General features: G+C 74.5%; 47 protein-coding genes and 1 pseudogene (1 of these 48 cut by a window edge). 16 read left to right on the plus strand and 32 right to left on the minus strand.

The window, feature by feature from the left end:
* On the minus strand, positions 1–1,047 hold the 5' portion of the coding sequence (locus ABZY13_RS16940; RefSeq protein WP_356631438.1) for a DUF5933 domain-containing protein. Its footprint begins 285 nt before the window's first position; the window shows 1,047 of its 1,332 coding nt (coding positions 1–1,047); it begins with the start codon at positions 1,045–1,047; the stop codon falls past the left edge of the window.
* Between the two features lie 668 nt (positions 1,048–1,715).
* On the opposite strand from ABZY13_RS16940, the gene ABZY13_RS16945 reads away from it, so the two are divergent.
* Positions 1,716–4,766, plus strand: coding sequence for an FG-GAP-like repeat-containing protein (locus ABZY13_RS16945; RefSeq protein WP_356631322.1), 3,051 nt, complete (start codon positions 1,716–1,718; stop codon positions 4,764–4,766).
* 165 nt (positions 4,767–4,931) lie between these two features.
* Positions 4,932–5,387 (plus strand): annotated as a pseudogene (locus tag ABZY13_RS16950) (MBL fold metallo-hydrolase); the annotation flags it as partial.
* 40 nt (positions 5,388–5,427) lie between these two features.
* Here the strand turns inward: ABZY13_RS16950 and ABZY13_RS16955 are convergent.
* The 4 genes from ABZY13_RS16955 to ABZY13_RS16970 form a co-directional block, all read right to left on the minus strand.
* Positions 5,428–8,106, minus strand: a complete 2,679-nt coding sequence (locus ABZY13_RS16955) for an ABC transporter substrate-binding protein (RefSeq protein WP_356631324.1) — start codon at positions 8,104–8,106, stop codon at positions 5,428–5,430.
* A gap of 403 nt (positions 8,107–8,509) precedes the next feature.
* Positions 8,510–8,656, minus strand: coding sequence for a hypothetical protein (locus tag ABZY13_RS16960; protein ID WP_356631326.1), 147 nt, complete (start codon positions 8,654–8,656; stop codon positions 8,510–8,512).
* 24 nt (positions 8,657–8,680) lie between these two features.
* Positions 8,681–9,982, minus strand: a complete 1,302-nt coding sequence (locus tag ABZY13_RS16965) for a diaminopimelate decarboxylase (RefSeq protein ID WP_356631328.1) — start codon at positions 9,980–9,982, stop codon at positions 8,681–8,683.
* Positions 9,983–10,215: 233 nt separating this feature from the next.
* Positions 10,216–11,895, minus strand: coding sequence for a helix-turn-helix domain-containing protein (locus ABZY13_RS16970; RefSeq protein WP_356631330.1), 1,680 nt, complete (start codon positions 11,893–11,895; stop codon positions 10,216–10,218).
* A gap of 259 nt (positions 11,896–12,154) precedes the next feature.
* Between ABZY13_RS16970 and ABZY13_RS16975 the strand changes: the two genes are divergently transcribed.
* Both ABZY13_RS16975 and ABZY13_RS16980 read left to right on the plus strand, forming a co-directional pair.
* Positions 12,155–12,442 carry a DUF4190 domain-containing protein gene (locus ABZY13_RS16975; RefSeq protein WP_356631332.1) on the plus strand — a complete coding sequence of 96 codons (288 nt, stop codon included), beginning with the start codon at positions 12,155–12,157 and terminating at the stop codon, positions 12,440–12,442.
* Between the two features lie 23 nt (positions 12,443–12,465).
* Positions 12,466–13,398 (plus strand): DUF72 domain-containing protein, encoded by a 933-nt coding sequence (locus ABZY13_RS16980; protein WP_356631334.1) that lies wholly within the window; start codon positions 12,466–12,468, stop codon positions 13,396–13,398.
* Here the strand turns inward: ABZY13_RS16980 and ABZY13_RS16985 are convergent.
* The 13 genes from ABZY13_RS16985 to ABZY13_RS17045 form a co-directional block, all read right to left on the minus strand.
* Positions 13,330–14,076, minus strand: coding sequence for a zinc ribbon domain-containing protein (locus tag ABZY13_RS16985; protein WP_356631336.1), 747 nt, complete (start codon positions 14,074–14,076; stop codon positions 13,330–13,332). The genes ABZY13_RS16980 and ABZY13_RS16985 overlap by 69 nt on opposite strands.
* Positions 14,077–14,576: 500 nt before the next feature.
* Positions 14,577–15,143 (minus strand): phage tail protein, encoded by a 567-nt coding sequence (locus ABZY13_RS16990; RefSeq protein ID WP_356631338.1) that lies wholly within the window; start codon positions 15,141–15,143, stop codon positions 14,577–14,579.
* Complete coding sequence (locus ABZY13_RS16995; RefSeq protein ID WP_356631340.1) at positions 15,140–17,113, minus strand: putative baseplate assembly protein; 1,974 nt, start codon at positions 17,111–17,113, stop codon at positions 15,140–15,142. Before ABZY13_RS16995 ends, ABZY13_RS16990 begins: the two co-directional genes overlap by 4 nt.
* The gene (locus tag ABZY13_RS17000) at positions 17,113–17,535 is read right to left on the minus strand and encodes a GPW/gp25 family protein (protein WP_356631342.1); all 423 of its coding nucleotides are present in this window, start codon (positions 17,533–17,535) and stop codon (positions 17,113–17,115) included. Before ABZY13_RS17000 ends, ABZY13_RS16995 begins: the two co-directional genes overlap by 1 nt.
* Positions 17,535–17,852, minus strand: a complete 318-nt coding sequence (locus tag ABZY13_RS17005; RefSeq protein ID WP_356631344.1) for a PAAR domain-containing protein — start codon at positions 17,850–17,852, stop codon at positions 17,535–17,537. Before ABZY13_RS17005 ends, ABZY13_RS17000 begins: the two co-directional genes overlap by 1 nt.
* 117 nt (positions 17,853–17,969) lie before the next feature.
* Positions 17,970–19,796 carry a VgrG-related protein gene (locus ABZY13_RS17010; protein WP_356631346.1) on the minus strand — a complete coding sequence of 609 codons (1,827 nt, stop codon included), beginning with the start codon at positions 19,794–19,796 and terminating at the stop codon, positions 17,970–17,972.
* Positions 19,793–20,515, minus strand: a complete 723-nt coding sequence (locus ABZY13_RS17015; RefSeq protein WP_356631348.1) for a LysM peptidoglycan-binding domain-containing protein — start codon at positions 20,513–20,515, stop codon at positions 19,793–19,795. Before ABZY13_RS17015 ends, ABZY13_RS17010 begins: the two co-directional genes overlap by 4 nt.
* Before the next feature lie 64 nt (positions 20,516–20,579).
* Positions 20,580–21,005, minus strand: a complete 426-nt coding sequence (locus tag ABZY13_RS17020; protein ID WP_356631350.1) for a phage tail protein — start codon at positions 21,003–21,005, stop codon at positions 20,580–20,582.
* A gap of 88 nt (positions 21,006–21,093) precedes the next feature.
* The gene (locus tag ABZY13_RS17025; RefSeq protein ID WP_356631352.1) at positions 21,094–21,381 is read right to left on the minus strand and encodes a hypothetical protein; all 288 of its coding nucleotides are present in this window, start codon (positions 21,379–21,381) and stop codon (positions 21,094–21,096) included.
* A gap of 2,749 nt (positions 21,382–24,130) precedes the next feature.
* A complete protein-coding gene (locus ABZY13_RS17030; protein ID WP_356631354.1) occupies positions 24,131–24,289 on the minus strand; it encodes a DUF6760 family protein in 159 nt (52 codons plus the stop codon).
* A complete protein-coding gene (locus ABZY13_RS17035; protein WP_356631356.1) occupies positions 24,286–24,783 on the minus strand; it encodes a hypothetical protein in 498 nt (165 codons plus the stop codon). The genes ABZY13_RS17030 and ABZY13_RS17035 overlap by 4 nt, the downstream gene beginning before the upstream one ends.
* Positions 24,780–25,220, minus strand: coding sequence for a phage tail protein (locus ABZY13_RS17040; protein WP_356631358.1), 441 nt, complete (start codon positions 25,218–25,220; stop codon positions 24,780–24,782). Before ABZY13_RS17040 ends, ABZY13_RS17035 begins: the two co-directional genes overlap by 4 nt.
* Positions 25,221–25,255: 35 nt before the next feature.
* The gene (locus ABZY13_RS17045; protein WP_356631360.1) at positions 25,256–26,806 is read right to left on the minus strand and encodes a phage tail sheath family protein; all 1,551 of its coding nucleotides are present in this window, start codon (positions 26,804–26,806) and stop codon (positions 25,256–25,258) included.
* A gap of 448 nt (positions 26,807–27,254) precedes the next feature.
* Between ABZY13_RS17045 and ABZY13_RS17050 the strand changes: the two genes are divergently transcribed.
* Positions 27,255–28,871, plus strand: a complete 1,617-nt coding sequence (locus ABZY13_RS17050) for a DUF4157 domain-containing protein (protein ID WP_356631440.1) — start codon at positions 27,255–27,257, stop codon at positions 28,869–28,871.
* 39 nt (positions 28,872–28,910) lie between these two features.
* Here the strand turns inward: ABZY13_RS17050 and ABZY13_RS17055 are convergent, their stop codons facing one another.
* From ABZY13_RS17055 to ABZY13_RS17070, 4 genes are all read right to left on the minus strand, one after another.
* On the minus strand, positions 28,911–30,980 hold the full coding sequence (locus ABZY13_RS17055; protein ID WP_356631442.1) for an ATP-binding protein: 2,070 nt from the start codon (positions 30,978–30,980) through the stop codon (positions 28,911–28,913).
* A 449-nt stretch (positions 30,981–31,429) separates the two neighbouring features.
* A complete protein-coding gene (locus ABZY13_RS17060) occupies positions 31,430–32,137 on the minus strand; it encodes a DUF4255 domain-containing protein (protein WP_356631362.1) in 708 nt (235 codons plus the stop codon).
* Positions 32,134–35,343, minus strand: coding sequence for a hypothetical protein (locus ABZY13_RS17065; protein WP_356631364.1), 3,210 nt, complete (start codon positions 35,341–35,343; stop codon positions 32,134–32,136). The genes ABZY13_RS17060 and ABZY13_RS17065 overlap by 4 nt, the downstream gene beginning before the upstream one ends.
* 337 nt (positions 35,344–35,680) lie before the next feature.
* A complete protein-coding gene (locus ABZY13_RS17070) occupies positions 35,681–36,361 on the minus strand; it encodes a LuxR C-terminal-related transcriptional regulator (RefSeq protein WP_356631366.1) in 681 nt (226 codons plus the stop codon).
* 383 nt (positions 36,362–36,744) lie between these two features.
* Here ABZY13_RS17070 and ABZY13_RS17075 point away from each other — a divergent pair, with 383 nt between their 5' ends.
* Positions 36,745–38,157 (plus strand): hydrolytic protein, encoded by a 1,413-nt coding sequence (locus tag ABZY13_RS17075; RefSeq protein WP_356631368.1) that lies wholly within the window; start codon positions 36,745–36,747, stop codon positions 38,155–38,157.
* 222 nt (positions 38,158–38,379) lie between these two features.
* Positions 38,380–40,698, plus strand: coding sequence for an esterase-like activity of phytase family protein (locus tag ABZY13_RS17080; protein ID WP_356631370.1), 2,319 nt, complete (start codon positions 38,380–38,382; stop codon positions 40,696–40,698).
* A 117-nt stretch (positions 40,699–40,815) separates the two neighbouring features.
* Here the strand turns inward: ABZY13_RS17080 and ABZY13_RS17085 are convergent, their stop codons facing one another.
* The 3 genes from ABZY13_RS17085 to ABZY13_RS17095 all read right to left on the minus strand — a co-directional run bounded on the left by ABZY13_RS17085 (position 40,816) and on the right by ABZY13_RS17095 (position 44,307).
* Positions 40,816–41,478 (minus strand): hypothetical protein, encoded by a 663-nt coding sequence (locus ABZY13_RS17085; protein ID WP_356631444.1) that lies wholly within the window; start codon positions 41,476–41,478, stop codon positions 40,816–40,818.
* Positions 41,479–41,854: 376 nt separating this feature from the next.
* Positions 41,855–42,667, minus strand: a complete 813-nt coding sequence (locus ABZY13_RS17090; RefSeq protein ID WP_356631372.1) for a hypothetical protein — start codon at positions 42,665–42,667, stop codon at positions 41,855–41,857.
* Entirely contained in the window at positions 42,664–44,307 is a 1,644-nt protein-coding gene (locus tag ABZY13_RS17095; protein ID WP_356631374.1) for a serine/threonine-protein kinase, read from the minus strand. The genes ABZY13_RS17090 and ABZY13_RS17095 overlap by 4 nt, the downstream gene beginning before the upstream one ends.
* Positions 44,308–44,560: 253 nt before the next feature.
* On the opposite strand from ABZY13_RS17095, the gene ABZY13_RS17100 reads away from it, so the two are divergent.
* From ABZY13_RS17100 to ABZY13_RS17110, 3 genes are all read left to right on the plus strand, one after another.
* Positions 44,561–45,337, plus strand: a complete 777-nt coding sequence (locus tag ABZY13_RS17100; protein WP_356631376.1) for an SDR family NAD(P)-dependent oxidoreductase — start codon at positions 44,561–44,563, stop codon at positions 45,335–45,337.
* A 387-nt stretch (positions 45,338–45,724) separates the two neighbouring features.
* Entirely contained in the window at positions 45,725–48,109 is a 2,385-nt protein-coding gene (locus ABZY13_RS17105) for a lamin tail domain-containing protein (RefSeq protein ID WP_356631446.1), read from the plus strand.
* Between the two features lie 474 nt (positions 48,110–48,583).
* Positions 48,584–49,477 (plus strand): DUF2637 domain-containing protein, encoded by an 894-nt coding sequence (locus ABZY13_RS17110; protein WP_356631378.1) that lies wholly within the window; start codon positions 48,584–48,586, stop codon positions 49,475–49,477.
* Between the two features lie 88 nt (positions 49,478–49,565).
* Here the strand turns inward: ABZY13_RS17110 and ABZY13_RS17115 are convergent, their stop codons facing one another.
* The gene (locus ABZY13_RS17115; protein ID WP_356631448.1) at positions 49,566–50,156 is read right to left on the minus strand and encodes a lytic polysaccharide monooxygenase; all 591 of its coding nucleotides are present in this window, start codon (positions 50,154–50,156) and stop codon (positions 49,566–49,568) included.
* 532 nt (positions 50,157–50,688) lie between these two features.
* On the opposite strand from ABZY13_RS17115, the gene ABZY13_RS17120 reads away from it, so the two are divergent.
* The 5 genes from ABZY13_RS17120 to ABZY13_RS17140 all read left to right on the plus strand — a co-directional run bounded on the left by ABZY13_RS17120 (position 50,689) and on the right by ABZY13_RS17140 (position 53,961).
* The gene (locus ABZY13_RS17120) at positions 50,689–50,892 is read left to right on the plus strand and encodes a cold-shock protein (RefSeq protein WP_356631380.1); all 204 of its coding nucleotides are present in this window, start codon (positions 50,689–50,691) and stop codon (positions 50,890–50,892) included.
* A 245-nt stretch (positions 50,893–51,137) separates the two neighbouring features.
* Positions 51,138–52,712 carry a DEAD/DEAH box helicase gene (locus tag ABZY13_RS17125; RefSeq protein WP_356631382.1) on the plus strand — a complete coding sequence of 525 codons (1,575 nt, stop codon included), beginning with the start codon at positions 51,138–51,140 and terminating at the stop codon, positions 52,710–52,712.
* A 53-nt stretch (positions 52,713–52,765) separates the two neighbouring features.
* Positions 52,766–52,969, plus strand: coding sequence for a hypothetical protein (locus tag ABZY13_RS17130; protein WP_356631450.1), 204 nt, complete (start codon positions 52,766–52,768; stop codon positions 52,967–52,969).
* A gap of 17 nt (positions 52,970–52,986) precedes the next feature.
* Complete coding sequence (locus ABZY13_RS17135; protein ID WP_356631384.1) at positions 52,987–53,310, plus strand: SCO5918 family protein; 324 nt, start codon at positions 52,987–52,989, stop codon at positions 53,308–53,310.
* Between the two features lie 279 nt (positions 53,311–53,589).
* Complete coding sequence (locus ABZY13_RS17140; protein WP_356631386.1) at positions 53,590–53,961, plus strand: helix-turn-helix domain-containing protein; 372 nt, start codon at positions 53,590–53,592, stop codon at positions 53,959–53,961.
* 22 nt (positions 53,962–53,983) lie between these two features.
* Here ABZY13_RS17140 and ABZY13_RS17145 read toward each other — a convergent pair whose 3' ends face one another.
* From ABZY13_RS17145 to ABZY13_RS17155, 3 genes are all read right to left on the minus strand, one after another.
* Entirely contained in the window at positions 53,984–54,205 is a 222-nt protein-coding gene (locus ABZY13_RS17145) for a DUF4287 domain-containing protein (RefSeq protein ID WP_356631388.1), read from the minus strand.
* Positions 54,206–54,309: 104 nt separating this feature from the next.
* Positions 54,310–54,576, minus strand: coding sequence for an SCO5918 family protein (locus ABZY13_RS17150; RefSeq protein ID WP_356631390.1), 267 nt, complete (start codon positions 54,574–54,576; stop codon positions 54,310–54,312).
* A gap of 176 nt (positions 54,577–54,752) precedes the next feature.
* Complete coding sequence (locus ABZY13_RS17155; RefSeq protein ID WP_257542945.1) at positions 54,753–54,956, minus strand: cold-shock protein; 204 nt, start codon at positions 54,954–54,956, stop codon at positions 54,753–54,755.
* A 297-nt stretch (positions 54,957–55,253) separates the two neighbouring features.
* On the opposite strand from ABZY13_RS17155, the gene ABZY13_RS17160 reads away from it, so the two are divergent.
* The gene (locus ABZY13_RS17160; protein ID WP_356631392.1) at positions 55,254–55,547 is read left to right on the plus strand and encodes a hypothetical protein; all 294 of its coding nucleotides are present in this window, start codon (positions 55,254–55,256) and stop codon (positions 55,545–55,547) included.
* Positions 55,548–55,652: 105 nt separating this feature from the next.
* Here the strand turns inward: ABZY13_RS17160 and ABZY13_RS17165 are convergent, their stop codons facing one another.
* From ABZY13_RS17165 to ABZY13_RS17175, 3 genes are read right to left on the minus strand one after another with little or no spacing between them, the layout of a single operon-like run.
* Positions 55,653–56,144, minus strand: coding sequence for an RNA polymerase sigma factor (locus tag ABZY13_RS17165; RefSeq protein ID WP_356631394.1), 492 nt, complete (start codon positions 56,142–56,144; stop codon positions 55,653–55,655).
* Entirely contained in the window at positions 56,141–56,743 is a 603-nt protein-coding gene (locus ABZY13_RS17170; RefSeq protein ID WP_356631396.1) for a class F sortase, read from the minus strand. The genes ABZY13_RS17165 and ABZY13_RS17170 overlap by 4 nt, the downstream gene beginning before the upstream one ends.
* On the minus strand, positions 56,740–57,111 hold the full coding sequence (locus ABZY13_RS17175; protein WP_356631398.1) for a sortase-dependent protein: 372 nt from the start codon (positions 57,109–57,111) through the stop codon (positions 56,740–56,742). The genes ABZY13_RS17170 and ABZY13_RS17175 overlap by 4 nt, the downstream gene beginning before the upstream one ends.
* Between the last annotated feature and the right edge of the window lie 88 nt (positions 57,112–57,199).

Raw genomic sequence — 57,199 nt, forward strand, 5'->3', positions numbered from 1 at the left:
GAAGACCACACCGGCGACCAGGTCCACGCCGTAGTGGTAGCCGAAGCCCAGCGTCGCGGCCAGGGTGGCGACCAGCCAGAACGTTCCCGCGTGGCGCAGTGCGCGCGGGCCCTTGCGGGTGTGGAGGAAGATGGCGACCGCCCATGCCGTGTGCAGGCTGGGCATGCAGTTGCGCGGGGTGATCCCGTCGAACGGCATCGGCTCCGGGGCGCCGATCGGCGGCAGCGTCCGCGGCCACAGGTCGGCCACGGCCCAGGGCGCGCTGGGCGGCATGTCCGGCGCCCACAGGCTGACCTCCGCCCAGTGGGCGGCGCCGGTGCCGTAGGCGAAGATCGGGCCGACCACCGGGAAGATCATGTAGAAGGCGGGGCCGATGAGGCCGATCACCAGGAACGTGCGGACCAGGTGATGGCGGGGGAAGCGGCGTTCGGCGGCCACCTTGCGCAGTTGGTAGAGGGCGGCGAGGACCGCGGCCACCGCGAGGTTGCCGTAGACGAAGTCGAGGAAGTTGAAGCCGACGGAGCCGCTCGCCGTCACGATCCGGCCGGCCAGCCACGACGGGTTGCCCAGGGCGTGGTCGGCGGTGGCCACGTACTGGTCGAGGACGCCGGGGCGGGTCTTGGAGGTGAGGAGCAGCCAGGTGTCGCCGGTCTTGCGGCCGGCCATCAGCAGGAGGCCGAGCCCCGCGCCCTTCAGCAGCAGGACGCGTTCGGGGCCCGCGCGGCGGGTGACCGCGACGACCGCGCAGCCGAGGATCGCCCACAGTGCCCCGTTGCCGAAGGGGTGGCCGCCGTGCGTCTCGATGCCGGCCGCCCACCGCACGGCGAGGAAGACGGTGTCGATGCCGAGGGCCGCCCCCAGGGCGATGAACCGCTGCCGCCAGGGGAGCACCACCAGCGTCAGCGCCAGGGCGGCGTAGAGCAGACCGGCCGACTTGGGGGCGTGGATCACCTCCCGCGCCTGGGTGGTGATCGGGCCCGGTGCGCCGTAGTGCCGTGCGGCGACCTCGAGCGCGACGAGGAACCCGAGGGTCACGACGGCGGCCAGGGACCAGAGGACGAACCGTGCGCGGCCGCCCGCGGGCCGGGCGGCCGCGGCGCCCTCGGGTATTCGCCGCGGGCGGGCAAGGTTCTGCGGTGGTATGTGTCTCAACTTCTGTCAGCTTCGTTCGGCGGTGAGGTGCTCAGGCGGGAAAGCGCGGGGTGGGGTGGGACGGGGCGGGCGTCGTCGCGCGGAACGGCCGCCTCGGACGGGTCAGTCGGGGTGTTCGGGCCGGCCCGGCCCAGGCGGACGGCGGCCGTCAGGTGGCGGACCCCATGCCGAAGACACCTCGTACCCCCCTGTTTCGCCCCCGCACGCCATCCGTGCCCCTGCAGTTTCCCCCGGAGCGGACGGCCGTGGTCGTCGGCGGTGCCCCCAGGTTCTCGCGCTGAGCGAAGCACAGCGCATCTGCGCAGGTCAATAACCATGCGGGTGCGTGCGGGTACGTCGGCGGCGGTGCCGTACCGGGGCGGGCGGGATCACGTCGACCCGACCAGCGTGTCAGGGACATGTACCCCACCTCGTGATCATGGACCCGTCCGACTGCTACGATCCGGCCACTTGGCCGGGGGGTGTCCGAACGCCATGTCCGTCCGCCGGTCACGACCTGCGGCTCGGCGGCGCGCACGCGCAAGCCTCTCCCTGCCTTCCGCCCCCGTCCCGGAGAGGTCCGCATGGGCAGACGTGTGCTCGTACGAGGCGCCACCGCCGCCGTCGTTTCCTTCTCGCTCGCCCTCGGGCTCGGCCCGCTGACGGCCGGCAGCGTGCACGCCGCCCCGGCCGCCGGGGAGGTGGTCGTGCCGGCGACCACGTCGGCGCTGCCCTCCACGAGCCTGCTGAGCGCGGGGCCCTCGGGCTTCCTCCGCTACGAGCAGGGGCGCGGTCACCTGTGGACGGGCTACGACGGTGTCGACACGGTCGTCGACCCGGACGGCTGGAACACGTACCGGTCCTTCGGCTCCGGCGCGGGCTCGGACGTCGTCGCCCGCCTCGACGGCTCCCGGAGGACCGTCACGCTGCGGAACATGAAGTCCGGCGAGGTCAACGAGGTCGCGCTGCCCGAGGGGCACTCCTACCTGAGCACTCTCGGCTCGACCGTCGTCACGAGCACGGGCACGTACCGGACCGGCACCACCTGGCATCTGCTGGACGTCCGGGACGACGGCTCCGTCGCCGTCCGCACGGTGGAGGGGGCGCCCGCCGGCGCCTACCTGTGGAACTCGACGCTGACCGACGCGGACGGACAGGTGGTGCGGTACGAGAAGGACGAGAAGACCTTCACCGCCTGGCTCGACGTCGAGCAGGGGCGCCTGATCACCCTGCCGTACAACGTGGAGCCCTGGTACAGCCAGGTCGCGCTCAGTGCCACGCACCTGGTGTGGTGGTACGACGGCGCCCTGAACATCGCCTCCCGCGACGACCTGACCGCCGCCCCCCGGAAGGTGCCCGCGGACCCCGGGTCGGTGCTCGGTCTGGTCGGCGACACCGTCCTCATGGCCCGGCACGAGCCCTCCCTGGGCTGGCACCAGGAGCACCTCCCGGTGTGGCGGGTCGACGCCGTGCCGCTGGACGGCTCCCCGTCCCGCACGGTCATGGCCAGGTCGTCCCACCACGCCATGGCCACTCCGGACGGCGGGCTCCTGGTGCCGGGCGGCCCCGACACGGACGGGTGGGGCGTGTCCCTCGTCGAGGCGGCCGAGGGCGGCGGGGTCACCGTGCGCCGGATCGCCGACGCGTACCCGCGGCAGGCCGTGCACACGGTGTCCCAGATGACGTACGACCAGGGGCGGCTGACCACCGTCGAGGAGGACCCCCTGGGCGAGATGACGTACCTCCACACCCGTGAGACCGGTCTGACCGGCGCCCCCTTCGTCGGGCCGCGCGCCAACCTCGGCCGGATCGCGGCGGTGGACTACACCGAGGGCCGCCCCCGCATCTTCCCCACCGGCGACGGACGCACCGTCATCTCCGGCTACGGCACCTCCGCCGCCGAGCAGCCCCGGCTCCTCGGCCCCGGCCAGTCCCTGCCCGGCACGCTGATCGACGGCTCCCGCACGTACCAGACCGTGGCCGCCGCCAGTGGCCGCTTCGCCGCCCTGACGGAGCCGTGGGACAGCGACGGCAAGGCGCTCACCCGCGTCGTCGACCTGGACAGCGGGCGAACGCTGTACACGACGACGGAGAACGTCGCGGCCATCTCGGGCACCACCCTCTGGGTGCGGTCCGGCGGCGGCTCCGTGACCGCCGTCGACCTGCTCACCGGGCAGGAGGTCGACTGGGTGTCGTTCGGGCGCGGCTGCCTGCTGGAGGGCTTCCAGGCCGTCGGCCGCTGGCTGCTGTGGCACTGCGTGCTCAACTCCGAGGGCCAGGGCGTCTACGACACGGTCACCGACCGGAACATCACGCTGGCCGACGGCGACAGCTGGGAGCAGGCGCGGCTCGGCGACGGCTTCGTGGCGACCGTCGAGGACAGCCGGCTCAAGGTGATCGACGTCCGCGGCGGGACGCCCGTGCCGCACTTCGCGGGGACGTTCGAGTGGGGCACCTGGGACGTCGACCCGTACACCGGCGTCATCGCCCAGCTGCGCTCCGACAACGGCGTCGTCCTGACCCCCAGCGGCGTCCCCGTCTCCCCGCTCGTCCAGCGCGACGCCACGGTCGCCGCGTCGGCCGACGTCAAGGGCGGGGCGGGGCGGTGGGCCCCTAAGTGGTGGCTGAACAAGGCGGCCGCCTCCTGGCAGCTCGTCGTCAGGCACAAGGCGACGGGCACGGTCGTGCGCACCCTGTCCGGCGGCCCGGTGCCCGGCGTGGTGGCCGCGTCGTGGAACGGGAAGGACACCGCCGGCCGGCTGGTCCGCAACGGGGCGTACACCTGGTCGCTCACCGTCGACCCGGCGGACGGGCAGGGCGCGGCCCTGACGAAGACGGGCACGGTGAAGGTCTCGGGCGCCGCGGCGGCCTGGCGTGACTTCGTCGCCTCGGACGGTTTCGGCGAGGTGCTGACGCTGAACGGCTCGGGCGGACTGACGTACCAGTACGGGTCCGGCAAGGGGACGTTCACGGGGAAGCGGACGGGCTCCGGGTGGCCCACGACGGTGAAGGCCGTGCCGTTCGGCGACCTGAACGGCGACCGGTGCAACGACGTGCTCGTGCGGTACAGCAGCGGGACCCTGCGCGCCTACCGGCCGGCGTGCGGCGCGGCGGTGACGCCGTCGACGCCGTACACGTCGCTGGGCACGGGCTGGGACCAGTACAACGTGCTCACCTCGCCGGGCGACGTCAGCGGCGACGGCCGCGCCGACCTGATCACCCGCAAGTCGTCCACCGGCGACGTCTACCTCCACAAGGCCACCAGCACCGGCAAGTTCGCGACCCGGGTGAAGATCGCCTCCGGCTGGACCGGCTACAAGAAGATCGTCGGCGCCGGCGACCTCAACGGCGACGGCCACGGCGACCTGCTCGCCCAGGACGGGTCCAACGAACTGTGGCGCTACGACGGCACCGGAACCGGCAGGTTCAAGAGCCGGGTGAAGGTCTTCAGCGACTGGGGGTCGTCGTACAACGTGCTGGTGGGCGTGGGCGACGTCACCGGGGACGGCAAGGGCGATCTGGTGGCCCGTGACACGTCCGGGGCGGTGTGGCGGGTCAACGGCAACGGCAAGGGGTCCTTCGGGAGCCGTACGCGGATCGCCACGGGGTGGCAGGGGTACAAGGGCGTTTTCTGAGCCCTCCGCCTCCCCTGCCGTCAGCAAGTGGACCTCCCCCTTTCCCGTCAGCCGTGGACCATCGACCACGGGCGCGGCGCCTCGTCCGGCGGCCTCGGGGCGCCCTCGCGTCCCGAGGCCGCCGTGCGGTCGCGGGTCGAAACCCCGGCCGCCGGCTCCGCGGAGAAGTGCTCCTGCTTCGTCCCGGGCACCCTGAACTCCCCGCCCGCGGAGCGTCCGAGGACCATCGAGGACCTGCCCGAGGGCGACACCCTCGTCTTCCAGGTGACCGTCGGCGCGGACGGCCCGTCGGCGTTCCTGACGGGGGCCGGCGACTTCTCCGAGCGGGCGGTGCGGGGCCTCGGTCCCGACCTCGCGACGATCGCCGTGCCGAACAGCACGTACACCCACCGCTGTGTGCCCCGGCTGCTCAGCGCGCTGGACCGTCCTCCCGTGGCCGTGCCCGTGCACCGGGACGACTTCGAGGTGGCCCTGAAGGGTTCGCCGCAGCCCGATCCGTCCATGGACGTGGCGGACTTCGTCGCCCGGATCGGGCAGGCGTCCCCGGACACGCGGGTCGTCGTCCCGGACTACCGCACGGTGTACGACGCCGCGATGCGGCCGGTGACGGAGGTGGGGTGACGGGGCGCACGGCGTGAAGCGGACGTTGCGCCACGGCCGTTCAGCCCGCGCACGGCTTGCCCTGCTTCTCGCTCGACTCCCCCTGGCGGTAGGCGCCGCAGACCAGGACGGCCTTCGGGTGGTTCCCGGACTGGCGCAGCAGGACGAGGGTCTTGTCGTCGGGCGGTGCGTTGGCGCCCTCGTAGGAGACGTACCCGGTGGCGCCGTTGAAGGCGACGCCGTTGCCGAGGACCAGCAGGACGGACTTGCGGTCGACCTCCGGGTCGGCCAGGCCGGCCTCGCGCACCGCCTCCGACAGGACGTGGAAGGCGTCGTACGAGACCGCGGAGTGGCCGTCCTGCTTCCAGGGGTCCGTCCCCGTGGTGGTGGTCTCCACATAGGCGACGTAGTCCTCGACGAACCTGTCGGTCCGGTCGCTGGCGTCGGGATGGTCGTCGGGCAGCCGGTGCGCGGAGTAGTACAGGCGCAGCCACTCCTTGTCGGCGAACGCGCCGGTCTGCGCCACGTTGGTCAGCTCGTTGCCGCCGAGCACCGTCACGTCGCGCTCGGTGCAGGTGCCCGCGGTGTCCATGGAGTTGATGAGCGCGGTGAAGTCCTTGGCGCGCGCCGACCAGAAGACCACCGACCGGGGCTTCTTCTCCAGCGCCTCGCACAGTGACGCCGCCAGCAGATCGGCGTCGGGCTGGGTCACCGCCCCGCTCACCGGGTCGGGGCTGAACTCGCCCTCCTGGTTGAAGTCGAACACCTGGTGTGTGCCGTCGAACTCGTCGACGAACCGCTGGGCGAGGCTGTGGCTGTAGAGGTCGGCGGAGCTTTCGATCACGATGGCGTGCTCGGCGGGGGTGCAGCGGTCCTCGTGTCCGCGCTCGGCCACGATGTGCCGCGTGTGCGCGAAGTCCGCCTGGATCCTGGCCTCACGGGAGTTGAACGGGGTGGAGGGCCAGTAGGTGCGTGCGGCGTCGCCGCCGAGCATCTCGTCGGCGGTCGCGGTGGTGCCGATCGTGGGGATGCCCGCCCGGCCCAGGACCTGGAGCGCCGCCTGGGTCTCCTTGCGGCTCTGCGCGTAGCCCAGCACGCCCACGATCCGCCGGGACGCCGGGAGGTTCCGTTCGTCCGCCATCTCCGCGACGAGCCGCTTCGCCTCGCGCTCGGCGTCGCGGAAGGCGACTCCGGCCTGGCGCACGTCCACGTGCAGGGGGATCAGGGAGTTGTTGGCCTCGGCGTCCTCGTTCAGCCTCTCCTGCCACATGGCGATGCCGCGCAGCTCCGGGATCGTCCCGTCGAAGCGGGTCTGCTCGTCGGTCCTCGGCCGGTCGGACACGAAGACGACGACCCTGCGCACCGTGCGGCCCTGGGCGGCGTAGTCCGCGACGCGCTCGTTCTGGACGCGGATGGTCTCCAGGGCCGCCTCGTACCAGTCGGTGGCCTTCACCGGTGTCGGTTCGGTGGGGGCCGACTCCGCCACGGAGCCGGTGCCGCCCAGGCAGTCGCGCGGCGGGGGGAAGAGGACGGGCGGGAGCAGCAGGCCTCCGGCGAGCAGGGCGAGCATGGCCACCCCGCTCGCGAGGGCGGCCGGGACGCGCCGGCCGAACCGGAACGTCCGCGGCGCGACGGGCAGGACGGGCACGCCGCGCGCGGCGAGGGCGGCCTCGGAGACGTCGACCAGGACGGCGGGCTCGCCCGGGCCGGCGTCGTCGGCGAGCCGCACGCTCGCCTCCGGGAAGGTGCTCTCCTGGGGGTCGCCCAGGTCCCGCAGCAGCGCCGCGGAGGGGACGCCCACGGCGACGACGAGCGGGCCCGGCGGACGGGCGGTGGCCCGGGCCAGGACCAGGGCGCGCAGGAACCGCTCCGCGGCGCGGGCGCCCGGCTCGCCCGGCGGGGGCAGCTCGACGAACAGGACCGGGCGGCCGGTTCTGCGGCGGCGGCCGGGCAGGAAGCGGCCTATCGCCGGCCGGCGCAGATCCTCCAGCAGCGCGCGCAGCACCAGCCGGTCGAACTCCTGGAGCGCGTCTTCGTGACCGGCGTCGTCCATGAGCTGGACGGCGCGCTCGGCGGCCACGTGGTCCAGCACGCGGAACAGGTTGTTGCTGCCCTGGGCCACCGGTTCGGCGCCGAGCCAGCCGCGCATGACCTTGCGGGAGACGCGGCGGGCCCATAACCAGCGCGGGAACAGCTGGACGAACGACAGCCAGCTGAGGCCGGCCAGGAAGCCGGCGAGCCCGTCGAGGGCGGGGCCCTCCATGCGGGTGAAGGCGAGCGGGCCGCCGCGTGCCGCCCGCTGTTCGCCGGCGTACGCCCGCAGTTGCGCTTCCTGGTCGGCGTTGGTCGCCCACTCGTCGGGGTGCGCCCTGATGTAGTCCACCAGGTCGCACATGACGTGGAAGTGCGGGAAGCGGTCGGGGGTCATGTGCTGCGGGGCGCTGCGGTACAGCTGCGTCCCCGCGCCGGCCGACAGCAGCCGGGCGTCGGCGTCCGCACCGGTGCCGGCCGGGAGGTGGGCGAACGGCACCCGCTGCCGCAGCGCTCCGGTCAGGGCGGCGACGACGCGGTCCACGCCGCCGCGGTACGACTCCTGCGGCACGCGTAACAGGAACAGTGGTGGACTGGTCGCCAGTTTCGCCCGGTTCTCGTACGCGGGGGCCACGGTGACCCTGAACTCCCGTACGAACTCGATCGCTTGATCGTTGGGGAATCTGGGGCCGTCGATCGGTGCGTTCATCTGCGCAACTCCCCCGCGGAAAAGGAGTTGAAGGATAGCGGCGTTGTGGCGGGCGTCACAACGGGGTCGTCCCGAACCGGGCAGGAGGCCGGGACCGGGATTGACGGCCCGGCCCGACCGACGGCCGGAGGCGGGACCGACCGACGGCCGAAACCTGGACCGACCGACGACGGGGACCGGACCGACCGACGGCCGAAACCTGGACCCACCGACGGCCGGGACCGGACCGACCGACGGCCGGGAACCTGGACCCACCGACGGCCGGGACCGGACCGACCGACGGCCGAGACCGGACCAACAGCCCGTCCCGGCCCGGGGCTTGGCTTGTGTGTCGCCCCGGGCTTCGGCGTCGTCCGGGGCCTCCGTTTCGCTGCGGGCCCCCGTCCCGCCCCAAGCTTCCGGCTCAGCGGGTCTGCAGCCACACCGCCAGCAGGCCCACCGCGGCCGTGCCCGCTCCGTAGCACGCGCCCCGGAGGAACTGATCGGCGGCGACACGGCGGCGGCGTGAGAGCCACCGGGCCGCGTCGCGCGTGACGCGTCGCACGTCCATGGCGTCGCACCTGCTTCCGTCGGCTCACCGGCCGGCGTACGCCGGGACCGGGTGGGGTGCCTGGGCGGGGCGGAGGAGGGTGAACGCGACCCGGCCCGCGGCGTCGACGCGGACGCCGTGCACGGCGGGCTCGGGCAGGCTGTTGTAGTGGAAGGGCGTCGAGAAGTAGTAGGCGCCCGTGTCCGGTACGACGATCAGGTCGCCGGCGTCGAGGAGGGGCAGGGCGCGGTCGCGGGCCAGCAGGTCCCCGGCGAAGCAGCAGGGACCGGCGACGTCCTGCGCGACGGGCGGGCCCTGCTTGGCGCGGCCCTCGGCGTCGTGGGCCTCGATGCGCAGCGGCCAGGCGTCGGGGGCGAACACCGTCCTGGTGGCGACCTGCGCACCGGCGTGGGTGATGGCGATGGGGCGCCCGCCGACGGTCTTGGTGTACTCGACGTACGCCGCCATGAATCCGTTCTTGGCCAGCACGGACCGGCCGAACTCGGTGACGACCTCGTACCTGCCGGAGAACAGGGCCGGCGCGTGCTCGCGCAGCTGCTCGACGTAGGCGTCGAAGCCGGGCGTCGTCTCGTCGTCGGCGAAGTTGACGGGCAGTCCGCCGCCGATGTCGATGCCGGTGACCTGGCGGCGGCCGAGGTGCGCGTTGATCTCCTCGGCGAGGTCGACGGCCTTCGCGATGCCGCGGGCGATCAGGTCGAGGGGGCAGCCCTGCGAGCCGACGTGCGTGTGGACCCAGGTGAGCCAGGGGCGGTCGCGGTACGCCTGGAGCAGCCGCCGCCGGTTGCCCTCGTCCTCCAGGGGGATGCCGAACTTGGAGGTGGCGGTCGCGGTGCTCATGGCGGAGATCGCACCGGCGCCGACCTGGGGGTTGACGCGCACGCCGATCCGCGAGTCGGAGGGGCGGGTGGCGAGGATGTCGTCGATGCGGTCGAGCTCCTGGAAGCTGTCGGCGTTCACCGCGACGCCGAGGCTCAGGGCGTGGACCAGTTCCGCGCGGGTCTTGGCCGGGGAGTCGAACACGATGTGCGCGGGCTCGAAGCCGGCCTCCAGCGCCTGGGCCAGCTCGCCGGCGCTGGCGACCTCGCAGCCCATGCCGTGCAGACGCACCTGCTCCAGCACGGGGACCAGGCAGTTCGCCTTGGCCGCGAACGCGTGCAGGACCCGCAGCGAGTCGGGGAAAGCGCCGCGCAGGGACGCGACGGTCGCCTCGACTCCGTCGAGGTCGACGAAGCCGGCCAGCAGGGCCGTCTCGGGGTCCAGGAGTCCCTGCCGTACGGCCGCCCGCAGAATCAGCTCGCGCCGGCCGGCCTTGTCGGAACCAGTCATCGTGCACTCTCCCTGAGTCGGGTTCTCACCGCCCACTGCTACCGCGGGCGGTGTCATCAGACTCGCGCCGAAGCGCCACGGGCGTCTTCGTCGGGAGGCCCGGTGTCGCGCCGCGCGCTTCTCGCCCCGGGGCGCGACCGCGGGCGTCGCACAGCCTCCGTCGTGCGCGGGCACGACGGAGGCGGCCGTTCATGGTGGCGGCGTCCGAGAGGGCCCTCTCCCGACTCGGAGGACTAGGCGTCGCCGCGGTCCAGAAGGCGCAGCTGGAGGTGGGCGAGGAGGCGGGCGTCGGGGTCGCGCAGGTCGAGGGCGGACACCTCGGTGAGGCGGGTGATCCGGTGCCGGAGGCTGTTGGCGTGGACGCCCAGGGCGCGGGCGGTGTTCGGGACGTTGCCGAAGTGGTCGAGGTACGCGCGCAGGGTCTCCACCATGGTGCCGCCGCCCGGTCCGGCGTCGTACGCCACCAGGCGGGCCACCGGCGTGTCCGGAGCGGGGTCCGGGCCGGGCAGCGCGTCGAGCATCTGGTGCAGGGCGATCGTCTCGGCCACCTCGCTCGCGAAGGCGACGGTGCGGTCCCCGCCCTTCGTGAGCAGCGCGCTCAGCGCCAGGTCGGCCGACCGGCGGGACTCGGGCAGGCCGGCCAGGCCGTCGGCCACCGTGCCCAGACCGATCCGCGTCTCGGGCCCGAACATGCGGGCCACCTGCTCGGCCAGCGCCTTGCCCAGCCGTGCCACCTGCTCGACGGCCCGTCCCGCGTCCCGGTGCAGCGCGCCGACGACGACCAGCGCCCCCTGGTCGACCGGCACCACGACCGGGGTGAGGCCGGACGAGCCGCAGCGCACCGCCAGCAGCGCGCACAGTCTGCCGCTGTCCTCGCCCTTGCAGGGGGCGCCGGCGCGCACCGCCAGCACGGCGCAGTGCCCCCGTACCGGGATTCCGGTGTGCTCGGCCACCGCTCCGGCGGAGCCGCGTCCGTCGAGCAGGGCCCGGGCCGCGTCCTCGACGAGCCGGGCGTGCGTGCGCCGGGAGCGGTGGTGGTGGAGCAGGTGCACGGCGGCCACCCGCGCCGCCGACCGCAGCGTGTCGGCGGCGTGCGACGGGAAGCCCTCTCCGCCCGCGGCGGCCACCCAGATCGAGCCCAGGTTCTCCCGGCCCGCCGTGACGGCCACGACGAGCCGCTCGGGGTTGTCGCCGTGCGCCGGCCGGTGGATGACGTCCCCCGAACTCCACAGCGCCTGGAAGAAACCGTCCTCCCGCATGGCGGCCACCCGCCACTGAGGCACCCGCCGGCCGAGGATCGTCAGCCGGCGCAGCTCGTCCACGTCCTCGCGCGTGGAGGAGTAGCCCAGCACCCGGGACTCCACGTCCTCGATCGTCACCGATCCGCCGACCAGCACGGCGATCGCGTCGGCCAGCCCGTTCAGGTCCCCCGGCGCGACGGCCGCCACCGCCGGGTCCGCGGGGACTCCGCACAGGACGAGACCGGCCCGCAGCGCGCCGATCAGCTCGGTCCACTCGCACCACGCCGTCCGGAACAGCACCGCCGCGCCGGCCTCCTCGGCCGCCGCCCGTAACGCGTCCGGGGACCGCCCCGGCCGGCTCCCCGACGCGTCCGGGGACGGCCCGGTCCGGCCCGGGCCGAAGACCACCGCGACGGCTCCCGACCCGGCGGCGTCGCGCACGGCGTCGACGGCGGCGGCCGACCGCGGATCGACGCCCACCGCCAACAGCACCTGCCCCCGCGCCGGCCGCGGCTCCAGCGGGTCGAGCACCGTGACGCCCTCGACCACGTCCCCGAGCCCTCGCGGCGCCGCGTACGTCTCCAGCGTCCCGGCCCCCATGACCGCCAGCAGTTTCTCCAGCGTCGGCCCCGCCGCGGCGTCCCCCTGCCCGCCCGCACCGTTCGGCACCATCCGGCCCCCCTCGCCCTTCGGCCCCCTTGCCCTGGCGCGTAGCGTAGCGGGGCGGGCGGGGGAAATGACCGCTGTATCCGGATACTGCTCATCATGCGTTTCCGCCATCGGCGGGCGGGCGTCAGGGCCCGTGCGCGTATCGGCACGGGGCGGCGGGGTACAAGAACCTTTGCCGACAGGGGACATGACCCCGCATCGAGTGGGAATCCGGGCAATCAAGTCAAAAGTGCGGATCACCATCGACAACCGGGAGTGTTCCATGACCAGTTACGGCGGTTCCCCTTCCGCGTCCTCCGGCTCGCGCACCAACGGCATGGCCGTCGCGAGCCTGTGCTGCGGCGTCGTCGGGCTGTTCTTCCTCAACATGGTGCTGGGCCCGCTGGCCATCGTCTTCGGTATGGTCGCCCGCCGTCAGGCGGGGGCCGGGAACGGCGCCGGCATGGCCAAGGCGGGCATCGTCCTCGGTGTCATCGACATCGTGCTCTGGCTGATCGTCCTGCTCGTCGCCGCGAACAACGGCGGGTTCGGCTGGTACCTGAACGGCTGACGCCTCCGGGTGACCGAGCCACCATGGGCGACATCCTCGTGGGGACGTGTTCGTGGACCGACCCGGCGCTCGTGCGCAGCGGGTGGTACCCCGCCGGGCGGCGGGACGCCGAGGGGCGGTTGCGGTACTACGGGGAGCGGTTCCCCGTGGTGGAGGTGGACGCCTCGTACTACGCCCTGCCGGGTGAGCGCAACAGCCGGTTGTGGGTGGAGCGCACGCCGGACGGGTTCGTGTTCGACGTGAAGGCGTTCTCGCTGCTCACCGGGCATCCGACGCGCAGCGCGGTGATGCCGGACGGGCTGCCCGCCGACGCGCGGGACCCGGGGGTGCTGGACGAGGTGTGGGCGCGGTTCGCCGCAGGGATCGAGCCCCTGCGGCGGGCCGGGCGGCTCGGGTGCGTGCTGTTCCAGTTCCCGCCGTGGTTGCGGCCCGGGGCGCGGGCGGAGGAGGTTCTGGCGGACACCGCACGGCGGTGCGAAGGATGGCCCCTCGCCGTCGAGTTCCGGCACTCCTCGTGGTGGCGCGAGGAACGGGCGCCGGCCACGCGGGCGTTGCTCGCGCGGTACGGGATGGCCGCCGTCGCCGTCGACATGCCGCAGGGGTTCGCGGCCTCCGTGCCGCCGGTCACCCCCGTCACCACGCCCCGGCTGTCCGTCGTGCGGTTCCACGGGCGCAGTGCCGCGTGGCAGCACGGGAACAAGGAGGAGCGGTACCGGCACGCGTACGGGGGGCACGAACTCGCCGAGTGGGTACCGCGGTTGCGCCACCTGGCCGGGCGGACCGGCCAGGTGCACGTCCTGTTCAACAACTGCTGCGGCCCGGCGTCCGTGCGGGCCGCCGAGGAGATGACACGGCTGCTCGGGTCCACCCCGCCCGCGACCGGCCGTTCAGGTGCGCTGGAAGAACTCCACCTCAGCGAGGGCCAGATGACGACCCGCGGTCAGACCGACGGGTGAACGCAGGACCAGCCGGATCGACTTCACGTCGCTGAAGCCGGTCCGGAACGGCTGCGGGCCCGGTTTGTCGCTGAGCGCGAGCTTCCTGGTGCGCTGCTCGCCGTCCGACGTCGTCACCACGAGGTCCATTTCGAGTGCGCGCGCCTGGCGGGCGTACTGCCGCGCGTTCTTGGACGGGCCGTTGGTGATGATCACGTCGACCAGCCGGAACGGCTTGCGGAAGGTGTACGTCACCGAGGCGCCCGGCGCGGGCGCGCCCCAGTAGCTGTTGGTCACCCCGTCCGTGGTCCTTCCCACCGGGTGCCCGGAGACCTCGGCGCTCGCCCGGCTGGTCGCCGGCGTCACGGGCCTGGGCTTGCCCAGCTTGTCCCGGGTGTCCTCGAACAGGGCCCGGCCGGCCGGCAGCAGCGCCACGCCGGCCGCGCACAGGGCGGCCACCGCCACGAGGATCACCACGAGACGGACCCCGCGGCCCGAACCCGCCCGCACCCGGCGGCGGAACGGCCACACGGTCCGCCACCACGGCAGCGGGGCGGGCTTCGGCGCGGGGTTCAGGGGCGCCGCGCAGCGCCGGCAGAAACGGCGGCCCGGCAGGTTGGGCACACCGCAGTCCGGGCAGGGCGCGCCGTCCGACTCCTCCGGGGCCAGCAGGGGCCGTACGACGGGACGCGGGGCCACCGGCCTGGCGGGGCGGACCGGCAGCACGGGGGGCGGGGACGAAGGCGGGGACGGGGACGAAGCCGGGGATGGGGATGGGGGTGGGGGCGCGGGTGCGGGGGTGGTTGCCGAGGTGTCGGGGTGGGGGTCGTCGCCGGGGGCGCCGCCGGTGGGACGGTGCCGGCGGTCGGGTGCGGCGGGTGCGGCGGGTGCGGCGGGTGCGGCGGGCGTACGGTCGGTGTCCGCGGCGGGCGCGGCGGCCGTCCTGCCGGTGTCGTCCGCGGCCGGCGCCGGGTTCGCCGCCTCGCCGTCACCGGGTCCGTGCCCCGTCGCCGTCGTCCGGGCCGCGGTCGTCGAAGCGGGTCCCGGTGACGGGTCGGGACCGGGCGACGTCCCGGGCCCCGGCGCCTCCGGGGACCCCGCCCCCGCGTCCGACCACCCCAGGTACGCGCCGCAGTTGCCGCAGAAATCGTCCGTGGCGCCGTTGGACGCCCCGCACGCGGGACACGCGCGCATCCGCGTCACCTTCCTTCGGGGGCGGGCGGGCCCGTGAGGATCTCCACCCGGCAGACGGTGTGCGCCGGGCACAGGGCCCGGACGATGTCGTGGACCCGGCCCGCGTCCGGCGCGTCCGCCCCGGGGTCCGGCCACACCCGGACGAGAGGTCCGGGAGGACTCTCCGGCGGCAGGCCGGCGCCGGGAGCGGCGGACCAGGCCGCGCCGCCGTCGCCGGTCACCTCGGCGTGCACGCCCAGTGCGAGCCGCAGGCCCTCGACCAGGCCGCGGCGCGTACCGCGCCACCGGTGCAGCTCCACCGCGCGCACGACCGCCTCGCGGCGCCGCTCCAGGGGCCGGCCGGGGTCGTCGGCGACGGCCACCCAGGACGCCAGCCAGGCCACGAAGTCCGGCGGGGCCACGCGGGGGTCGAGGTAGGCGGTCAGGTTGTCGAGGGTCGCGAAGACGGGGGCGAGGACGGTGTCGAGGCCGGCGGTGAACCGCTGCGCGAAGTCGTCGTCGGCGTAGAGGGCGGGCAGCTGCGCGCCGATGGGGTGGCGGCTCGGCAGGCCCGGTACCGCGGCGCGGCTCATCGGCCCTCCTCGGGTCCGAGGGCCGTGACGACCACCTGGTGCTGGTACGAGAAGACGAGCGCGCCCGCGGCCACGTCGACGCGGTCCGTCGGGGCGCCCCGACGGCCGGTGACCGGGTCGGCGGGGAACAGCCGGATGTCCTCGATCAGCGCGTCGCCGGTGGCACGTTGCAGCACGCCGAACACCTCCCCGTACTGCACGGCCCGCCCGAACGGCCAGCCGGTCCCGTCCGGGCCGCCGCGCAGCGGGTTGAGGTGCCGGAACAGCGCGTCGAGTGCCGCCTGGCGCACCCGGTCGGCGTCGGCCGGCGGGGCGGCGAGCCGGGCCACCACGGTGACGCCCTGGTAGACCGGCGGCTCCACCACCAGGCGGGTGCCGATCAGGCGGCGCTCGTCGAGACTCGCCGCGATCGCCGTCAGCACCTGGTCCGAGGGGATCAGCTGCTCGAAGCGGAGCCGGTCGTCGCCCTCGTCGGCCACCGCGTCCGGCACCACCAGGATGCGCACGGCGCCCGCGCCGCCGTCCGCGGCGGGCACACAGCGCACCCGGCGCACCGAGGGCGCCGCGCGGCGGGCGATGATCTCGTGGTCCTCGGCGGTGACCGCCCGCTCCTGCGTGCGCAGCGCCTCGGGCGCCCGCAGCTTGGCGTTGGCGACCGTCTCACCGGCGACGCCGCCGCGCGCCGCCTCCCGGTTGACCACCTGGGCGACGTACGGAACCGAGCTGCGCAGCACGGAGATCGCGCCGCGGGGCACGTTGCCCGCCGGGCCTCCGCCGGTGCGGTAACGGGCCACCCGCACGTGGGCGCCCTTCGGCGGCACGGCGCCGCAGTGCCGCAGCGTGCCGTCCGGCTCGCGCAGCACCGGCGGGAAGAGGAACTCGCCGGTGGTGGCGTCCACCCGGACGTGCCGGTCGTCGGGAGAGGAGCGGCCGAAGTGCTCCACGACCTCCCAGCGGACCCAGCCGTCGTCGGAGGACACCTCCACCACCGGGGGCTCGCCGTCGAGCAGGACGGGCGGGCGGCCGAGCCGGAACGTCTGCCCCGCCACACCCTCCGACACGCCGAGCGGCACATCGGTCACGGTCTCGGCGTGCTCCACGGACATCGTGCCGCCCACGGTGAACACCGCCGCCTCGCGGACGGTCGGGGACTCCGAGTAGAACGGCTGGCCCGGTTCCGGTTCGGTGACGCGGCAGCGCAGCCAGCCCGCCCGGGCGCCGCCGATCACCGACGCGGTGTGCCCGGCCGGCACGTACAGGACGACCTCGCCGGGCCGGTTGAGGCCGCCGGTGGTGTCCGTGCCGGTCTCGCACGGCCGCCAGCCGCCGCCGTCCCACGCCTCCCACGCCAGCGGCGGCTGGCGCGGGTCGACGCCGACGCCCTCCACGCGGCTGTCCAGGCGCACGGCGACCACGCAGCGCGGCACCGCCGTCGGCAGGCCGAACAGCAGCGCGTCGCCCGGCTGCGGGGCCGGCTGGAAGCAGCGCACGTCGCGGCCCTCGCCGAGCTCCCCGGTGCGGTCGGTCTGCTCGCCGGTCCGGGGCGCGGTCACCAGTCGGATCAACTCGCTGGGGACGATGCGCAGTTCGCCCGTGGTCGCGAACACGACGGCCTCGTCGCTCTCGTCGGTCTCACCGCGCGCGGTGGTCACCTCGGTGCCCGCGGGCAGCACCACCGTGTCGGGCTGCGGCGCCGACAGCCAGAAGTCGACGTCGGTACCGGCCGCGGCGGGCGGGAACAGGCCGATGCCCAGCAGGTCGAGGAACGCGGTGTAGTTCTTGTCCGGCACCCGGTTCAGCCGGTACAGCAACTGGTCCACCAGGTAGGCGAACGTCTCGATCAGGGTGACGCCGGGGTCGGAGACGTTGTGGTCGGTCCACTCCGGGGCGCGCTGCTGGACGTACCGCTTGGCCTCGTCGACGAGTTCCTGGAACCGCCGGTCGTCCAGGTTGGGCGAGGGCAGGGCCATCAGTCGGCGCCCCGTTCGCCGGGCGGCTCCTCGGAGGGGATCGTGTAGAAGGGGAAGACCAGGTTGCGCCGGTCGTTGGTGGAGCGCACGGTGTAGTGCACGTCGATGTAGAGGGTGCCGGCCTCGACCGCGTCGAAGGCGACCACCACGTCGTCCACCGTGATGCGCGGCTCCCACCGCTCCAGGGCCTCGCGCACCTGCCGTCCGACCCGTCCCGCGGTGGCGCCGTCGCCGGGGGCGAAGACGTGGTCGTGGATGCCGCAGCCGAACTCGGGGCGCATCGGGCGCTCGCCGGGCGCGGTGCCGAGCACCAGCCGGATCGCCTCCTCGATCTCCTGCTCCCGTTCGGCCATCGCGATCCCGCCGGTCGGCCCGACCCGCAGCGGGAACGCCCAGCCGCGCCCGATGAACCGCTCGCTCATCACACACCGCCGATCAGGACGTTCGGGGCGCCGGTCAGGATCATCGCGCCGCACGTCGTCCGGTCGCGCGCCCGCGCCGCCGGCACGCCGCCGATCAGGACGGCGCCGGATGCGGCGGCGGCGGGGTTGGGCAGGACGACGTTGCCCGGCCCCAGGAGTGCGTGCGGCGGCGTCGCGCAGGCGTGCACACTGCCGACGACGGCGGCGGGCCGGCCGCCGATCAGCACACGCGCCACCGCGGCGGCCGCGGCGGGCGGCGGGGTGGCGATCACACCGCCGTGGTCGGTCGGGTCACCGGTACGGGCTGCGGCCGGCATGGGGTGCTCCTCTTTCCTGGTTCCTCGGGCGTCACGGCTGTGACTCTTCCTGTTCCTCGGGCGTCGGTGACTCTTCTCGGTCCCTCGGGCGTCGGTCGACCCGGACGCCCCCGGGTGTCAGTTGATCCGGACGAGGCGGGCCTTGAGGACGCCCAGCAGGCCGCCGTCGACCGTGACGCCGGTGCGGCCGGTGACCTCCACCGAACGGCCGCCGATCCGGACCCCGGCCGTGCCGTCGATGTCCACCTGCCGGCCCTTGACGCTCACGTCGCCCGCCCCCGCGTCCAGCGTGATCCCGTTCCTGTCGAGCTGGACGGAGGTGAGCGGTCTGCCGCGCCCGGCGTACACCGTCAGCTCGATCCGGCCGAGCCGGTCGTCGAGCCGTACCTCGAGCCGCTCGTCCCCGGTGACGAGCCGCAGTCCGGAGGGGCCCGGCGCCCGCGCGTCCAGCAGCTCCACCCGGTGTCCCGAACGGGACGCCACCGAGCGGCGGTTCACCCTGCCGCTGGTCCTGTCGATCAGCGGCACGTCGTGGGGGGAGGGCCGGTCCACGCCGTTGTAGAGACCGCCGATGACGTACGGGCTGTCCAGCAGCCCCTGTTCGAACCCGACCAGGACCTCGTCGTTGACCTCGGGGCTGATCACGCCCCCGCCGCCCTTGCCGCCCCACTGGACGGTGCGCACCCAGTCGGTGACGTACGTGTCGTCCAGCCAGGGGAACCTCAGCCGCACCGCGCCGCGTTCGGCGCCGGCCGGCTCGCGCACGTCCGTCACCACGCCGATCGCCAGTCCCGGCATGCGCGGGCCGCGGGCGGGCGCGTTGGCGCCGGTCACCAGCCCGGTGAGGGAGCGGTCGGGGCTGGCGCTCACCCACACGGTCGTGCGGTAGCCGCCGTGCGGCTCCAGGACGTGCTGCACCGCCGTCGCCGTGTACTTGCCCGAGAACGCCCGGCCCACGTTGCCGAGCGTCACGGGCAGGCCGGCCCGCAGCCGGGGGTTGCCCTCGGCCGTCGCCTCCAGCTCCGCGAAACCCGCGGCGACCTGGCCGGCGACCGCGCCCGCCGCCGCGGTCGTCTCGGCCTGTGTGCGGTACGGGGTGTCCGTGACGGTCACCTTGGCTGCCTTGCCGAACCGGGCGGCGGCCGTGGCCGGGCTGAGCCCCGGCAGCACGGTGTCGGCGTTCACCGACGGGTGCCGGGCCACCAGCGGCCGCTTCGTGGTGACGTCCCAGCCGCGCACCTCCACCGACGACGCCCCGTCCGCGGCCGACAGCGAGGCCCGCAGCGACAGCAGGTTCCGCCCGTACTCCAGCACCATCGGGTCGCGGGCCGCGGTGGTCGACGGCGCGGGCGCGCCGGACGCCTTCCGCGGCCGGGTGAACTGGAGCAGCCCCTTGTCGTCGACGCGCACCTGCGCGCCGCTCTCGCCCGCGAGGAACTGCAGGAAGTCCCAGTCGGACACGTTCGCCTGCGACAGCTGCCGGTAGGTGACCGGCGCGGCCTGCACGGTCCCGCAGGCCAGCCCGGCCCCGGCGGCGACCTTGCGCACGATCGCCGCCGCCGTCATGTTCCGGTACGCCACCACCTTCCGGCCCCGCTGGAGGCGGTGCGCCTTGGAATAGGCGCGCACCACCGTGAACGAGCCGGTGCCGTCCCGGTCCAGTTCCAGCGCCGTCACCTCACCGCTGAACAGCCGCTCGCGCGCCCGCCCGTTCACGGTGACGACCGACACCCGCAGCGGGGTGCCGATCGTGATGCCGGTCGCCTGGAGGAACTCGTGGTCGGGGTCGCGGAAGGACAGCACCGCGGCGTCCGGCAGCCCCACGTTCTCGTCGACCACGCAGCTCACCAGCTGGGCGGCCCACACCGGCGGCAGTTCGGCGGGCGTCTCCACGATCGGGTCCGCCGCGAACGAGCGGGCTCCCCGCGACTCGGCCTTGGTCACCGTTCCTCCTCCCCGCCGGCGTCCCGCAGCCCCGGCACCACCAGTTCGGCGCCGGGTTCGAGCACCATCGGGTCGTCGATTCCGTTCGCCTCCGCGATGGCCCGCCAGGCGGTCGCGTCGCCGTACTCCCGCCAGGCCAGCAGGGCCAGGCTGTCGCCCGCGACGACGGTGTGCGTGCTGCGGCCGGTGCGCGCGCCGGACGTCGGGTTCTGGCCCGGCGGGTCGACGCTCGCCTCCTCGATCGACAGGGCGCAGGTGGCCCGCAGCGGCCTGCCGTCCACGTCGAACAGCGTGTACGTCACGGACAGGCTCGACAGCACCCCGTCGAACGACGTGGTCCGCGCGGTGCCCCACTCGAAGCGCACCCAGGGGCTGGCCGGCTTCTTGCGGCCCAGGCTGGCCGGCGTCGGCACACACGCCTTCATCAGCTTCTCCACCGCCCGTTCCACGGAGTCGTCGTGGGTGGCGGTGGCGTCCAGGAACACCTCCAGGCTCAGCGCGCGCGGGCCGCTGCCGACGAACTCGGGCAGCGCCGACTCCGCCGCGTTCCGGGACGGGGTGCGCCGCCACTCGGTGGTCTTGCGCAGCTCCAGGGTGGCCGGGTTGAACTGGAGGTCGAGCCGCGCGATCGTGCCGCCGGGCTTCGCGCCGACCGAGGCGGGCGGCTCCTTCAGGGTCAGCTGGGCCCTGGCCCGACTGGCGCGGACCGCTGGGGACATGCGGAACCTCCTTCCGGGTGTGCGGGGTTCGGGATCGGGGAGAGGCGCGTCGGCCGCGTGGGGGTCAGACCGGCCGCAGTCCCTCGTGGGCGATCTCCAGGGTCTCCACCGCCGCCTGCGAGGTGGCGGGGTCAAAGGACGGGCCCTGCCAGCGCACGGGGACGATCCCGAACACCTGCCAGCTGATGATCCGGGTCAGGTCCGGTTTCAGCGCCACGATCTCGCCGTCCTTGGGCTCGACCCGTCGCAGCGTCTCGTCCAGCCAGCGGCCGATCTTCGCCGTGTCGGCGGTGACCGGCCGGGTGAGCGTGATGTTCGACCAGGTGACCCGCCCCGGCAGCTGCCAGGCGAAGCCGTTGTTGCCGCCCTCGGCGTAACTCTCGATCTCGACCTCGGCGCCCATGCCGGAGCAGGTGTGGAAGGCGCCCAGGTCGTTGCCGCCGATCGCGAGCCGGAAGAACACGCTCGTGGCGAAGATGCTGTCGGTCATCGGTGCGTCATCCGTCCGTCGTCGTCCGTCCCGTGCCCTCGTCCCATGCCCTCTCCCGTGCCGTCGTCCATTGCCTCGTCCATGGCCCTCAGCGGCGTCCGTCGTAGGGGCGTCCGGTGCGTTCCCGGCCGCGCCGCAGCTCGGCGCGGAGCAACCGGGCCACCGGGTCGAGCAGCCGGCGCGCCAGGTCGTCGAGGTCGAGACCGGGGCCGAGAGCGGGGTCCGGTGGCGGGGCGGCGCCCTTGCCGGGGGAAGGGGCCGGCCGGGCGCGGGGTGCGGAGGCCGCGTGGGGTACTGCTGTGGGTGCGGCGTGCCCGCGGCGGGGCGCGTCGCGCGGGACCGGCGCCGCCGGCTTGCCGGGGGCTTGTCTGCCCACGGCGGGCGCCTGCTCGGCCCTCGCCGCCCGCTGGACCACGGGGGCGGTGAACGCCTGGGCCGGGGCTGTGGGCGGGTGCGGGTGCGCGTGAGGGGTGGTCGTGGGCGGCGGGGAGCCGGGCGGTACGGGGGTGAGAGCCGGGCGGGTTGCGTCGCCGCGGGGCGGTGCGGGGCGGACCACGGGGGTGGGTGCGAGGGCCGTCCGGGTGGGCGGGCGGGCCTTGTCCCGCGCGGGCCGCATCGCGGGCGGGCCGCTGTCCGCTCCGGTGGATGGTGCGATCGCCGGCAGGGGGCGGGCCGGTACGCCGGTGGGCGCGGGGGCCGTCGCCGAGGTGTCCGCGCGCGGCGGGGCGGGCCGGACGACGGGCGCGGTGCCCGCTCCGGCAGGGGTGCTCGCCGGGCGGGGCCGGGTCCGTCCGGCGGTGGGTGCGGGGGCCGCGGCGGGCGGCGGCGCCGGCCGGGTCGCGGCGGGCGGGGCAGCGGCCCGCTGGACCGCGGTCGCCGTCGCCGTCGGTGGGGCGGATTGAGGTGGGCCGTGGTGCGCGGGTGCCGCCGGAGAGGTCCCGGGTCCGGGGACGGCTCCGGAACGGGGGGCGGTCCCGGGTCCGTGCGCCGTGTCCGCAGCGGGTGCGGCGGGCCAACGTGCCGCCACGACCGGAGGACGTCCGCCGGCGGGGGTCGTGGGAGCGCCTTCGGGCGGCCGGGTGTTCAGGACGAGCGGGCGGGCGGCGATCAGCGGGAGCGTGCGGGGCGGGGTGGGAGCGCGCCGGATACCCGGAGTGCCGGCGGTGCTCGGGGCGCGAGTGGGCCGAACGCCCTGGGCACCGGCAGGACTCGTGGCGGGAGCAGGCCGGACGCCCGGAGCACCGGCAGGACTCGACGCCGCTTCGGTCGCGGCACGCTGGAGGACGGCCGGCGTCAGAGGGGTGGGGCGATGAGGCGGCTGCTGTCCGCCGGCGCGTCGGGCGTTTGCGTCCTCGCCCGTCGGCTTCACGACGGCTTCCGGCGTCACCGGGCGGGTCACCGGGCGCGCGTCCGGCGGCCAGGCACTGGCGGGAGCCGCCTCCGCCGGGCCCGGTTCCGCGGCGCCCCCGGCGGGAGGCCGATCCGCGAGGCTGCGCCGGACGTCGGACGCCCCCAGCAGCGGCGCGGCGGGCGTCCGGCCGGGAGACGGGGCGGGCGGCGGTGCGGGAGCGCGCCGGGCGTCCGTGCTCGGCCCGGTGTCGCCGGGTACGTCCGCGGTCGGGGGCAGCGCCGGAAGGGGTGCGCCCAGACCGCTGCGTGTGCGAGGTCCGGGTCGGCCGGGGGTCGTCGCCGGTGCGGCGGGGCTCTCCGCCCGACGCTGGACGACGGGCAGCGCCGGGCCGGTGGCGGGAGGGGTCGGCTTCGGCGCCGGCACGGCGGTGGAGGGGAGTTCGTTCAGCGGGGCGCCGAGCGGGGCGCGGCTCGCCGGGCGGGCGGCGGCGCGCCGTGCGGGCGTGGCGGCGCGCTGTGAGGAGGCGGCGGACTCCCCGGTCCCGGCAGCCGGCGCCGTCGTGGTGACGGGGGGCGGGACCGCGGGGAGGCGGCGCGAGGGCCGGTCCGGGCGCGGGGCGGCGGCCGGCGAGGGCCCCACCGGGCGGGGCCGGACGACCGGCGGGGCGGCGGCGGACGCTCCTGCCGCGTCGGCCGTGGCGCGCCGGCCGACGGGATGGGCGGGCGCAGCCGGCGACCGGGAGGCTCGCCCGGAGTCCGGTCCGTGCCCACCGGGGATCACCGCCACCCGCCGTACGGGCACAAGGCGCGGGGCAGCGGGCCACCGACCGTGGTCGGCGGGGCTCACGACCGGCCCGGCGCCCGGCTGCGCGGCCCGTTGGACGGGAGGGAGCGACGGGGAGAGCACGGCGGGGGATGCGGCGGACGCGAGTCCACGGGTCCGGGGAGTGCCGTCCGCCTCGGCCGGAGTCCCGGAGTCACCGGAGGCGTCACGCGACGAGGGGGCCGCCCGACGAGACGCCTGCACGGCGTCCCCTGTCGCCGTTCCGGCGGCACGCTCCGCCACCGGCCCCGGCCCGGAATCCCGGCCCGCCGCACCGCGGCCACCGGAGGCCCCGGAGCCGGAGGCACCCGGCGAAGACGCGGCCGCCCGGTGGGAACCCCGCACGGCGTCCGGCGCGCCACCCCGCCCCGCAGCGGACCCAGCTCCCGAGCCCCCGCCCACCGCAGCCGAACCGCCGCCGGAACTCCTGGAAGACGCCCGCGTCCCGCGCGGAACCCGTGCGACGCCCTCGGAGGCCGGCCCAACCGCCTCCGCCTCCTCCGCCCCGTCTTGCCGCAGCGCGCGGAGCAGCAGAGGCCCCCCGCCGGTGTGGACGGGCCGCGGGGCGGCGGGGCCGGTGACGCCGTGGACCAGGCCGGCCGGGGCGGTGGGCAGGACGGCGTGACCGAGGCCGGTGTCGAAGGACGGGTTCTGCCAGGCGGCGAGGCCGGCGCGGAAGGCGAGCCCGTCGCTGACGCCGAGCGGCGCCCGGGACACGGTCGGCCGGGGCGGGCCCACCCGACGCCAGCCGCCGTCCCAGTCCCGGGGCACGGAAGAATCCCCGAGCTCCCAAGGGGCTCCGGACGCCGAAGAGGTCCCGGACGCGGGCGCGGACGTACCCCCGCCCCCGGCGGAGCCACCCCGTTCCACGCCGCCCGCAGGTCCCGCCGGACCCGCAGGCCCCGTGGCGGCGGCCCGGCGGCGGCGCAGTCGGTCCCGCCATGCCATGTGCTCAACCGCCTTCGTTGACGCGCTGGTTGATGCGAGCGATCTCGGCGACCCACTGACGGCGTTCGTCGTGGGTCAGGTCGAGGATCTCGTCGCGCTGCCAGTGGAAGTGGTAGGCGATGTACGCGATCTCCTCCCGGAGCCGGGGAAGCGCGTACGTCACGATTCCCCCAGGCGCCCACCCGACAGGTCGACCTCGAAGCCGCCCTCGCAGTGCGGGCAGGTCACCGCGGCCCGGGTGTGGCCCTCGCTGTTGACGCGGCGGTAGAAGTCCTGGAGGAAGGCGACGTCGGTGGCGTACATCCGCTCCACGACCCCGGCGTGCACGTCGGTGATCGTGCCGAGCCGGGTGATGACCTGGCTCAGCAGCACCACGCTCAGGTACGCCGGGTTCTCCTTGACCCGCAGGTCGATCTGGGGCCGCAGTTCGTCCCGGGCGGTGGCCAGGCGCATCGCGCCGTGCCGGTGCAGCGTGCCCGACTCGTCCACGTACCCGCGCGGCAGCTCGAACTCGAACTCGGTGCGCAGCCCGTGGTCCTGCCGGGGCGGCGGGGCGGCCTCCGGGGCGGCGGCCGCCGTCTGCTCCTGCCCCTGGGCGGGCGCCGTCGCCTGGAGGAGTTCCTCCAGGTTGCCCGCCGTCACCGTACGACGCCTCATTCGACGACGATCTCCTCGAACACGATCGTGACGGTCTCGGTGGCCGGGGAGGACTCGCCCGCCTTCAGGGACGGGCCCTCCCACTTGGAGGCCCAGCCCTGCAGCAGCTGGATGCGGCGGACGGTGGCGCCCTCGGAGTCCTTGATCTCGATCGTGAGGTTCTGGCGCGCGGAGTTCACCGCCCCGTTGTTGAGCGTCTCCTTGATCCAGTTGGTGAACTCGCTGCTCTGGTCGAGCCCCCGGGTGATCGTGATCTCACCGGCCTGCCGGGCGCCCGGCTGCTTGCGGATGATCTGCTTGCCGTCCGAGGTCACCTGCTTGACCTCGACGACGTCCTCCTCGACGGTGAAGCCGCTGATCTCCTGGATCGACTCGACCAGGTATCCGCCGAGCTGCACGCCGAAGACGTGGGTGGAAAGAGCGTCGCCCGTTGCCATGACAGTCTGTCAACCTTCCCTTGCGGACCCGCAGGTCACTCGTCGATGAGACTGGTGGTGTCGGAGAACTGGGCCAGCCGGAACACCACGAACTCCGCGGGCTTGACCGGCGCGACACCGATCTCGCAGACGACCCGGCCCTGGTCGATGGACTCCTGCGGGTTGTTGTCGCGGTCGCACTTCACGTAGAACGCCTCGGCGGCGGTACGGCCGAACAGCGCGCCCCGGCGCCACTCCTCCTGGAGGAACGCGGTGACGTTGCGCCGGATGCTCGACCACAGCCGGTCGTCGTTGGGCTCGAAGACCACCCACTGGGTGCCGAGCAGGATGGACTCCTCGAGGTAGTTGAACAGCCGGCGCACGTTCAGGTAGCGCCAGGCCGGGTCGGAGGAGAGGGTGCGGGCGCCCCAGATCCGGATGCCGCGGCCGGGGAAGGCGCGGATGCAGTTCACGCCGATCGGGTTGAGCAGGTCCTGCTCGCCCTTGCTGAGCCGCAGCTCCAGGTCGACCGCGCCGCGGATCACCTCGTTGGCGGGCGCCTTGTGCACGCCGCGCTCGGCGTCGCTGCGCGCCCACACGCCGGCGACGTGGCCGCTCGGCGGGACGGTGGTGTTGCGTCCGAGGGCCGGGTCGAAGACCCGCACCCACGGGTAGTAGAGGGTGGCGTAGCGGGAGTCGTAGCCCGCCTCGTCGTTGCGCCAGGCGCGGACCTGCTGGGCGTTGAGGCCGGGCGGGGCGTCGAGCACGGCGACGCGGTCGCCCATCTGCTCGCAGTGCGAGATGACGGCGAGCTGCACGGTGCGCACGGCCTCGGCGTCGATGTCGCCGCGCTGGTAGGCGCCCATCAGGTCCGGCACGGCGACCATGGTGATCTCGTCGATCGTCTCCAGGCCGCCGAACCCGGTGCGGGCGGCGGCGTCGCCGACGTACTCCCCGGGGTCGATGCGCGACACCGTCCCGGGACCGGTCGCGGCGGGGGCGGCGGGCGCGTCCGGGAGCGCCACGGTCTGGGCGGCGGGCCTGCTCTGGGCGGCGCCCCGCTGCTCGGTGACCTCGATCAGCCGGGAGGCGCGGGCCTGGCCGACCAGGTAGCTCTTGACGTTCTTGCGGGTGGAGGCGTCGTACGTCTCCACGACCTGGTCGCCCTGGCGGACCAGCAGCTTGAAGCGGTCCTCCGGGGCGTTCTCGCCGTCCGCGTCGGCGATCTCCACGGACACGCCGGTCACGCCCGGCCGGGCCGCGATCAGGAAGCCGCCCAGCTCCACGGGCGCCGCCGCCGGCCGCTGCGTACCGTCCGCCGCCGGGGCGGAGGCGTCCTCGGCGGACCCGCCGATGCGCACGACGTACGCCGCGCCGCCGCCGTTGGCGAAGTAGCCGTAGACCGCGTGAGCCAGGTAGGCGCCCTCGGTGAAGCCGCCGAAGTGCTGGGTGTACTGGTCCCAGCCGGTCACCAGGGTCGGCTCGTGGAAGGGGCCCTTCCCGGCGAAGCCGACGAACGCGGCGACGGCCGTGCCGACCCCTTCGATCGGCCGGGCGCCGGACTGCACCTCCTCCACGTACACACCCGGGGTGAGGTACGTCGGCATGCTCGCTCCTTCGCGTCCTGACGGCGGTCACCTGTGTCCAGGCCGAGTCTGTGGGAGGACCGGCGCGGGCCGGCAGGGACGCGGGGACCTGGCCGGGGGCAGGGCGGCTGCCTTTCCGTACTCCCCGCGCCGACCGCCCGGGGATCACCCGGCCCTGCCCTCGCGTTGCCCGTGCGGACCTGGACGCCCCCGGGTCCGGCCGCTCCACTGGAGGCGGCAGGGATGCTCCGGCGAGGAGGGGCAGATGGGGACGTCCAAGGCTCACACGGAGAACGCCGACGCCCGGCAAGCGGCGCGCGGCCGGCCGGCCGCCGCGCCACGGGAGACGTCCGGGAGCGGCGCCGCCCGGCGTGAGACGCCCGCGAGCGGCGCGGCCGTAGCGCCCCCGCTCACCGCCGACGCGCTCCGGGCGGCCCAGCGCGACGCGGGCAACGCCGCGGTGACCGCCATGATCGCCCGCCGGGCGGCCGCCGCACCCGCCCCGCAGCAGCCGGACACCGGGGTGCACGAGGTCCTGCGTTCGACCGGCCGCCCGCTGGCCGAGCCGGTACGCCAGGAGATGGAGTCCCGGCTCGGGGCCGACTTCTCCGACGTCCGCCTGCACACCGGCGCCGCCGCGGCCCGCTCGGCCCGCGCCATCGGGGCGCGCGCCTACACCAGCGGGAGCCATGTGGTCATCGGGGAGGGCGGCGGCGACAAGCACACCCTGGCCCACGAGCTGACCCACGTCGTCCAGCAGCGCACCGGCCCGGTCGCGGGCACGGACAACGGGGCCGGGCTGAGCATCTCCGACCCCTCCGACCGGTTCGAGCGGGAGGCGGAGGCGAACGCCCGCCGGGTGCTGACCGGGCCCGTGCCGGCGGCCCGCACCGCCGACGCCGCGACCACGGCTGCCGGCCCGGGACCGGCGGCGGCGCCGGACGCCCACCAGGTTCAGCGGGCCGTCGGGTTCGAGTTCGAAGTGGCCGACGAGGGCTGGGAATTCAAGGAGGACGGGCACAAAAAGAGCGATACGAAGAAGGAACTCATCAAACTGAAGCAGGACCTGTCGTACGTTGCCGCCGACAACGGCAACGTGGAGTTCGTCACCAGGCCGCTGGACACCCTCGACCAGGTTCGCGCGGCTCTGAAAGACATCGTCGAATTTCATGACAGGCTGGCGGCCGGCAAGCGGCCTTATCGCGAAGGGGCTTACACGATCACCGCGCGGGGCGAGGGGCAAGCCAGACCGCAGGCCACCTTCGGCATCCGGATGCAGGACATCGGCGCTCTGGTGGAAACGCTGCGCCGGCGGATGGAGCAGGAGGACGCGCCGCCACCGGCGAAGAGTACACGCTTGCTGCGCTCCGCCGGCGCCGGGAGCAAGGAACAGCGGGAGATCAGCAACCGCGTGACCAGCGGGCTGTCCAACCTCCAGAAGAACAACGAACGCGCCAAGCGAATCGTCGATGCCGTCGCCGTTCGGACCGCCGACGCCCTGGCGGACGACTCCGTGAAGGAGGTGACCGGGTTCCTCACCGTGGTCATGAAGACTCTGGACGACGCCGGCGGCACGAACGAGGGATTGGTGGATCCCAAGTACTTCTTCTCGATGATGCCGCGCACAGATTTCGTCACCATGTTCAAGAGCATGTCGGACGCGGCGACCACATGGCTGTCGGGCCACCGTGGCGACGTCTACACCGCCATGACGGACGAGGGTTTCCCTGTCGACGAGCGCGTGTTCGGCGGCCGGTACAAGATGGAGGTGCCCAACGACGGCCGCGATTGGCGGTTGTCGCGCCGCACCTGGCTGGATCCGGTCCTCAGCGGGGACGCGTCGGTCGCCAAGGACGAGCTCTCACCCCCGCCCGGGTATCCCCGGCACACGGGAGAATCGACGGACCAGGGGCTCGGCGCCATGTCGACCGACGGGGAAGGGCTTTCCCTCTTCGAGATGCGCGCCCTGGGAAGGAAATCGTACGAAAAGATGCCCAAAGAGCAGTGGACTCCACTGGCCGAATTCATCGCTCGGTTGGTCGGTGAGGCGACCGGCGACGAACGGCTCAACCCCCAGGAGACGTGACGGCCGGCGAAAGCGCCGCCACTGCCCCGCACCGCCTCCTCACGCGTCCAGGGCCATCCCCAGCCACGCCCCGAACTCCCCCTCCAGCACCAGCCGTCCGAGCTTGCGGTACTCCTGGGCGATCGCCGTCACCAGTTGTCCCATCGCGAGCGGGCCGCCGGACTCCGCCGCGAGGTAGGCCGCCGTCACCGCGCAGGCGCGGATCGAGCCGCCGGCCAGTTCGAAGCGGTCCGCGCAGAAGGCGAGGTCCAGGTCGGCGGCGCGGGGCAGCCGGTCGCCCAGGCACCGTTCCCACAGGGCGAGGCGTCCGGCGGCGTCGGGCACCGGGAAGTCGGCCACCACGTCCAGGCGGCGGGTGAACGCCTCGTCCAGGTTGGCCCGCAGGTTGGTGGTCAGGACGGCGATCCCGTCGAAGGACTCCATCCGCTGGAGCAGGTACGCCGACTCGATGTTGGCGTGCCGGTCGCGCGCGTCCTTCACCTCCGAGCGCTTGCCGAAGATCGCGTCGGCCTCGTCGAAGAGCAGCACCGCGTTGACGGCGGACGCCTCGGTGAAGATGCGCTCCAGGTTCTTCTCGGTCTCCCCGACGTATTTGTCGACGACCGTCGACAGGTCCACCACGTACAGGTCCATGCCCAGGTCCGCCGCGACGACCTCCGCGGACATGGTCTTGCCGGTGCCCGACTCCCCGGCGAACAGCGCGATCACGCCGCGTCCCCGGCCGCCGCCGGGCCGCATCCCCCACTGGCCGAGGACCTGTTCGCGGTGGCGGGCGCGCAGCGCGAGTTCCCGCAGCCGCCGGTGCGTGGCCGGCGGCAGCACCAGGTCGTCCCAGCCGACCGCCGGTTCGATGCGGCGGGCGAGGCGGTCGAGTCCCGCGCCGTTCTGGGCGCGTACGGCGGTCCGCAGGTCGTCGGGGCCGACCGGGCGTCCCTCGACGGCGGCCGTGCGCGCCGCCACCTCCGCCGCACGGTGCAGCTGCCCGGAGTCCAGGCGGTGCGCGGCGACCGCGTCGGCGAGCGCCCCGGCGTCGCCGACGACGCCCGCGGCCTGTTCGAGGGCGTGCCGCCAGCGCGCGGCCTGCCGTTCGGGGGAGGGCGCCGGCACGGTCAGCACGACGGGGCTGTCGGCCGCCCACGCCGGGTCCCAGCCGACGCCGCCGTGCGTCAGCAGCGGGATGCCCCGGAGCGCCGCGCACAGCGCCGCGAGCGTGCGGGTCCGTTCGGCGGGCTCGGCGGGCAGCGCGTCCAGCGGGCCGAGGACGACCCCGGCGCCGCTCAGCCGGGCCTCCAGGGCGGCGACCCGGGCCAGTTCCGGTGCGTCGCCGGGGCGCCGGGCGACGGCCGCGGCGTCCAGGACCAGCGGGCGCAGTCCGGCCGCGTGCAGGGCGGCGCAGGCCAGGCCCTCGGCGTCGCCGCCCCGGCCGCGCAGGTGGACGAGGCCGACGCCGGTCGCCGCGGCGGCGGCCGTCCGCCGGATCTGCGCCGCCTCGGCGGTCGGGTCGGGCCGGGCTTCGCCGAGCACCGCCGCGAGCCGGGCGTCCGGCCGCGCGTCGCCCAGCAGATGCCCGGTGACCCGGTCGGGGACCGCCAGCACGCGGGAAAGCGGCGGCCGTTCCGGCTCGGTGACCTCGACCAGGCCGCCCGCGATCAGGGGCGCTCCGGGGGCCAGCCGGAACCGCGCGGACGCCGCCCCGGCGAGCCCGCACAGCTCAAGAGCGAGGCCGACCGTCGGCCGGCGGCGTGTCAGGTCGTCGTTGAGATAGCCGTACAGCCGCTCGAACCGCGCGTCCAGGTCGGGCGCCACCGCCACCAGGAGCAGGTCCAGGTCGAGCGGGTCGAGGCCGAACCGCCGGGCGAGGCCGTCGAGGACGGAACCGGCCGGCGGGCGGGACGGCTCGTGCGGGGGTACGTCGAGCCCGCCCGGCTCGTCCAGGATGCGGGCGACGGCGTCGGGACCGAGGTACTGGCCCCGGTACGGGTCGTCGGGATCGGGGTCGGCCGCGCGGCGGGCCGCCACGGCGAACCGCACCCGCTCCTCGACCAACCGCAGCCGCGCCCAGAGGTGCCCGGCGCCGGAGGGACGGGGCCCGGCGCCGGCGGCGGGCACGGCGGAGCCGCCGGTCCGGGCAGCCGCCCGGCCCTCGGAACCGGCGTCGGCCTCCGTCGCCGCGCGGGCGCCGACACCGGCGCCGGCGTCCGCGCGGGCGGGGACAGGGTCGTCGGCGAGCGCTCCGACGGACGGCGGGGTCCCGGGGTCGGCGGCGGGCACGGCAGGGCCGCCGGGCCCGGCAGCCGACCGCCCCTCCAAACCGACGACAGCCTCCGCCTCCACACCAGCCCCAACCCTCACGCGGGCGGCGACAGCCTCGCCGTCCAGGACTCCCACAGGCCGCAAAGGCCCAAGGTCGGCGGCCGGCGCGGCAGGGCCGCCGGGCCCGGCAGCCGACCGGTCCTGCGAACCGGTGTCGGCCGGAGCGCCCTCGGGGAGGGCCCCGACGGGCCGCCCCGCCCCGGCAGGATCGTGAGCCGGCCCCGTGGCCGGTCCGGGCGGGGGAATCACGGTTGGCGGTCCCCCCTGCGGCGGCGGCCCTGTGCCGCCCCCCGCTCGCGCGGACCGGCGAGGCCGCCCGTCGGGCCCGGGTCGGTCGTCTCCGTGTAGCGCAGCCGGCGGCCCGGCGACGCGGTCCCGCCCTCGCGCCGGGCGGCGCTGCGCACGACCAGCCCCTCGGTCACCGGCGGGGCGACCGCCGTGCTCACCCCGGCCAGCGGCGCCCGCACCCGCACCCCCAGCGACGCCTTCAGCTCGCCGCCCAGCGCCGACCACACGTCGGAGACGGCGGGCGAGTCGGGGCCCGGCCCCGCGGTGTCCAGGGTCACGGTCAGGCCGAGTTCGGCGAGCGTGCCGGTGAGCAGGCGGGCGGGCAGCGTGTCCGTCGCCACGAGGGTCGTCAGCACCTGGGAGAGCAGCCGGTGTTCGTCCTGCGGGCGGTTCGCCCACGCCGTGACCAGGTACGTCAGCTCGAACCAGCGCGGCGGGTCGCGCCGCGCCACCAGTCTGCCGTCCGCGTCGTACACCTCCCCGGCGCCGCTGCCGCGCCGCCCGGCGTCCTCCCTGATGTCGTACAGGAAGACGCAGACCGTCGGGGCGTTGCGGCGGGCCGCCCAGTCCCGGGTGGGGGCGTCGAAGACGACCTCGACGCCCGACGCCTCCAGGCCGGACCCGCCGAGCAGCCGGCGCAGCCCCTCGTCGACCTCGTGGATCACCGGCGGCTCACCTCGTCCGGCGGCTGCACGCTGCCGCCGACCACCAGGAAGTCCGTCCTCGCCGACGCGAACCCGGCGCCCCGGGCGGTGATCCTGCGCGGCCCCGTCTGGTCCTTGGCCAGGATGAGCAGCTGCCCGATGAACGTGCCGTCCGGGCCGGGCACGGTCGGCGCCGCCGCCGCGGTGATCCCGGGATTCCAGGTGAACCGCACCGGCACTCCCGGCGGGAAGTCCCTGCCGCGCACCGAGGTGACGAAGCCGGGCTTGCCGACCTTCGGCACGGCGACGATGCGCGGCCGGAGGATCCGCAGCCGCTGCCGGGCGGTGTTGTCGCGCGGGTCGGCGTCCGTGCCGGTGGTGGTGAGGGTGCCGGTGACCCGGCCGGTCAGCGCCCTGTCGGGGCTGAGGACCACGCTGACGACGGTGCTCTGGCCGGGGTCCAGGTCGGGCAGCGCGCACACCCAGGAGCGGTCGCAGCCCGGCGGCGGCCCGTTGTGCGGGACGCCCGGGGGCAGGCCGATGCGCAGGCGCAGCCCGGTGGCCAGGGCGTTGCGGCCGTTGCGGACGGTGTACGTCACCACCACGCGCCCGCCGACGTAGCCGGGGTTCGGCCGGGCCGTGACGCGCACCCCGGGCCCGGCGTCGGGCTCGGCCGGCGGCGGGGGCATGGGCCGGGGCGGGGCGGGCGGCGGCGGAACGGGCGACGGAGGAGGAGTCGGGGTGGAGGTCGGGGTGGGAGTCGGGGTGGGGCTCGGCGCCGCCTCGCGCACCGGCACGACCGTCCGCCCCGCGTTGTCGCCCGGCCGCGGATCCACGACCGCCCCGGTGACCGACCAGTCGACGGGCGCGTCGCCGACCAGGACACCGGTGAGGGTGACGTCCACCGGCACGGCGCCTCCGGGCTGCACGACCCCGACGTCGCACTGCAGGGAGGCGGCGTCGCACCTCCCCCTGGGCCGGGTCAGCCGGGTGACCCGCACGCCGTCCGGCGGGGTGACGGTCAGCCGGGTGCCGGGCGAGGCGGCGGGCCCGTTGTTGACGACCTCCACGCGGACCGTGGTGGAGCTGCCGACGGCGACCGCCGGAACGGCGCCGGGCGCGCGGACCGCGAGGTCCACGGACTGCTGGACGGCGGGTTCCTTCTGCCGGCCGGGGAGGGATGCGGTGAGCGGGGTGAGGGCGCCGGACGCGACGTCCAGCAGGCTCAGCTTCTCGGGGCTGTTGGCCGCAAGGCCGGCGCGGGAGCTGATCACCATGCCCGCGCCGTCGGCCGTCCAGGCGGCGTCGCGCGGCTGGTGAGGACCGGTGACGGAGGTGTCCGGCAGCTCCTGCCGGCAGGCGCCGGGCACGTCGCGCGCGGCGGCGGGCAGCAGCACGCGGCAGGCGTTGCCGGACAGGGACGTCAGCAGGATGCCGTTCCGCTCGTCGACCCGTCCACCGCCGTTCTTCCGGTTGAAGGCGATGGTCCGCCCGTCCGGGGAGAAGGCCGGGCTGTCGTCGATGACCCGGCAGCCGTCCGGGCAGATCCTGGCGCTCAGGTCGTCCTGCTGGTCCAGCTTGTCCACGGGCACGGTCCAGACGTGCTTGTTGGCGCCGTTCCCGTAGAGGACGTGGTTGCGGGTGAAGGCGAGGGTGGTCCCGTCGGGGGACCAGGTGGGCTGGGCGTCGCCGCCGCGGAGCTCTCCGGCCGGCGGGACGATCTCGCCCTGGATCGCGCCGTCGGCCAGGTCCGCGACGAGGATGCGGCTGGAGTCCGCGGCCCCGCCCGTGCCCGGGGTGGTCCGGGTGAAGGCGAGGCGGGTGCCGTCCGGGGACAGCGCCGGGTCGGTGTCCCGGTCGGTGGGCCCGCGCCCCGCGAGCCGCAGGGGCGCCGCGTTCGCGCCGTCCGCGTCCGCGAGCCAGATCCGCTGGATGCGGCTGCCGGGCTCGCCCTCGAAGCGGGTGACGACGATCCGCCGCCCGTCGGGCGTGTAGCTCTGCCGCTCGGTCCACGGGTCGTAGCCGGGACGGGGCCGGAACAGCGCGTCCCGGGCGGGGTCCGTTTCGGTGTCGGCCTCCGGGTCCTCCCGCAGGATCGTCAGGCCCAGGTCGCGCGGGTCGGCCCCGTCGGTGCGGACGTCCTGCAGCGTCACCTGGTGCGGCCCGTCCGCGGAGGTGCGCTCGACCACGGCGCCGCCGCCCTGGAGGGGGCCGAGCCAGGTGGGCGACAGGACCTCCCGGTCCTCGCTGAGCACGAGGTCCGGGACCCGGTCGGAGTGGGCCGGCACCCGGTACACGTGGTCCCAGTCGCCCTCGCACTCGCAGGTGCGCTCGGGGCTGAGGAACAGCACCTCGTCCCCGCCGGGCAGCCAGGCCGCCCCGTGGGTGCGCCACCCGGCCTGCGCGCCCGCGAGCAGCGGCCCGTCCGTGGTCCCGTCCGTCACCCGGAGCCGGCGCACCTCCCCCTGCCCGTAGACGGTCGTGGTGGCGGTGTACGCGATGCGGTCCCGGTGCGCGGGATCGTCGACCGGGTTCCACACCGGCTCGGTGGCCGTGCCGTTCTCGGGGCCGGTGATGCGGGAGGCGGGGCCGCCGGCCAGGGGCCGTACGTAGATCTGCCGTCCGGCGGCCGGTTCGGCGTTCCCGGAGTACGCCAGCCGCTGCCCGTCCGGGGAGACCGTCGGCCACTGCTCGTCGTGCGGGGTGTGGGTGAGCCGCGTCATGCGACCGCTGCCGTCCGTGCGCACCAGCCACAGGTCGCGCTGGTCCCGGCCGCCCGGGCCGCCGGGCTCGGCCGAGTCGAACACCACCGCGCGGCCGTCCGGCGTCAGCCGCGGGTGCGCCGCGTCCCGGCCTCTGGTCAGACGCAGTACGGAGCCGTCGGCGGAGCGGAGGTAGATCTGCGGGTCCGGCTCGTCGCGGCGGCTCGCGAAGACCAGCGTGTCGCCGAGGGCGGACGGCTGGACGTCGAAGTGGGCCGGTCCCTTGTCGAACAGCGGTGTGCTCAGGGTGTCGCCGGTGACCCGGCCGAGGCTGCGGTGCCGGGTGCCTGCGTACGCGATCCGGGTCTCCGGGGCGTCGGCCGTCCCGACCGCCGGCGCCCGGGAGGCGGCGTCCTCCCGACCGCCGGCCGCCGTCGCGCCGACCAGCGGGATCAGCAGCAGCAACGCCGTGCCGAGTCTGCCCAGGCGGTCGTACCGTCCGCCGGGCCCGGCGGTTCCCCTCACGGTGCCCCCTCGCGGTTCCGGTGCGGCAGTGCCGCGGATGTGCCCCCGCCACCTTGCGACGGCCACGCGCGGCACGGCAGGGCGGCGGGGCCGCATCCGGGGGAAACGCCCGGTGCGCTTTCGGGCAGTGCGAAGGGCCCGGCGGGCGGCGGCCGGCGTCGGACGAGCCCGGCGGCCCATCGGCCCGTTGGCCCACGGCGCCCGCGTCACCGGTCGCGGCGGCATCGCCGGGAGCGCCGCATCACCCGTGCGTCCGTGCCCCCGTGTGCCCGTGCGCCCGTCGTGCCGGTTGTGCCCGTCGCTCAGCGGCGGGGGCCCGTCCGTCGCCGGCCCGCCGTCAGATCAGCCCGTTGCGCAGCGCGTACCCGACCGCGTGGGCCCGGTTGCGCAGTTGGAGCCGGGTGATGATCTCGTGCAGGACGTTCTTGACGGTGCGTTCCGAGTACGCGGTCTTGCGGGCGATCTCCGCGGTGTCCAGGCCTTCCGCCACCAGGCGCAGCATGTCCGCCTCGCGGGTGGTCAGCGTGGACAGGGACAGGGCGCGCGGGTCGAGGCCGGAGCGCTGCGGGCTGCCCATGTGGGCGAGGAGGGTGCCCAGCAGGTCGCCCGGCAGCACCCCCTCCCCCTTCGCCATCGCCAGGACCAGGTGCAGGAGCCGGTCCTCGTCGGCCTCGACGCGGCGCAGCACCGCCACGACGCCGCACTCGATGACGCGCTGGAGCGCACCGGCCCCGAGGGAGCCGACCACGAGGCCGGTGCGGGTGTCGGTGTTGCGGCGCAGCCGGTGCAGGAGGACGGTCGTGTCGTCGTCGACCTGGTCCACGACGACCAGCGACACCCCGGCGCGCTCCGCGTCGGCGTCCCCGAGCAGGTGGACCTCGGGCCGCTGGCGTAACTGGTGGACGACCCCGACGCGCAGCACGGGGTCGGCGGCGTAGACGGCCACGCCCACCCGTTCCGGGCGTGCGGAGCCGGCGGTCCGGTGGTCGGCCCGGGCCTGGGCGGGCGCGGAGGGCACGGACGACGTCGCGGGCGCGGATGACGTCGCGGACGCGGATGACGTGGCGGGCACGGATGACGTGGCGGGCACGGATGACGTGGCGGGCGCGGATGACGTCGTGGGCGGCAGGGCGGGACGGTTCTCGTCGGCACGGGACATGGGGCACCTGTTTCACGTGTTCGCGGGGTGGGACTCGTGCGGGGCGCACGCGCCTGGACCGGGCCACGGCAACGGCGGGGCGGGCGGCGGACGCGCCTGGGCCGGGGCGGCGGCAGCGGCGGGGCCCGCTGACGGACCGGGCCGGCGAGGGGGCCGCCCCCGGCCCCCGGGGCACCGCGACTGCCTCGGCGTTGCCCTCCCGTTCCTCGTCGTGCCGACGGGCCCGCTCCTACCGTGGCGACGTGACGCCTTCCGCATCCACTTCCGGCCCCGGCGCTCCCGGCCTCGACATCCCCGCGGTGACGGTGACGCCGGGCGACACCGTCACGACGAGCCTGACCGTCCGCAACGACGGCGACATCGTCGAGGCGTACAGCCTCCAGGTCGTCGGGGACTGCGCCGCCTGGGCGACCGTGGAACCGGCGCGGATCTCCCTGTACCCGGGCACCTCCGAGACGGTGACGATCCGCCTCTCGCCGCCGCGCTCCCCGGAGGTCCGGGCCGGCGAGGTGCCGCTCGGCGTGCGGGTCCTGCCCGCCGAGCACCCCGAGTCGGTGCGCGTGCCCGAAACCACCGTGCACGTCGAGGCGTTCCACGAACTGCGCACCGAACTGGCCCCGCGCCGGCGGCGCGGCTGGCTGCGCGGCCGTTACCGGCTGGCGGTGCGCAACCAGGGCAACACCCCGGTGCGGGTGGGCTTCACCCCCGGACAGGCGGGCGAGGAACTGGGGTTCGCGTTCGCCCCGGCGGAACTGGCGCTGGAGCCGGGCGAGTCGGCGGAGACGGGGCTGCGGGTCCGCACGGGCAAGCCGGTGTGGTTCGGCACGCCGGTGGTCTGGCCGTTCACCGTGGGCGTCGCCGGGACGACCGCGTCCGACGCGGCGGACGCTCCCGACGGAACGGAGGCGGCCCGACGCGAGGAGGACGCCGTACGGCCGCCCCTGGACGCGGAGTTCGTGCAGATCCCCGTCTTCCCGAGGTGGCTGCTCGCGGTGCTGGCGGTGCTCATCGCGCTGCTGATCGCCTGGTTCACGCTGGTGCGTCCGGCGGTGCGCAGCGCGGCCAAGGAGGCCGCGACCGAGGCGGTCCAGCCTCGCCCCACGCCCGCCGGGGAGGCCGGGCAGGCCCCCGGCGGCGGGACCGACGCCGGTGCGGACGCCCGGCCCGGCGGCGGCCCGGCGGCGGGCGCGTCGACCGGACCCGGCGGCGAGGCCGGCACGGCGGGCGACGGGGCCGGCGGTGACGGGGCCGGCGGTGACGGGGCCGCGGCCGGCGACGGCGCCGCGGCCGGCGTGGGCCGGCAGCACTCGGCGACCATCGACGTGCAGACGTCCGCCGGGGAGACCAGCCCCGGCGCCTACCCGGTGCCCGAGGACAGCGTGTTCGAGGTGACGGACATCGTCGTCGCCAACTTCCAGGGCGACGAAGGGGTGCTGACCATCACGTTCGGGGAGCGCAAGATCACGACGATCGCGCTGGAGACCTTCCGCAACCAGGACTACCACTGGGTCACCCCCATCGAGATCCCCGCGAACGACACCGTCACCATGGAGGTGACCTGTGCGGAACCGGGCACGCCGGCGACCGGCCGACGGGCGCAGCAGTGTCACGAGGTCCTGCACGTGAGCGGCACGCTCCGCAGCACCGCGCGCTAGATCGGGACCCGCCGCCCGGCCATTGTTCGCCGGTGAAGGCGCGGCCTGTAAAGGGCCGCCCTTCCTTCCGGCCGGAAATCATTAACGCCGTTTCCAAAAACGGCCCTCCGCCCCGGCGACGACCGGCGCTCCCGTTCTTCGCCGACTGTTCACCCGCGCGCCCCGTCCGCCCTCCTCCCCCGTGCGACGATCCGCTCCGCCGTGCACGACACCGGAGGAACGATGCTCCCCAAGAGAACACCCGCCGCGCTCGCGGCCCTGGCCGTCACCGCGGGCGCCCTGTCCGCGGGACTGGCCCACGCGGACCAGCGAGGCGGCGCGGACCACGCACCGCGGCGGCCGGCGGCGTTCGAACGCACCGCCACCTACCCCGTCTTCCAGAACCGTCCGGCCGGCGAGGACGCCGCCTCCGAGACCGTCGCCGAGATCTCCGCGACCAGCGAGGACGGCCGCACCCTCGTCTACACGGACGCCGCCGCCAAGCGCATCGGCTTCCTCGACCTCGGCGACCCCCGCCGGCCCCAGGGCCTCGGCACGCTGTCCCTCGCCACCCTGGGCAACGCCGACGACGAACCGACCTCCGTCTCCGTCGTCGGCCAGTACGTGCTGGTCGTCGTGAACACCAGCGCGAGTCACACCGAGCCGTCCGGCCGACTCGACGTCATCTCGCTGCGGGGCCGCGAGCGGGTGGCGAGCTTCGACCTGGGCGGCCAGCCCGACTCCGTCGCGCTCAGCAAGGACAAGCGGTACGCCGCCGTCGCCATCGAGAACGAGCGCGACGAGGAGGCGACCCCGGCCGGCGGCGAGGAGGGCGACCTGCCGCAGGCGCCCGGCGGTTTCGTGCAGATCGTGGACCTCAAGGGCGCCTCGCCCACCGGCTGGAGCCTCCGCGAGGTGCCGCTGACGAACGCCGACGGCTCCGCGCTGCCCGTGCTGGCCGACGCCGGGATCGCCGCGCCCGCCGACCCGGAGCCGGAGTACGTCTCCGTCAACGGCCGCGGCCAGCTGGCCGTGACGCTGCAGGAGAACAACGGCATCGTCACCGTCGACCTCGCGTCGGGCCGCGTCACCAAGGCCTTCAGCGCGGGCACCGCGTCCCTGACCGGCGTCGACACCGTCGAGGACGACGTCATCGACCAGACCGGCTCCCTCACCGACGTGCCGCGCGAGCCCGACGCCGTCGGCTGGATCGACGACCGCTACCTGGCGACCGCCAACGAGGGCGACTGGAAGGGCGGCACCCGCGGCTGGACCGTCTTCGACAGCCGCACCGGGAAGGTCGTCTGGGACGCCGGCAACACCTTCGAGCGGATCGCCGCACGTCACGGCCTGCTCAACGAGGGCCGTGCCGAGAACAAGGGCACCGAGCCGGAGGGCCTCGCGATCGCCGAGTACGACGGGGTGCGGTACGCCTTCGTCGGCTCGGAGCGCAGCAACTTCGTCGCCGTGTACGACCTGAGCAAGCCCACCGAGCCGGTCTTCCGGCAGGTGCTGCCCACCACCAACGGTCCCGAGGGCCTGCTGCCGATCCCGTCGCGCGGCCTGCTCGCGGTCTCCAGCGAGGAGGACGACGCCGGCGCGGGCGTGCGCGCCTCGGTGAGCCTGTTCCGGCTGGGCAAGAAAGCCCCCGCGTACCCGACGCTGGTCTCGGCCTCCGACGCCGCGGGCACGCCGATCGGCTGGGGCGCGCTCGGCGCGCTCTCGGCCGTACCGGGCCGCCCCGGCGAGCTGTACACGGTCACCGACGCCGCGTACGCCACCACCCGCATCCTCACCGTCGACACCCGCAGCAAGCCCGCCGTCATCAAGCGGGAGCTGACCGTCAAGGACGCCGCGGGCAACCCGGCCGCCTACGACGCCGAGGGCGTGCACGCCCGAACGCAGGGCGGATTCTGGCTGGCCGTCGAGGGCAGGACCGGCGCCGGCAACCAGTTGGTGCGCCTGGACGCCGACGGCGTCACCCGGCAGGTCGTCCCGCTGCCCGCCGACGTCGCCGCGGGCCTCGGCTCGCAGGGCTTCGAGGGCGTCACCGCCACCACCGGCGCCGACGGCCGCGAAATCGTCTGGGCCACCCTCCAGCGCGAGGTCAAGTCCGACCCGGCGGGCGTCGTCCGGATCGGCCGCTACGACGTCCGGGCCGGCGCCTGGAGCTGGTACGGCTACCGCATCGGCACGACCACCACGGCCGGCGACTGGATCGGCCTGTCCGAGATCACCGCGGTCGGCGGCGAGCTGGCCCTCGTCGAGCGCGACAAGCTGAACGGCCCGGCCGCACGGGTCAAGCGCGTCTACACGGTCGGCATCCCGGACGCCGCCGCCCCCGCGGGCGCCCTCCCCGTCCTGCCGAAGACCCTCGCGTACGACGCCCTCCCCGACCTGCGGGCCACCAACGGCTGGACCCAGGAGAAGCTGGAGGGCCTCACCGTCGCCGGCAACGGCCGCGTCTACGCCGTCACCGACAACGACGGCCTGGACGACTCCACCGGCGAGACGGTCCTGCTGGACCTCGGCAGCAGCCGCAAGCTGTTCGGCCGCCACTGACCCGCCGGGGACGCCCGCCCCCGCACACGACGAAGGCCCAGGTCGGTGACCTGGGCCTTCGTGCGTGGGCTGGGCCGGGGGGTGCCCGCCGGGCGCGCTGCTCCCGGCGTACGGCCGTCAGGCCTCCAGGTCGTACAGCACGAACTCCTCCCACGACCCGGTGATGTCGGTGGAGCGGGCGCGCAGGGCGTACTGGAGGGAACCGGCGTAGTTGTTCTCCATGGTGACGAACATGCCGTTCAGCTCGGACTGGAGCGCCCAGCGCTGCTCCGTCTCGTGGACCCACAGCGTGAACCGCTCCCAGCCGCCGACGCTCGTGGAGCGGGCGCGCAGCACGTTCCGCGCGCTGCCGGTGAAGTTCTTCTCCACCGCCACGTAGCGGTTGTTGGCGAGGGACCTCAGCGACCAGGTGTCGGTCGTCTCGTCGTACTGGAAGCCGAAGCTCTCCCAGGAGCCGCCGACCGCGGCGGAACGGGCGCGCAGCACACCGGTGTTCGGCGCCGGGTAGGTCACCTCGGCGGCGACGAAACGGCTGTTGCGGACCGACTGGATGGCCAGCACCTCCTCCTCGGCCAGAGCGGAGACCTTCTCACCGGCGGCGGACGGGGCCCGCAGGGCGCCCCGCTCACCGGCGATCCGCTCCAGTTCGGCGGCGTCCACGGCCTGCCACCCGCTGGGCACGCCGGCCGGACGGTCGGTCGCCGGGGCGGCGCCGGCCGCGGGAGCGACCAGCGCCGAGCCCGCCAGCAGGGCGCTCACGGACAGGAGAACGGAAGTGATGCGTCGCACAGGAATTCCTCGCCGTCGTCGTTGTCGTCGAAGCCCGCCGAGGCACACAGAATTCCGTTCCGGAAATCGGCAGGACGATGCGTTTCTCCACGCAGGAATTCCTCCGCGCGCGGCGACGCCGTCCCCCGATGTACCCCCGCTCCGAAAACCGCCGCGGGCACCCCTCCCTGGGCGCCTCGACGGCCGCTGCCCCTCCTCGGCCGAGCGACTTCAGCGTAACGGCGGGGTGCTGTCGTCGCAGCGGATTAAGGGAAAAGCAGACACGCCGGAACGGCGCCATCATGAATTAACCCTTCCGTCGCATTCCCGTACGCCGGATCACATCATTCCGCCGAACCGCCGTCGCGCATTCCCGCGGCCCGCGGCGTCACCGGCAGTCGTACGCGAACCTCACGCTCGCCGTACGGGGATCCGGCGTGAGGATGCGCAGTTCGGCGCGGGCCGGGTAGCGGCCCCTGCCCTCGAAGGTCCACAGGAGACGAAGCCGGGCCTCCCTCTGCCCCCGCGTCACCTCCTCCTCCAGGACCTCCGAGTCCGTGCCGTCGCTGCGGACCCAGCGGTAGGTGAGCGTGCCGGGGCGGCCGTCGGTGGTGACGCGGGCGGTGATGTCCGCGGTGGCGTCGCAGCCGAGGACCGTGGGCGTGACGGCGACCGTCGCCTCCCGCACCGCGACGGACGGGCCGAGCCGGTGCCAGGCGAGGAACGCCAGGACGGCGACGAGCACCAGCGCGGGCAGGGCGTGGCGCCGCCACCCCCGACGCCGGGACGCGGCCTGCGACGCCGGTACGACGGGCAGGGTGCGGTCGGTCCGGTCGGCGCCCTGGGGCCACAGGGCCCCCTGGGCGCCCTGGGTCCGGTGGGCGCCCTGGGTCCGGTGGGCGCCCTGGGTCCGGTGGGTGCGCCGGGCCACCGCCGCGGTCACTCCGGGCCCGAAGCGCAGCACCGTGCCCTCGGTGCGGTCCGGCTCCGCCGGCGGGACGCCGCTCGGGAGGGTCGGGACGGGACGGGTCGCGTCCGGGTCCAGGCGGGCCGCGTCCGGATCGGGACGGGTCGCGTCCGGGTCCGTGCGAGCCGCGTCCGGGTCCGGACGAGCCGCGTCCGGGTCGGGGCCCTGGATCCAGTGGCTGGCCAGGACCGTGGCGCTGTACTCGGGGTCGTCCTCGGCGGCGGGTCGGTTCACTGGAGGTCGCACCCCCTGGTCAGCAGTTGCTGCGAGGCGCCGCCGTCGGCGGAGGCGGGCGCGGTCGTGGAGCGCACGGTCCAGTAGCAGCCGGCGCTCCGGAAGGCGTGGGTGACGGTGAGCGTGTACTGGGTCGCGCCGCTGCGCTCGTACGTCTCCGGCGCGCCGTCCTGGACGCCGGGCTGGCCCGCGGTGCTGCCCGTGAACCAGGCGAAGGTGATCGACAGCGGTCCGGGCCCGTCGGCGGTGACGGTGACGGTCGCGGTGGCGGTCGTGGGGCCGGTCTGGCGGAACTCGGAGACGGTGACGTCCTTGACGGCGGGCGCGGAGGGGGCGGACGGGGGCGCGGGGGTGGTCGGCGGGGCGGACGTCGGGGCCGTCGCGGGCGGGGCCTCGGCGGGGTCCGTCGTCTCCTCCGCGGGGACGGCCGTGGTGGGAGCGGTGGACTCCGGGTCCGAGGGCGACGGTTCGGCCGGCTCCGCGGACGAGGGCGAGGACGACGACGCGGACGAGGACGGCAGGGGCGAGGCGGCCGGTCCCGCGGGCTCCTCCCCGCCGGGCGCCGCGCTGGTGGTGGCCAGCGCCCGCGCCGCCGTCTCCTGCCGGTCGGCCGCCGCCGGGAGGTACGCGAGGCCGTACGTCAGGAGGAGGCCCAGCAGGACGGCCGCCCCGGAGACCAGCATCCCCGCCGGGCCGGGCAGCCACGTCCCCGCCCCGCCCGGCGTGCGCCCCAGCACCGTGCGGGCGGTGTCGGTGGTCGTCCGCGGGCTCCGGGCCGAGGGCAGCAGCAGCGCCAGCAGGGCCACCAGCCCGGCGAGCGCACGCCGGCCGCGTTCCTCCCAGCCGGGACCGTAGGAGGCTGCGGCGGCGGCCTCCAGCTCGGCGACGAACGCCTCGGCGTGCGCCGGCCGCAGCGCCGGGTCCTTCGCCAGTCCGTGCCGGACCAGGTCCCGTACGGACTCGGGGACCTCGTCGGCCGGGATCGGCGCGTCGACGTGCCGGAGGGCGAGTTCGGCGAGGTTGTCGCCCGCGTAGGGCCGGTGACCGGTCAGGCACTCGAAGAACGTCGCGGTCGCCGCGTAGACGTCGGCGGCGGGCGAGGCGGGCGCGCCGGTCCACTGCTCCGGGGCCATGTAGGGCGGGGTGCCCGCCACGCCGGCGCTGGTCCCGGCGTCCGCCGCGATGCCGAAGTCGACCAGCTTGGAGCCGCCGTCCGGCAGGACCAGGACGTTGTCCGGCTTGTAGTCCCGGTGCACGACGCCGACCCGGTGGGCGTCGGCGAGCCCGAGCAGCGACCCCTTCAGCACCACCAGCGCCGCCTCGGGCGGCAGCGGCCCCCGCGTCTTCAGCAGGGCCCGCAGCGAGACGCCCTCCACCAGTTCCATCACGATGGCCGCGCCGTCCGGGCTCTCCACGTACTCGTACAGCCCGGCGACGTGCGGACTCTCCAGCCCGCTCAGCAGCCGCGCCTCCGCCCGGAACCCGTGGACGAAGCCCGGCCGCGTGCGCAGCGACTCGCTCAGGTACTTCACGGCGACCGGCACCCCGGTCTCCTCGTGCACGGCCAGCACGACCCGCCCGCTCGCCCCGGCCCCGAGCTGAAGCGACTCGGCGTACCCGGGCACCGCCCATGTGCTCATTCCAGCCCCCCCACGGCCCCGCCGCGCCGCGGATTCTCCTCCGCGCCGGGGCCGTGGGCCATGCCCTGGAGGACACACATTTCGGCCACCGCGGTTGCAGCTCCCGTACACCGCTCCCGCGGAGGGCGGTTGACGTGCGAGGGAGGGCGGTGGAAGGCTCGCGGGGCAGCTTTGGGAGCGCTCCCAAAGCTGTGCGGCGGACGTTTTCGGGCCACCGCGCCTACGCACCGACCCGGCAGGGGAGAAGAACACCGTGAGCAGCATCTTCATCACCGGTTCCGCCCAGGGCATCGGCCACGAGACCGCCCGGACGCTGATCGGGGCCGGGCACCGTGTCGTCGCCCACGCCCGCGACGAGGAGCGCGCGACCGCGCTGCGCGCCTCCCTGCCGGACGCGGCGGCCGTGCTCACCGGCGACCTGGCGTCCCTGAAGTCCACCCGCGCCCTGGCCGCCGCGATGGCCGAGGCGGGCCCGTTCGACACGGTGATCCACAACGCGGGCCTGGGCGGCGACGTCCCCGAGCGGGTGGTCACCGCCGACGGCCTGGGCCAGATCTTCCAGGTCAACGTCGTGGCGCCCTATCTGCTGACCGCGCTGTCCCCGCGTCCCGCGCGCCTGGTGTACCTCACCTCGGGGCTGGAGTCCGAGGGCCGCCTCGACTTCGACGACCTGACGTTCGAGAAGCGGCCGTGGGACGGCATGCAGGCCTATTCCGACAGCAAGCTGATGGACGTGGTGCTGGCGTTCGCCGTGGCGCGGATGTGGCCGGACACCGTGGTCAACGCGGTCGACCCGGGCTGGGTCCGCACCCGGATGGGCGGCCCGAACGCCACGGACGCCCTCCCGGACGGCGCCGACACCCCGGCGTGGCTGGCCTCGTCCGACGACCCGGAGGCCCTGCTCACCGGCCGCTACCTCAAGCACCGCGTCTCCCTGAAGGCCAACCCCGCCGCCTACGACCGCGCCGTCCAGGACCGCCTCCTGACCGTCCTCGCCGACATCACCGGGGAGACCCTGAAGGCGTCCTGAGCCTGCCACGGGCGGCTCCCTGCCGTGACCGAGCCCGCGACGGGCGGCTCCCGGCCCTGCCCGGGAGCCACCCGCGCGTGCCGATTCCGTATCGAACACCCCACACCGGCACCGTCCCCCGGAAATGCGGAGACCCCCGCCCGCACCCCGCCGCACCGCCCCCAATCCCCTTTCGTTCCCCGGAATTAACCTCCGCCCTCTTGGCGATCCCGCCTCTACGCGCGTAACTTGAGCCGACTCCCCCACCCGGCAGCATGCGGCCTCGCGCACGAGTCAGCGAGCGCGCGGACGTTGCCGTGCACGACGACGTACCCGAAGTACGAGGAGACCGCCAGCGTGTCCAATTCCGCAGGAAGCCGACCCCGCGCGTACCGCACCCGCCACGCGCTGATATCCGTGGGGGTGACGGGCGCGTTCGCGTTCACCGCGCTGCCCTCCGCGTTCGCCGCGCCGTCCGCCACCGCCGTGATCGCCGAGGTGTACGGCGGCGGCGGCAACTCGGGCGCGACGCTGGTCCGGGACTTCATCGAGCTCGGCAACGCCGGGTCGGGGGCGTACGACCTCTCCGGGCTCAGCGTGCAGTACCTGTCCGGCTCGCCGTCGGCGTCCTCCCAGTGGCAGGTGACCCCGCTCAGCGGCTCGATCGCCCCCGGCAAGCGGTACCTGGTCGCCGAGGCGGCCGGCAGCGGCGGTACGACGGCCCTGCCGACGCCCGACGCCACCGGCTCGATCGCGATGAGCGCCTCCAGCGGCACCGTCGCCCTCGTCTCCGGCACCACCGCCCTGACCTGCAAGACCGCCGCGGACTGCGCCGCCGAGGGCCGGATCGTCGACCTCGTCGGCTACGGCAGCGCCGTGGTGCGCGAGGGCAGCGGCCCCGCCGCCGGCGCCTCCAACACCGCCTCCGTCGCCCGCGCCGCGTCCCTCGCCGACACCGACGACAACGCCGCCGACCTGGCCGCGGGCGGGCCCTCGCCGGTCAACTCCGCAGGTCAGACGCCGGGTTCCGGCGACGGCGGCGGGGACGGCGGCGGCTCCACCGAGCCGGGCGCCGTCCGGGTGCGCGACATCCAGGGCACCACCCGCCTGTCCCCGCTCAACGGGCAGACGGTCACCCGGGTGCCGGGCGTCGTCACCGGCGTGCGCACCAGCGGCTCCAAGGGCTACTGGATCCAGGACCCGCAGGCCGACGCCGACCCGCGCACCAGCGAGGCCGTGTTCGTCTACACCGGCTCCGCCGACCCGGCCGTCGCCGTCGGCGACTCGGTGCTGGTCAGCGGCAAGGTCACCGAGTACTACCCGAGCAGCACCAGCCAGTCGGTCACCGAGATCACCGGCCCCACGCAGACCGTCCTGTCCAGCGGCAACGCCCTCCCCGGCACCGCCGTGCTGAACGCCGCCACCGTCCCGGACGCCTACGTGCCCACCGCCGGCGGCGGCAGCATCGACACGCTGCCCCTCGAACCCGCCACGTACGCCCTGGACTTCTACGAGTCCCTGGAGGGCATGCACGTCGAGGTCTCCGACGCCCGCGTGGTCGGCGCGACCACCCAGTACGACGAGCTGTGGGTGACCGTCAAGCCCGACGAGAACCCGAGCGCCCGCGGCGGCACCCGGTACTCCTCGTACGACCAGCCCGGCACCGGCCGTATGAAGGTGATGTCCCTCGACACCGCCGCCGCCTTCCCGGTGGCGAACGTCGGCGACGAGCTGACCGGCACCACCAGCGGCCCCCTCGACTACTCCACCTACGGCGGCTACAACCTCCAGGCCACCCGCCTCGGCACGCTCGCCGACGGCGGCCTGGAGCCCGAGGTGACCCGGGCGCAGAAGAACAAGGAACTCTCCGTCGCCACGTACAACGTCGAGAACCTCGACGCGCTCGACGACCAGGAGAAGTTCGACCGCCTCGCCGAGGGCGTCGCGGTCAGCCTCGGCTCGCCCGACGTCGTCGCCCTGGAGGAGATCCAGGACGACAACGGCGCCGTGAACGACGGCACCGTCACGGCCGAGCAGACCCTCACCCGCTTCACGGACGCCATCGTCGCGGCCGGCGGCCCCCGCTACTCCTGGCGGTACGTCGCCCCCGAGAACAACCAGGACGGCGGCGAGCCCGGCGGCAACATCCGCCTCGCCTTCCTCTTCGACCCCGAGCGGGTCGACTTCGCCGACCGGCCCGGCGGCGACGCCACCACCGCGACGAGCGTCGTGAAGACCAAGAAGGGCGCCCGGCTCAGCCACTCGCCCGGCCGCATCAACCCCGCCTCCGCCGCCTGGGAGGACAGCCGCAAGCCTCTGGTGGGCGAGTTCGTCTTCCGCGGCGAGCGCGTCTTCGTCATCGCCAACCACTTCGGCTCCAAGGGCGGCGACCAGCCCCTGCACGGCCGCTACCAGGAGCCGAACCGCAGCTCGGAGACCAAGCGCCACGCCCAGGCCGCCGAGGTGAACACCTTCGTCAAGTCCCTGCTCGCGGCCGACCGCGACGCCAAGGCCGTGGTCCTCGGCGACCTCAACGACTTCGAGTTCTCGAAGACGCTGACCACCCTCACCGACGGCGACGTGCTGAACCCGCTGGTGAACACCCTGCCCGCCGCCGAGCGCTACACCTACGTCTTCGACGGCAACTCGCAGACCCTGGACCACATCCTGACCAGCCCGGCGATCACGCATTTCGACTACGACATCGTGCACATCAACGCCGAGTTCGCCGACCAGGCGAGCGACCACGACCCTCAGATCGTCCGCATCGACGTCAGCAAGTGCCGTAAGTAGTCCCGGCCTCAGCACGCGCGACGGCGCCCGCCACCGGCGGGCGCCGTCCCGTTTCCCGCCTGTGGCGCAACAGCGGCAACGGGCGGTGACCATTCTCCGGCCGGGTCAGGATCGCCACCGGATGGCAGAGCTACAAGGCGCTTTTCTCATGATCCCTCACTCATAACGTCCGCCGAGAACACCGAACCAGCGCCGCACGACCCGACACTCGGAACTCCACTTTCGAGGGACACCGGTTCCCCCGAATGCCCGGCACCTCGGCTCGTGCGGCGCTCGTTAGTCCATCGTGAAACGGACGGAGACACACCCAGCCGATAATCATCCGACTGATCCCCTGGCACCGTCCGAGCACTGCTCGGACCTGCTGGATGATTTTCTGAGAAGAATCAGTCAGATGGAAAGGGAATACCTCCGGGCCATGGCTGATTCGCGTCCCGGCGCGAATCCCGCGCCTCGGTGTGAAGGGACGGTCGGATGGACAGGATTCGCGGCGAAGCCGGCCTCGACGACCTTGGGTACACCCTGAGAGCGGGCCACGATCCTTTGAGTACGCACCGCTACGACACCGGCTACCCGATCTCCGTCGACACCCAGCACATGTGGGCCGTACCCGACCAGGACGGCGCCCCGGGCGGCTGGGACCCGGCCGAGGAGCTGGCCGAGATGCTCGCCGGCGCGGCCCGGACGCAGACGGTCTCCGGCCCGATGACGGGTCCGATGACGAGCCCGCTGAACGGCTCGCTCCACAGCCCGCTGAACAGTCCCCTCAACAGCACGCTCACGAGCCCTTACAACGGCCCGCTCACCGGTCCGCTGAACACTCCGTTGAGCGGCTCCCTGAACGGCCCGCTCAACGGCCGCCCTCGGCGCCGCCGCAGCCGGCGCAGGCTCCCCCCGGACTCGCACTTCCTCGACGGCGGCCGGCGCGTCACCCACATCACCCTGCTGATCGCCGCCATCACGGTCAGCTCCGTCGCGATGCTGGGCTGGTCCATCGCCTACTCGTACGACCAGCTGCGCGGCGTCGCCTCGTCGGTGCTGCCCGGCCGGATGGCGGTGTGGTGGCCGCTCACCGTGTTCGGGCCGTGGTTCGTGGCGGCCCTGTCGATCCTGCGGGCGACCATTCAGCACCGGTCCGCCGTGCGGTCCTGGGCCGTCATCCTCACCGCCTCCGCGATGGCGATGGCGCTGTGCGTCGCCCATACGTCCCACACGCTGCTCTCCCTGGTGATCATCGGAATTCCGCCGGTCACCGCCCTGGTGTGCTTCTGGGAACTCATCGGCCAGGTCCCCTCCCCGGTCCGCCCGAAGCACGCCGCCCCCTCCACCGGCCCGGGCAGGACCCGCAGGTCGCACGGCCTCCACTGAGCCACGGCCCGCACCGGCACAGGACGGCCGCAAGGCCCGGGCCGCCGAGACGAACGGCGGCCCGGGCCTCTGCGACGTCGGCCGGCTGCTACCGGAAGTTGACGTCGCTGCAGATGAAGTACGTCTGGTCCATGTGCGACGCCTGCCAGATCGTGTAGACGATGTGGCGGCCGCTACGGCCCGAGGCGCTCACGTCGACCAGGTAGTTCTGGCTCGGCGCGTACCTGCCGGTGCGCTTGACCAGCTCGAGGTCGCTCCACTTCAGGGGCTGCGTCGTGGCGTTGAAGCCCTGCTTGGTGACGTAGACCAGGAGGTAGTCGGCGCCGTGGCTCGCCTGGTCGTGCAGCTTGATCGTGAAGTTGCTGCCGACGTCCTGCATCTTCCACGCGCCCGGCGAGTCCAGGGAGTTGTAGCGTCCGCCCTCGGTCCGGCCGCCGCTGCACAGCTGGCCGTCGGGGACCACCGCCTGGAAGTTGCCACCGGAACCATTGCGGTAGAGGCCGTTCCAGTTCCACATGCCGTTCGGGTTGTACTGCCATGCCTGCCAGCACATGGGGTCCTGCTGGGCCATGTTCGGGTTCTGGAAGTCGCTGCCCCAGCGCTGCCAGCAACCGTAGTTGCGGGACGCCGGGTCGACGACCGACCCGTGGGCCGTCGCGGTGCCGCTCCAGGGGATCATCAAGAGCAGAAAGGCCGCGAGGGCGCTGAGGAGAGGTGTCGCGGTACGGCGCAACACGGTCTCCCTCCTTCCAGTGGGGGTGGGGAGTGGGGGGAATCCATGGGAGCGCTCCCAAAAGCCAGGCTGAGGGCCCCACGCCACACCGGCAACACCTAAAACAGGCCACTTTCGAAACGATCACCAAGTGTGGCCTTCGTCTCGGTACGGCGCCTCCGACGCCGACCCCGGTCCCGCCGCCCCGACGGCATCGGGGGAGGTCACGCGCGCGGGCCCGCGCCCGCGCCGGGAAGGCTGCGACCGGAGCGGAGCAATATCTGTCCCGGTGACATGAGAAATCGATACCGGTCGCCGGGAATATTCCCCGGGCGGCACCCGGCGGCGAATTGTCCGCCGGGCTCCGCCGAACACGGCATGCTAGTGTCGTTCTCAGTTGCAGTTGTGGTTGCCTAGAGGTTTGTCCGACGGGTTGATCATCACGGCGACCGGAGCGGGCACAGGGTCCGCTCCGAGCACCGTCCCGAAGGAGAAACAAATGGCTTCCGGCACCGTCAAGTGGTTCAACGCGGAAAAGGGCTTCGGCTTCATCGAGCAGGACGGCGGCGGCCCCGACGTCTTCGCCCACTACTCGAACATCGCCACCCAGGGCTTCCGTGAGCTGCTGGAAGGTCAGAAGGTCACGTTCGACATCGCCCAGGGCCAGAAGGGCCCGACGGCCGAGAACATCGTTCCCGCCTGACTCTGACGCATCACACTGACGCGTTACTTCGCAGCTGGGGCCCGCACCTTGGGGTGCGGGCCCCAGCTCGCTGCTTTTCGGGGCACGCCGGCTGCCCCCGACGGAAAGAAACACCCGGAGATCTCCTCCCGGACATCTCCGCATTCCGATCCGGCCCTCGTCATCCGGCTCGTTCTTGCGATTCTCCGCGCTGTTCCTTCGCTGCGGAAATTCCTTGATACGTGCCATATCAAGGAAGGTTCTGCATGAACCGCGTACGAACGAACGATCGCTACACCCGTACCCGAAGCCGCGGCGGCGCCGGTGGTTCCGGTTCCGCCGGACGCTCCGGCGGCGCCCCGCGCCGCTCCGGTTCCAAGGGCGGCTACGGCGGCGGCCGCCAGTCGGCCGTGCACGGCGAGTTCGCCCTGCCGCAGACGATCACTCCCGCCCTCCCCGCCGTCGAGTCCTTCGCGGACCTCGGCATGCCGGAAGGGCTGCTGGCCGCGCTCGGCCACGAGGGCGTGACCGTGCCGTTCCCGATCCAGGCGGCGACGCTGCCGAACTCGCTGGCCGGCCGTGACGTCCTCGGCCGCGGCCGCACCGGCTCCGGCAAGACGCTGGCCTTCGGTCTCGCGCTGCTGGCCCGCACCGACGGCCGCCGCGCCGAGCCCCGTCGCCCGCTCGCGCTGGTCCTGGTGCCCACCCGCGAGCTGGCCCAGCAGGTCACCGACGCGCTCACTCCCTACGCCCGCTCCCTGCGGCTGCGACTCGCGACCGTCGTCGGCGGCATGTCGATCGGCCGCCAGTCCAGCGCCCTGCGCGCGGGCGCCGAGGTCGTCGTCGCCACGCCGGGACGGCTGAAGGACCTCATCGACCGCGGCGACTGCCGGCTCGACGACGTCGCCATCACCGTCCTCGACGAGGCCGACCAGATGACCGACATGGGCTTCATGCCCCAGGTCACCGCGCTGCTCGACCAGGTGCGCCCCGACGGTCAGCGGCTGCTGTTCTCCGCGACCCTCGACCGCAACGTCGACCTGCTCGTCCGGCGCTACCTGAACGACCCGGTGGTGCACTCGGTCGACCCCTCGGCCGGCGCGGTCACCACCATGGAGCACCACCTGCTCCACGTGCACGACACGGACAAGCACCGCACCACCACCGAGATCGCCGCGCGCGAGGGCCGGGTGATCATGTTCCTGGACACCAAGCACGCGGTGGACCGGCTCACCAAGCACCTGCTCGCCAACGGCGTCCGGGCGGCGGCCCTGCACGGCGGCAAGTCCCAGCCGCAGCGCACCCGCACCCTCACCCAGTTCAAGAGCGGTCACGTGTCCGTGCTGGTCGCGACGAACGTCGCCGCGCGCGGCATCCACGTCGACAACCTCGACCTGGTCGTCAACGTCGATCCGCCCAGCGACCACAAGGACTACCTGCACCGCGGCGGCCGGACCGCCCGGGCCGGCGAGTCCGGTGTCGTCGTCACCCTGGTCACGCCCGACCAGCGGCGCGGCATGAGCCGGCTGATGGCGGCGGCCGGGATCTCCCCGGTCGTCACCGCGGTCCGCTCCGGCGAGGCCGAGCTGAGCCGCATCACCGGCGCGCAGGCCCCCTCCGGCGTGCCGGTCGTCATCACGGCGCCGGTCGCGGAGCGCCCCCGGCGTTCCGCCTCCTCCTCGTCGTCCTCCCGCGGGCGTCGCGGACGCGGCCCCGCGCAGAGCGGCGGCGGCCAGGCCGGGGGCCAGGGCGGACGCGGCGGCCAGACCGGCGGCCGTCCCGCCGGCGAGGCGGCCCGCCGCAGGCCGCAGCGCCGGACCGTCTCCGACCCGGCGGCGTGAACGTGACCCTCATCGACGACCGGAACAGCCCGGACCCGCGCGTCCTCGACGACATGACCGTCGAGGTGGCCCTGTCCGTCATGGTCGGCGCCCGGGTCGAACGGCTGCTGGTGTGCGACGGGGACGACGAGTGCACGGGCTCGGTGACCCTCGCCGAGCTCGCCGCCCTGCGCGCCGGCGCCGACTGCACGGACCGGACCCGGCTGCGGGACGTCCTCGCCCGGCCGGTCCCCGCTCTCTCCCCTCTCCCCCTGTGATCCCCCTGTGAGGCATCATGCGCTGCGTCATCGCCCGGTACCCGTTCGATCTGACCAAGACCGGTGTGCTGGAGTCCATGAAGGGCGTCACGCCCGAACTCGTCACCGCTGAGTCGGTGACCATCGGCCGCCGCCGCTACCCCGTCAAGCAGGTGGGCGAGGTCATCACCCGCCAGGACCGCCGGGACTTCTCCGCCGGCGAGGTCGTCCGGGCCATGGCCCGCCTCGGCTTCACCTGTCACCCGCACCCCGAGGCCGTGCCGGCCGCACCCGCCCTCACCCCGCTCCAGACCGCCTCGGCGCTGCTCGGCACCGCCGACCCCGAGCCCCTGGACGCCTAGAGGGCGCACCTGACCGAGGGCCCTGCCGACGCGCGTCGGCAGGGCCCTCGCCGCTGTCCGGCCACCGTCGGGCGGGGCGTCCCGGGCCGCGGCGGGAGGGCTGACGGAAGTCCGTCGCGGGGCGTCGGGAGGCCGTCCGAGGACTGTCGCGGGGCCGTCGGGGAACGAAAATCTGAGCTGCGGAAGGAAGGAAAGGTCCCCGGATGGTGTTGAATTCGTACGGGGCTCTGGCGCCGTTACGGCATCAGAGCCCCTGGACGCGTTGCACTACGAGGTGACATGACAGCAGATTCTCCGCTCAGCGATCGACTCGACGACGACGACTACCCCGCCTACACGATGGGCCGGGCCGCAGAGATGCTCGGCACCACCCCGGGCTTCCTGCGCGCCATCGGGGAGGCTCGTCTGATCACCCCGCTGCGCTCGGAGGGCGGGCACCGCCGCTACTCGCGGTATCAGCTGCGGGTCGCCGCACGCGCCCGGGAGCTGGTCGACCGGGGCACGCCGATCGAGGCGGCCTGCCGCATCGTGATCCTCGAGGACCAGCTGGAGGAGGCCCAGCGCATCAACGCGGAGTACCGCCGCGCGGTGAACGCCCAGCGGGGCGAGGCGCCCGGCGGTCCGGGGCCGGACGACGCCGGCGCGCACTGAGCCGCGCTCGCGCCCCCGGTGCTCACTTGCCGCGGTCGGCGGAGTCCTCGGCGAGGGTGTGGGCCACCAGGGCGTTGGCATGGCCGTGGCCCAGGCCGTGCTCGGCCTTGAGCCAGGCGACCAGCTCCATGTGCTTGACCAGCGGCGAGGCGCGGATCAGCGTCTTCCACTCGGCGACCGGGCGGCCGTACTTCTTCTCGATCGACGGGAAGTAGCTCGCGGGGCCCTTCACCGGTGCGCTCATGGCGGTCGTCCTCTCCCTGGTGTTCACGTCACGAGGTGTGCCGTGAGGGAAGACCGGGGGACGGCCGGAAAGTCATCGGTTCCGCGGAAAGCGGGCCGACGTCGTCACAGACCCGGTTCGGGGGACGGCTGAGGGGCGGGCGCCGTGTGGCAGGCGAAGCCCAGTCGGGTGAGCGCCCTGGTCATCTCGAACGCCGTGAAGTCGCGGCGGTCCTGCCGGGTGATCACCTCGCCCACCTGCTTGACCGGGTAGACCTGCCGGCCGATGACGACGCAGGCGCCGGTGGCGGGTTCGGGGGCGACGCCGTGCATGGACGCCTCGACCTCCGACTTCACCAGTTCGAACGGGTAATGGGCGATCACACAGCGCATGGGTGCCTCACCAGGGTCGGGGCCGGTCGGGGGAGCCGATCGTGGAAAACGGACAGGGCCCGCACCCTGGGTGCGGGCCCTGTGAAGCCGTCAGCTCATGCGGAATTCAGGCGACGTTCGTGACGTCACGCCTCGTCGCGTCGGACGAGGTGAATACCGCACGCGATTCGGACGCGTCAGGCGGGAACGATGTTCTCGGCCTGCGGGCCCTTCTGGCCCTGAGTGACGTCGAAGGTCACCTTCTGGCCTTCCTGCAGCTCGCGGAAGCCCTGGGTGGCGATGTTCGAGTAGTGGGCGAAGACGTCGGCGCCGCCGCCGTCCTGCGCGATGAAGCCGAAGCCCTTTTCCGCGTTGAACCACTTCACAGTACCGGTGGCCATATCAAAACTCCTAGGCAGTGCTGGAGGCCCGCACTGTGCGGGCCTTCTCATCCGCTGCGATGATCACCTGCCCGGAAAAACCGGTAACTCAAATGGCAACCACAACTGCAACTGACGTCGAGCCTAGCATGAATGCCGCCGAAGGCACGGGGGATAAATCACACGGAAGGCCGAAGACCTAATTGAGTCAATAAAACTTTTCCGGCGTCCGGTGAATATCTGTGCCGCCCGCATCAGATTTCCGGCATCGGGGAGGGCGTCGCGGACGGCCCCGTCGACTGCCCTGCGGGCGGCCCGGTGGGCCGCCCCGCGGAGGGCCGGTCGGACGGCCGGGTGGACGGTCCGGCGGACGGCTCGGCGGACGGCGCCTCCGTGGGTGACGACGGATCGGGAGTCGGCGACGGAGACGACGTGCTCGCGGGCGCCGGTGGCGTCGGCGGTGCCAGCGGGATCGTCGGGGAAGGGGGCCTCGCGGCGTCCGACAGCAGCGGTGGCAGCGCGATCAGCAGGGCCGCGGCGCAGGTCGCCGCCGCGCCGACGGCGGTGCGCAGCAGCCGGCGGCGGGAGGCGGCGCGGCGGATCGCCTCGTAGCGGCCGGGCGGGGGGCCGAGGTGACCGGGGTGGCCGGAATCCGCCCGCAGGAGCACTGTAAGCGGGTCGTCCTCGGAGGGGAGCCCGAAATCTCCGCAATCTCCGTCAAGACGTGTGGTCAAGGCTCCTCCTCAGATGGACGCGCAGCAGTTCGCGGGCCGCGTGCAGGTCGGCCTTGACGGTCCCCTCCTTGCGCCCGGTCAGCGCGGACACCTCCCGGATCGGCATGTCGGCGTAATAGTGCAGGAGGATCGGTACCCGGAGCCGTTCGGGGAGCGACTGCACCAGGAGCCGTACCGAGGGGTCGGCCGGTTCGGCGTGGGGGCGGACGGCGGCCTCGGAGGTGGCCCGGTGGACGGCCCGGCGCTCGCGTTCCAGCTTGCGCCAGTGGTCGCGCACCAGGTTGGCGGCGGTGACGTAGAGGAAGCCGCGGGGCTCTTCGACCTTCGTCCAGCGGGCCCACAGCCGGGTGAACGCCTCCGAGGCGATCTCGTGGGCCGTCTCGTCGTCGTCCACGAGGCGGCGGCACCAGCCGGCCAGGCGGGGGTAGAGGACGGCGAACAGTTCGGACGCCGCCCTGTCACGGGACCGTTTCACCGCTCTCCCGCCGCGGCGGCGAAGACGATCACGTTGTCCCGGTATCCGTCGCCGGTACGGGGCCCCGCGCAGGTGATGAGCCGCAGCTCGGGCCGGCGGGTGTCGCCGTAGACGGCGTCGGACGGGAAGTGCGCCCTGGCGACCGTGCGCACGGCGCGGACGGTGAACCGGGGGGCCGTGCCGTCGTCCAGGCCCGCCGTGATCCCGTCGCCGCGCCGCAGCCGGGCGAGGTGGCGGAAGACGCCGTCGCCGTGGCGGCCGACGGTGACGTGGCCGAGCAGAACGCAGGGACCGACGCGGCCGGGCGGCGGCGAGTGCCGGTACCAGCCCACCGGATCGTCGGCCGTGACCGGCGGCACCTCGACCGTCCCGTCCGGCGCCAGTCCGAGGGCGATGACGGGGGCGTCGACGCCGATGGCCGCGATGCGCAGCCGGACGGGCACGGGACGGGCGCCGGGGGTCGGGCGGTCGGGGCGGTCACCGGTGGCTGTCGGGGCTGCGGGGGCGGCGGGGTGTTCCCGTCGCCCGCCGCCCCCGCAGCCCGCGAGCAGCGAGGCCGTCGCCGCCGTGGCGAACGCGCGCCGGGACAGAAGGCTCATGCCCCGGTCGCCCGGCGGCGGCGCACGACGAGGAACGCGGCGCCGCCGGCCCCGGCCAGCGCGACGACGCCCCCGCCGAGCAGGTTTCCGCCGCCGCCGGAGGCGGGCGCCCCGGTGTCGGGGGCTCCCTCGGGCACGACGGACACCTGGCCGTCGTCGGTCGCGGGGGCCTCGGTGGGTTCGCCGCTCGGGGCCGGGCTGGGGGCCTCGGTGGGTTCGCCGCTCGGGGCGGCCGGGCTGGGCTCGGTGCTGGGCACGGCGCTCGGCCGAGCCGTGGGGGCCACCGTCGGGTCGTCGGCGAACGCGGGAGCGGCGCCGGTGAGCAGGGCGGCGGCGAGGGCCACGGCGGTGAGGACGGTGCGGCGCATGGGGTCGTTCTCCTTCGTTGGGGTGCGGTCGAGCGGAGAGACGAGGCAACGGGGCGCCGGGTTGTAAAAGAATGGCAAAGGCGAGGAG

This window comes from Streptomyces sp. NPDC006610, from assembly GCF_040611575.1.
In the GTDB taxonomy this organism is placed as follows: domain Bacteria; phylum Actinomycetota; class Actinomycetes; order Streptomycetales; family Streptomycetaceae; genus Streptomyces.

Bases quoted from the DNA above. Each gene is read 5' to 3' on its own strand.
- ABZY13_RS16945 (WP_356631322.1), top strand. From the start codon at position 1,716: ATGGGCAGACGTGTGCTCGTACGAGGCGCCACCGCCGCCGTCGTTTCC.
- ABZY13_RS16955 (WP_356631324.1), bottom strand. From the start codon at position 8,106: ATGAACGCACCGATCGACGGCCCCAGATTCCCCAACGATCAAGCGATC.
- ABZY13_RS16960 (WP_356631326.1), bottom strand. From the start codon at position 8,656: ATGGACGTGCGACGCGTCACGCGCGACGCGGCCCGGTGGCTCTCACGC.
- ABZY13_RS16965 (WP_356631328.1), bottom strand. From the start codon at position 9,982: ATGACTGGTTCCGACAAGGCCGGCCGGCGCGAGCTGATTCTGCGGGCG.
- ABZY13_RS16970 (WP_356631330.1), bottom strand. From the start codon at position 11,895: ATGGTGCCGAACGGTGCGGGCGGGCAGGGGGACGCCGCGGCGGGGCCG.
- ABZY13_RS16975 (WP_356631332.1), top strand. From the start codon at position 12,155: ATGACCAGTTACGGCGGTTCCCCTTCCGCGTCCTCCGGCTCGCGCACC.
- ABZY13_RS16980 (WP_356631334.1), top strand. From the start codon at position 12,466: ATGGGCGACATCCTCGTGGGGACGTGTTCGTGGACCGACCCGGCGCTC.
- ABZY13_RS16990 (WP_356631338.1), bottom strand. From the start codon at position 15,143: ATGAGCCGCGCCGCGGTACCGGGCCTGCCGAGCCGCCACCCCATCGGC.
- ABZY13_RS16995 (WP_356631340.1), bottom strand. From the start codon at position 17,113: ATGGCCCTGCCCTCGCCCAACCTGGACGACCGGCGGTTCCAGGAACTC.
- ABZY13_RS17000 (WP_356631342.1), bottom strand. From the start codon at position 17,535: ATGAGCGAGCGGTTCATCGGGCGCGGCTGGGCGTTCCCGCTGCGGGTC.
- ABZY13_RS17005 (WP_356631344.1), bottom strand. From the start codon at position 17,852: ATGCCGGCCGCAGCCCGTACCGGTGACCCGACCGACCACGGCGGTGTG.
- ABZY13_RS17015 (WP_356631348.1), bottom strand. From the start codon at position 20,515: ATGTCCCCAGCGGTCCGCGCCAGTCGGGCCAGGGCCCAGCTGACCCTG.
- ABZY13_RS17020 (WP_356631350.1), bottom strand. From the start codon at position 21,005: ATGACCGACAGCATCTTCGCCACGAGCGTGTTCTTCCGGCTCGCGATC.
- ABZY13_RS17035 (WP_356631356.1), bottom strand. From the start codon at position 24,783: ATGAGGCGTCGTACGGTGACGGCGGGCAACCTGGAGGAACTCCTCCAG.
- ABZY13_RS17040 (WP_356631358.1), bottom strand. From the start codon at position 25,220: ATGGCAACGGGCGACGCTCTTTCCACCCACGTCTTCGGCGTGCAGCTC.
- ABZY13_RS17045 (WP_356631360.1), bottom strand. From the start codon at position 26,806: ATGCCGACGTACCTCACCCCGGGTGTGTACGTGGAGGAGGTGCAGTCC.
- ABZY13_RS17050 (WP_356631440.1), top strand. From the start codon at position 27,255: ATGATCGCCCGCCGGGCGGCCGCCGCACCCGCCCCGCAGCAGCCGGAC.
- ABZY13_RS17080 (WP_356631370.1), top strand. From the start codon at position 38,380: ATGCTCCCCAAGAGAACACCCGCCGCGCTCGCGGCCCTGGCCGTCACC.
- ABZY13_RS17095 (WP_356631374.1), bottom strand. From the start codon at position 44,307: ATGAGCACATGGGCGGTGCCCGGGTACGCCGAGTCGCTTCAGCTCGGG.
- ABZY13_RS17110 (WP_356631378.1), top strand. From the start codon at position 48,584: ATGGACAGGATTCGCGGCGAAGCCGGCCTCGACGACCTTGGGTACACC.
- ABZY13_RS17115 (WP_356631448.1), bottom strand. From the start codon at position 50,156: ATGATCCCCTGGAGCGGCACCGCGACGGCCCACGGGTCGGTCGTCGAC.
- ABZY13_RS17120 (WP_356631380.1), top strand. From the start codon at position 50,689: ATGGCTTCCGGCACCGTCAAGTGGTTCAACGCGGAAAAGGGCTTCGGC.
- ABZY13_RS17125 (WP_356631382.1), top strand. From the start codon at position 51,138: ATGAACCGCGTACGAACGAACGATCGCTACACCCGTACCCGAAGCCGC.
- ABZY13_RS17130 (WP_356631450.1), top strand. From the start codon at position 52,766: ATGACCGTCGAGGTGGCCCTGTCCGTCATGGTCGGCGCCCGGGTCGAA.
- ABZY13_RS17135 (WP_356631384.1), top strand. From the start codon at position 52,987: ATGCGCTGCGTCATCGCCCGGTACCCGTTCGATCTGACCAAGACCGGT.
- ABZY13_RS17140 (WP_356631386.1), top strand. From the start codon at position 53,590: ATGACAGCAGATTCTCCGCTCAGCGATCGACTCGACGACGACGACTAC.
- ABZY13_RS17145 (WP_356631388.1), bottom strand. From the start codon at position 54,205: ATGAGCGCACCGGTGAAGGGCCCCGCGAGCTACTTCCCGTCGATCGAG.
- ABZY13_RS17150 (WP_356631390.1), bottom strand. From the start codon at position 54,576: ATGCGCTGTGTGATCGCCCATTACCCGTTCGAACTGGTGAAGTCGGAG.
- ABZY13_RS17155 (WP_257542945.1), bottom strand. From the start codon at position 54,956: ATGGCCACCGGTACTGTGAAGTGGTTCAACGCGGAAAAGGGCTTCGGC.
- ABZY13_RS17170 (WP_356631396.1), bottom strand. From the start codon at position 56,743: ATGAGCCTTCTGTCCCGGCGCGCGTTCGCCACGGCGGCGACGGCCTCG.
- ABZY13_RS17175 (WP_356631398.1), bottom strand. From the start codon at position 57,111: ATGCGCCGCACCGTCCTCACCGCCGTGGCCCTCGCCGCCGCCCTGCTC.